At 59.3% G+C, this 54,780-nt stretch carries 53 protein-coding genes and 2 rRNA genes (1 of these 55 cut by a window edge); 17 read left to right on the forward strand and 38 right to left on the reverse strand.

Annotation, left to right across the window (positions count from 1 at the left end):
* From MHY22_RS06450 to MHY22_RS06500, 11 genes are all read right to left on the reverse strand, one after another.
* On the reverse strand, positions 1-1,307 hold the 5' portion of the coding sequence (locus MHY22_RS06450) for a FadD32-like long-chain-fatty-acid--AMP ligase (protein WP_239278587.1). It extends 406 nt beyond the left edge of the window; only the first 1,307 of its 1,713 coding nucleotides appear in the window; the start codon lies at positions 1,305-1,307; the stop codon falls past the left edge of the window.
* A gap of 59 nt (positions 1,308-1,366) precedes the next feature.
* Positions 1,367-2,281 (reverse strand): cutinase family protein, encoded by a 915-nt coding sequence (locus tag MHY22_RS06455; protein ID WP_239278588.1) that lies wholly within the window; start codon positions 2,279-2,281, stop codon positions 1,367-1,369.
* A 22-nt stretch (positions 2,282-2,303) separates the two neighbouring features.
* Entirely contained in the window at positions 2,304-2,738 is a 435-nt protein-coding gene (locus MHY22_RS06460; RefSeq protein ID WP_239278589.1) for a hypothetical protein, read from the reverse strand.
* Between the two features lie 2 nt (positions 2,739-2,740).
* Positions 2,741-4,687, reverse strand: coding sequence for an alpha/beta hydrolase-fold protein (locus tag MHY22_RS06465; RefSeq protein WP_239278590.1), 1,947 nt, complete (start codon positions 4,685-4,687; stop codon positions 2,741-2,743).
* 138 nt (positions 4,688-4,825) lie between these two features.
* The gene (locus MHY22_RS06470; protein WP_239278591.1) at positions 4,826-6,226 is read right to left on the reverse strand and encodes an NAD-dependent succinate-semialdehyde dehydrogenase; all 1,401 of its coding nucleotides are present in this window, start codon (positions 6,224-6,226) and stop codon (positions 4,826-4,828) included.
* Between the two features lie 21 nt (positions 6,227-6,247).
* Positions 6,248-7,393 carry an HNH endonuclease signature motif containing protein gene (locus tag MHY22_RS06475; protein ID WP_239278592.1) on the reverse strand — a complete coding sequence of 382 codons (1,146 nt, stop codon included), beginning with the start codon at positions 7,391-7,393 and terminating at the stop codon, positions 6,248-6,250.
* A gap of 159 nt (positions 7,394-7,552) precedes the next feature.
* Positions 7,553-8,566 carry an alpha/beta hydrolase family protein gene (locus MHY22_RS06480; RefSeq protein WP_239278594.1) on the reverse strand — a complete coding sequence of 338 codons (1,014 nt, stop codon included), beginning with the start codon at positions 8,564-8,566 and terminating at the stop codon, positions 7,553-7,555.
* Positions 8,567-8,703: 137 nt separating this feature from the next.
* Positions 8,704-10,398 carry a hypothetical protein gene (locus MHY22_RS06485; protein WP_239278595.1) on the reverse strand — a complete coding sequence of 565 codons (1,695 nt, stop codon included), beginning with the start codon at positions 10,396-10,398 and terminating at the stop codon, positions 8,704-8,706.
* Between the two features lie 53 nt (positions 10,399-10,451).
* Entirely contained in the window at positions 10,452-11,432 is a 981-nt protein-coding gene (locus tag MHY22_RS06490; protein WP_005327057.1) for a decaprenyl-phosphate phosphoribosyltransferase, read from the reverse strand.
* Positions 11,425-11,940: a phosphatase PAP2 family protein gene (locus MHY22_RS06495; protein WP_239278596.1), complete on the reverse strand. Its 516-nt coding sequence runs from the start codon at positions 11,938-11,940 to the stop codon at positions 11,425-11,427. The genes MHY22_RS06490 and MHY22_RS06495 overlap by 8 nt, the downstream gene beginning before the upstream one ends.
* On the reverse strand, positions 11,930-13,882 hold the full coding sequence (locus MHY22_RS06500; protein ID WP_239278597.1) for a glycosyltransferase: 1,953 nt from the start codon (positions 13,880-13,882) through the stop codon (positions 11,930-11,932). The genes MHY22_RS06495 and MHY22_RS06500 overlap by 11 nt, the downstream gene beginning before the upstream one ends.
* A gap of 124 nt (positions 13,883-14,006) precedes the next feature.
* Here MHY22_RS06500 and MHY22_RS06505 point away from each other — a divergent pair, with 124 nt between their 5' ends.
* Positions 14,007-15,251, forward strand: coding sequence for a hypothetical protein (locus MHY22_RS06505; protein ID WP_239278598.1), 1,245 nt, complete (start codon positions 14,007-14,009; stop codon positions 15,249-15,251).
* Here the strand turns inward: MHY22_RS06505 and MHY22_RS06510 are convergent.
* The 3 genes from MHY22_RS06510 to glf all read right to left on the reverse strand — a co-directional run bounded on the left by MHY22_RS06510 (position 15,248) and on the right by glf (position 17,336).
* Positions 15,248-15,835, reverse strand: coding sequence for a three-helix bundle dimerization domain-containing protein (locus MHY22_RS06510; protein ID WP_239278599.1), 588 nt, complete (start codon positions 15,833-15,835; stop codon positions 15,248-15,250). The genes MHY22_RS06505 and MHY22_RS06510 overlap by 4 nt on opposite strands.
* An 81-nt stretch (positions 15,836-15,916) precedes the next feature.
* Positions 15,917-16,099, reverse strand: a complete 183-nt coding sequence (locus tag MHY22_RS06515; RefSeq protein WP_239278600.1) for a DEAD/DEAH box helicase — start codon at positions 16,097-16,099, stop codon at positions 15,917-15,919.
* A 40-nt stretch (positions 16,100-16,139) separates the two neighbouring features.
* Positions 16,140-17,336, reverse strand: a complete 1,197-nt coding sequence (glf, locus tag MHY22_RS06520; RefSeq protein WP_239278601.1) for a UDP-galactopyranose mutase — start codon at positions 17,334-17,336, stop codon at positions 16,140-16,142.
* Between the two features lie 146 nt (positions 17,337-17,482).
* Here glf and MHY22_RS06525 point away from each other — a divergent pair, with 146 nt between their 5' ends.
* The gene (locus MHY22_RS06525) at positions 17,483-19,381 is read left to right on the forward strand and encodes an N-acetylmuramoyl-L-alanine amidase (protein ID WP_239278602.1); all 1,899 of its coding nucleotides are present in this window, start codon (positions 17,483-17,485) and stop codon (positions 19,379-19,381) included.
* Here the strand turns inward: MHY22_RS06525 and MHY22_RS06530 are convergent.
* From MHY22_RS06530 to serS, 6 genes are all read right to left on the reverse strand, one after another.
* Positions 19,378-20,208 carry an HAD family hydrolase gene (locus MHY22_RS06530; RefSeq protein ID WP_239278603.1) on the reverse strand — a complete coding sequence of 277 codons (831 nt, stop codon included), beginning with the start codon at positions 20,206-20,208 and terminating at the stop codon, positions 19,378-19,380. The two genes, MHY22_RS06525 and MHY22_RS06530, sit on opposite strands and share 4 nt — an antisense overlap.
* A 22-nt stretch (positions 20,209-20,230) precedes the next feature.
* Complete coding sequence (glpK, locus tag MHY22_RS06535) at positions 20,231-21,778, reverse strand: glycerol kinase GlpK (RefSeq protein ID WP_239278605.1); 1,548 nt, start codon at positions 21,776-21,778, stop codon at positions 20,231-20,233.
* Between the two features lie 28 nt (positions 21,779-21,806).
* The gene (locus tag MHY22_RS06540) at positions 21,807-22,544 is read right to left on the reverse strand and encodes an MIP/aquaporin family protein (protein ID WP_239278607.1); all 738 of its coding nucleotides are present in this window, start codon (positions 22,542-22,544) and stop codon (positions 21,807-21,809) included.
* 3 nt (positions 22,545-22,547) lie between these two features.
* Positions 22,548-24,272 (reverse strand): glycerol-3-phosphate dehydrogenase/oxidase, encoded by a 1,725-nt coding sequence (locus MHY22_RS06545; RefSeq protein WP_239278608.1) that lies wholly within the window; start codon positions 24,270-24,272, stop codon positions 22,548-22,550.
* Between the two features lie 298 nt (positions 24,273-24,570).
* Positions 24,571-26,184, reverse strand: a complete 1,614-nt coding sequence (locus tag MHY22_RS06550) for a 1-acyl-sn-glycerol-3-phosphate acyltransferase (protein ID WP_239278610.1) — start codon at positions 26,182-26,184, stop codon at positions 24,571-24,573.
* 23 nt (positions 26,185-26,207) lie between these two features.
* Entirely contained in the window at positions 26,208-27,464 is a 1,257-nt protein-coding gene (serS, locus tag MHY22_RS06555) for a serine--tRNA ligase (RefSeq protein ID WP_239278612.1), read from the reverse strand.
* A gap of 65 nt (positions 27,465-27,529) precedes the next feature.
* Here serS and MHY22_RS06560 point away from each other — a divergent pair, with 65 nt between their 5' ends.
* From MHY22_RS06560 to MHY22_RS06570, 3 genes are read left to right on the forward strand one after another with little or no spacing between them, the layout of a single operon-like run.
* Complete coding sequence (locus tag MHY22_RS06560; RefSeq protein ID WP_239278614.1) at positions 27,530-28,279, forward strand: GntR family transcriptional regulator; 750 nt, start codon at positions 27,530-27,532, stop codon at positions 28,277-28,279.
* A 36-nt stretch (positions 28,280-28,315) separates the two neighbouring features.
* Positions 28,316-29,389, forward strand: a complete 1,074-nt coding sequence (locus tag MHY22_RS06565; RefSeq protein ID WP_239278616.1) for a septum formation family protein — start codon at positions 28,316-28,318, stop codon at positions 29,387-29,389.
* On the forward strand, positions 29,389-29,736 hold the full coding sequence (locus MHY22_RS06570) for a metallopeptidase family protein (RefSeq protein WP_239278618.1): 348 nt from the start codon (positions 29,389-29,391) through the stop codon (positions 29,734-29,736). The genes MHY22_RS06565 and MHY22_RS06570 overlap by 1 nt, the downstream gene beginning before the upstream one ends.
* Here the strand turns inward: MHY22_RS06570 and MHY22_RS06575 are convergent.
* Positions 29,733-30,386: a histidine phosphatase family protein gene (locus MHY22_RS06575; RefSeq protein ID WP_239278620.1), complete on the reverse strand. Its 654-nt coding sequence runs from the start codon at positions 30,384-30,386 to the stop codon at positions 29,733-29,735. The genes MHY22_RS06570 and MHY22_RS06575 overlap by 4 nt on opposite strands.
* A gap of 9 nt (positions 30,387-30,395) precedes the next feature.
* Complete coding sequence (gene pheA / locus MHY22_RS06580; protein WP_239278622.1) at positions 30,396-31,292, reverse strand: prephenate dehydratase; 897 nt, start codon at positions 31,290-31,292, stop codon at positions 30,396-30,398.
* 33 nt (positions 31,293-31,325) lie between these two features.
* Between pheA and MHY22_RS06585 the strand changes: the two genes are divergently transcribed.
* The 3 genes from MHY22_RS06585 (at position 31,326) to MHY22_RS06595 (ending at position 34,458) form a co-directional block, all read left to right on the forward strand.
* The gene (locus MHY22_RS06585; RefSeq protein WP_239278624.1) at positions 31,326-32,462 is read left to right on the forward strand and encodes an amidase; all 1,137 of its coding nucleotides are present in this window, start codon (positions 31,326-31,328) and stop codon (positions 32,460-32,462) included.
* Positions 32,459-33,157, forward strand: coding sequence for a CPBP family intramembrane glutamic endopeptidase (locus tag MHY22_RS06590; protein ID WP_239278625.1), 699 nt, complete (start codon positions 32,459-32,461; stop codon positions 33,155-33,157). The genes MHY22_RS06585 and MHY22_RS06590 overlap by 4 nt, the downstream gene beginning before the upstream one ends.
* 62 nt (positions 33,158-33,219) lie before the next feature.
* Positions 33,220-34,458: an LCP family protein gene (locus tag MHY22_RS06595; RefSeq protein ID WP_239278626.1), complete on the forward strand. Its 1,239-nt coding sequence runs from the start codon at positions 33,220-33,222 to the stop codon at positions 34,456-34,458.
* A 49-nt stretch (positions 34,459-34,507) separates the two neighbouring features.
* Here MHY22_RS06595 and MHY22_RS06600 read toward each other — a convergent pair whose 3' ends face one another.
* From MHY22_RS06600 to MHY22_RS06610, 3 genes are read right to left on the reverse strand one after another with little or no spacing between them, the layout of a single operon-like run.
* Entirely contained in the window at positions 34,508-35,428 is a 921-nt protein-coding gene (locus tag MHY22_RS06600) for a DUF5926 family protein (RefSeq protein WP_239278627.1), read from the reverse strand.
* Between the two features lie 20 nt (positions 35,429-35,448).
* Complete coding sequence (locus MHY22_RS06605) at positions 35,449-36,153, reverse strand: glycerophosphodiester phosphodiesterase family protein (RefSeq protein WP_239278628.1); 705 nt, start codon at positions 36,151-36,153, stop codon at positions 35,449-35,451.
* Entirely contained in the window at positions 36,153-37,100 is a 948-nt protein-coding gene (locus MHY22_RS06610) for an L-lactate dehydrogenase (RefSeq protein WP_225746279.1), read from the reverse strand. Before MHY22_RS06610 ends, MHY22_RS06605 begins: the two co-directional genes overlap by 1 nt.
* A gap of 87 nt (positions 37,101-37,187) precedes the next feature.
* Here MHY22_RS06610 and MHY22_RS06615 point away from each other — a divergent pair, with 87 nt between their 5' ends.
* Positions 37,188-38,930, forward strand: a complete 1,743-nt coding sequence (locus MHY22_RS06615; protein WP_239278629.1) for an alpha/beta-hydrolase family protein — start codon at positions 37,188-37,190, stop codon at positions 38,928-38,930.
* Here MHY22_RS06615 and msrA read toward each other — a convergent pair.
* Positions 38,927-39,574 carry a peptide-methionine (S)-S-oxide reductase MsrA gene (msrA, locus tag MHY22_RS06620; RefSeq protein WP_239278630.1) on the reverse strand — a complete coding sequence of 216 codons (648 nt, stop codon included), beginning with the start codon at positions 39,572-39,574 and terminating at the stop codon, positions 38,927-38,929. The two genes, MHY22_RS06615 and msrA, sit on opposite strands and share 4 nt — an antisense overlap.
* A 164-nt stretch (positions 39,575-39,738) precedes the next feature.
* Here msrA and MHY22_RS06625 point away from each other — a divergent pair, with 164 nt between their 5' ends.
* Positions 39,739-40,341, forward strand: a complete 603-nt coding sequence (locus tag MHY22_RS06625) for a superoxide dismutase (RefSeq protein ID WP_005325362.1) — start codon at positions 39,739-39,741, stop codon at positions 40,339-40,341.
* 42 nt (positions 40,342-40,383) lie between these two features.
* Here the strand turns inward: MHY22_RS06625 and MHY22_RS06630 are convergent, their stop codons facing one another.
* A complete protein-coding gene (locus MHY22_RS06630; RefSeq protein WP_239278631.1) occupies positions 40,384-41,238 on the reverse strand; it encodes a LysR family transcriptional regulator in 855 nt (284 codons plus the stop codon).
* A gap of 71 nt (positions 41,239-41,309) precedes the next feature.
* Here MHY22_RS06630 and MHY22_RS06635 point away from each other — a divergent pair, with 71 nt between their 5' ends.
* Complete coding sequence (locus MHY22_RS06635) at positions 41,310-42,461, forward strand: MFS transporter (RefSeq protein ID WP_239278632.1); 1,152 nt, start codon at positions 41,310-41,312, stop codon at positions 42,459-42,461.
* A 10-nt stretch (positions 42,462-42,471) separates the two neighbouring features.
* Positions 42,472-43,770 (forward strand): copper oxidase, encoded by a 1,299-nt coding sequence (locus MHY22_RS06640; protein ID WP_239278633.1) that lies wholly within the window; start codon positions 42,472-42,474, stop codon positions 43,768-43,770.
* Here MHY22_RS06640 and MHY22_RS06645 read toward each other — a convergent pair.
* Positions 43,757-45,190, reverse strand: coding sequence for a TM0106 family RecB-like putative nuclease (locus MHY22_RS06645; RefSeq protein WP_239278634.1), 1,434 nt, complete (start codon positions 45,188-45,190; stop codon positions 43,757-43,759). The two genes, MHY22_RS06640 and MHY22_RS06645, sit on opposite strands and share 14 nt — an antisense overlap.
* A gap of 69 nt (positions 45,191-45,259) precedes the next feature.
* Here MHY22_RS06645 and MHY22_RS06650 point away from each other — a divergent pair, with 69 nt between their 5' ends.
* Positions 45,260-45,892: a DUF6474 family protein gene (locus MHY22_RS06650; RefSeq protein WP_239278635.1), complete on the forward strand. Its 633-nt coding sequence runs from the start codon at positions 45,260-45,262 to the stop codon at positions 45,890-45,892.
* A gap of 189 nt (positions 45,893-46,081) precedes the next feature.
* On the forward strand, positions 46,082-46,393 hold the full coding sequence (locus MHY22_RS06655) for an Lsr2 family protein (protein WP_239278636.1): 312 nt from the start codon (positions 46,082-46,084) through the stop codon (positions 46,391-46,393).
* Here MHY22_RS06655 and MHY22_RS06660 read toward each other — a convergent pair.
* Positions 46,390-47,028: a response regulator transcription factor gene (locus MHY22_RS06660; protein ID WP_023020112.1), complete on the reverse strand. Its 639-nt coding sequence runs from the start codon at positions 47,026-47,028 to the stop codon at positions 46,390-46,392. The two genes, MHY22_RS06655 and MHY22_RS06660, sit on opposite strands and share 4 nt — an antisense overlap.
* A 37-nt stretch (positions 47,029-47,065) precedes the next feature.
* On the reverse strand, positions 47,066-48,229 hold the full coding sequence (locus MHY22_RS06665; protein WP_239278637.1) for a sensor histidine kinase: 1,164 nt from the start codon (positions 48,227-48,229) through the stop codon (positions 47,066-47,068).
* Here MHY22_RS06665 and MHY22_RS06670 point away from each other — a divergent pair.
* Positions 48,228-48,764, forward strand: coding sequence for a DUF2020 domain-containing protein (locus MHY22_RS06670; protein ID WP_239278638.1), 537 nt, complete (start codon positions 48,228-48,230; stop codon positions 48,762-48,764). The two genes, MHY22_RS06665 and MHY22_RS06670, sit on opposite strands and share 2 nt — an antisense overlap.
* On the opposite strand, the gene MHY22_RS06675 is transcribed toward MHY22_RS06670, so the two are convergent.
* Entirely contained in the window at positions 48,761-48,913 is a 153-nt protein-coding gene (locus tag MHY22_RS06675; protein ID WP_239278639.1) for a hypothetical protein, read from the reverse strand. The two genes, MHY22_RS06670 and MHY22_RS06675, sit on opposite strands and share 4 nt — an antisense overlap.
* Complete coding sequence (locus MHY22_RS06680) at positions 48,913-49,575, reverse strand: class E sortase (RefSeq protein WP_239278640.1); 663 nt, start codon at positions 49,573-49,575, stop codon at positions 48,913-48,915. Before MHY22_RS06680 ends, MHY22_RS06675 begins: the two co-directional genes overlap by 1 nt.
* Before the next feature lie 33 nt (positions 49,576-49,608).
* On the opposite strand from MHY22_RS06680, the gene yidC reads away from it, so the two are divergent.
* Positions 49,609-50,553: a membrane protein insertase YidC gene (yidC, locus tag MHY22_RS06685; RefSeq protein WP_239278642.1), complete on the forward strand. Its 945-nt coding sequence runs from the start codon at positions 49,609-49,611 to the stop codon at positions 50,551-50,553.
* Here yidC and MHY22_RS06690 read toward each other — a convergent pair.
* The 4 genes from MHY22_RS06690 to MHY22_RS06705 form a co-directional block, all read right to left on the reverse strand.
* Positions 50,510-51,118 carry a TetR/AcrR family transcriptional regulator gene (locus MHY22_RS06690; RefSeq protein ID WP_005327015.1) on the reverse strand — a complete coding sequence of 203 codons (609 nt, stop codon included), beginning with the start codon at positions 51,116-51,118 and terminating at the stop codon, positions 50,510-50,512. The genes yidC and MHY22_RS06690 overlap by 44 nt on opposite strands.
* A gap of 78 nt (positions 51,119-51,196) precedes the next feature.
* On the reverse strand, positions 51,197-51,445 hold the full coding sequence (locus tag MHY22_RS06695; RefSeq protein WP_005327014.1) for a GlsB/YeaQ/YmgE family stress response membrane protein: 249 nt from the start codon (positions 51,443-51,445) through the stop codon (positions 51,197-51,199).
* 120 nt (positions 51,446-51,565) lie between these two features.
* Positions 51,566-52,465, reverse strand: coding sequence for a universal stress protein (locus tag MHY22_RS06700; RefSeq protein ID WP_239278643.1), 900 nt, complete (start codon positions 52,463-52,465; stop codon positions 51,566-51,568).
* Positions 52,466-52,506: 41 nt separating this feature from the next.
* Positions 52,507-52,650, reverse strand: coding sequence for a hypothetical protein (locus tag MHY22_RS06705; RefSeq protein ID WP_005325337.1), 144 nt, complete (start codon positions 52,648-52,650; stop codon positions 52,507-52,509).
* On the opposite strand from MHY22_RS06705, the gene MHY22_RS06710 reads away from it, so the two are divergent.
* Positions 52,631-53,641: a pseudouridine synthase gene (locus tag MHY22_RS06710; RefSeq protein WP_370658840.1), complete on the forward strand. Its 1,011-nt coding sequence runs from the start codon at positions 52,631-52,633 to the stop codon at positions 53,639-53,641. The two genes, MHY22_RS06705 and MHY22_RS06710, sit on opposite strands and share 20 nt — an antisense overlap.
* Before the next feature lie 773 nt (positions 53,642-54,414).
* Here the strand turns inward: MHY22_RS06710 and rrf are convergent.
* Together rrf and MHY22_RS06720 are read right to left on the reverse strand one after the other, a co-directional pair.
* Positions 54,415-54,532: ribosomal RNA gene (gene rrf / locus MHY22_RS06715) — 5S ribosomal RNA — on the reverse strand.
* A gap of 130 nt (positions 54,533-54,662) precedes the next feature.
* Positions 54,663-54,780 (reverse strand): 23S ribosomal RNA (locus MHY22_RS06720); the annotation flags it as partial.

Below are 54,780 nucleotides of genomic sequence, written 5' to 3' on the forward strand. Positions count from 1 at the left end.
TCCGGCAGGCCATCCTGTTGACGCTCACCCAGGGTATTGCGGAAGGTCGCAGCGGTTTCCTCTGGGCGGTTGAGGTAGCCGGTGGCCATGTTGGGACCGTGGACCCAGATTTCTCCGATAACGCCGTCCTTTACCTCGGCGCGAGTTTCCGGATCCACAATGGCGAGGTGCTGGTGCGGAACGCACTGTCCATTGGAGGCGTAAGCGACGGTGTCATCGGATTTCTCCTCGATGACTGCACGACCTGCGGCTAGCTCCGCGCGGTTAAAGTGCGAGATGACCGGGCGCTTGTCAGTTTGCGGGGTAGACACAATAAGCGCCGCTTCTGCCAGACCATAGGACGGGCGCAGTACGGAACGGTCCACGCTGAAGGCTTCGAGGAAGGAGTCCACGGCCGATTCGGTCACCGGCTCGGAACCGATAATGATGCCGCCCACGTGCGAGAAATCTGCATCCTTGGCATGGCGAGCGGCGAGTTCCAAGGCAAAGTTCGGGATGGCGGCATAGGTGGCCTGCTTGCCCGCGGTGAGGCGCCGGACCCAGCGATCCGGGTGCTGGATGAAATCGCGCGGGGTCATCATCTCGAAGTCGAGGCCCAAAATGGTGACGAATACGGCAAGGATGATACCCATATCGTGGTGCATCGGCAGCCAAGAAACGATGCGGGCAGGCATCTGCAGCTGCAGTGCCTGGAAGATCTGCGCCACGTTGGTAATAATCGCGCGATTGGTGAGCTCCACGCCGGCCGGGGTGCGGGTGGAACCGGAAGTGTACTGCAGGAAAGCAGTGTCTTCTGCGGTTCCCTCCACAGGAGTCCAGGAAGAAGCCAAAGAATCAGGAAGGGCGTCGAGGGAAATGATGCGCGGGCGCTCGCGTTGAGCGGAAAAGTACGTGCGCACTGCCGCCGCCGATACGCGGTTAGTCACCACGATGGACGGTTCGCAGTCACCAAATACGGCCTTGAGGTGGTCCGAGTGCCCCGGTTCGTTGGGGTCATATAGCGGAATCGGCACCATGCCCGCATATAGAGCGCCCAAGAAGCCGAAGACGTATTCTGGTGAATTACCAGCCAAGATAGCCACGCGGGTACCAGGCTCTGCCACCTGCTGCAGGCGCGCCGCCACCGCCTTGATGCGGTTATTGACCTGTGCGCGGGTGAGCTCCCGGCAGGTTTCTTCCTCACCGTAGATCCACTGGCGCATCACCACGCGGTCTGGGTCGGTCTCCGCTTGGAAGAGCTTCTCTGCCAACTGGGCCAAGGTGAACTCGGGCGCTAGGAACTGCCCCATCTGCGCTTTCAGATCCATCGATTCTCCTTAAGTAAATGGTTTCGGTAATAAAACTATCGGAGTTGGGGGAATGGTTGTTACGCGGCGTCGATAAGCTGGCGAGCCCAACCCACTACCCATTGGTTGGCAGTCGTTCCATCGATAACGCCACTATTGGAGGCGTATTGCGCATGCACGCCATTCGCGGCAATCAGACTCTGCGCGCGCTCTAGTGCATTGGTCACGTTTGGCGGGGCATCACACACCGAATCATTGGGCGCGCAAATCTGGAAGGTGCGATCCGCGAGGCTACCGAACCCATTCTGGCGCGCACCACGCATGGAAGCCCCCGGCACGATGGGCTGAACCAATCCGGATACCGGCTGAAGGGCAATTTCAGCACCCACGCCGCCCACCTTGCGGCCTGGGTTTTGCCCGACGCCATTTTGGCGGCGGCCGTCAGCGATAAGGGCCACGCCTGCGATGTTTTCCGCCGGGACCACGCCCTGGCCGCCACCAATCTCATCGGCAACGTCGCCAGCAATCACCGCGCCCTGAGAAAAGCCGCTCAAAATGAACTTGGTAGCTGGGCAGCTTTGGTGAACGCTACGCAGCTCGTCATTCATCTTGGCGGTTCCCTCATTGCGGGAATCGTCGTAACTCATCTCATGTTGCGCATTAATGTTTTTAAATTGCGCGGTATAGGGAAGGGTCCAGACCTTCACGTCGTCCCCGTAGGCCTCCTGCAGCGGCTTCGTAATAGACAACATGAACGAGCGCGGGTTCGCAGAAGGATTAATGGGGTCGTCGTCAGCCGCGGACTCCCAGGTACCCGGGGCAGAAATGAACTCCACACGGGGGCACCACTCGGGCTGCTGCGGTTGCGGCGGCGCAGCCTGCTCCGTGGTGTGCGGAGCAGGGGAATCAGTGCCTTGGTTGAGGTAACGCGACGCGCCCACGCCGATGACAGCTAAAACGACGAGGGCCGCGACAACGGTAATAGTTTTTCGCATGGATTAGTTGTACCAGGTAAACCTAGCAAATCCCTGAACGTGCGGAATCCTTGATGAGCTGGGAAAGCTCCTCAAAACTCTGCGTGGCGCGCTGCTGCTCGATGAGCTGGCCAGCAACCGCAGAAATGGTGACCTCATTCTCGTCACAAGCCGCTTTGCCGGCTCCAAGGAGCTGATCCTCTACGCCATCGACGTTAACGCCGGCGTCCTTGAGCTTGTCCAAGTACTTGGCGTCCGGTTCCGGCACCTCAGCGGACGGGATTTCAGAGATCTCGCGCGCACCGCGGTCTTCTTGCGACTTAGAGGTGGCACTCTCCGAAGAAGAAGAAGGGGCCTCGGACTCCCGCTCGAGGGGCGCGACCTCGGTCTCTTGCGGCGGTTCGCTATCCACCGTGGCGGAATCGCAGCCCGCAAGACCCAAGCACAGCGCCGCGCCCACAACTACTAGCTTGCGCATAGCTACTTCTTCTCGGTCCGAACCTGGCCGAGGACCTCGCTGATCTTGCCGTGCTGGAATTCCTGGCTCAGGCCGCCAGCGGCAATCTCGGAATAGTCAGAGGTAGGCCAACCGAACTCGCCCTGCTCCCAGCCAGCCTGGCCCCAGCGGTCCATGATCTTGCTCTTCAAGATGTAGTGCGCACCAGTCTTCGGGGACCAGTAGATGCTGCCCTTCTCAAAGGTCTGGAAGAAGCCGCCGTTGACGGCGTTCTCACCTGACGTCGGGAAGCCAAGCGCAGATTCAGCGCCGCCCATGTCCTTGTACTTGGCGCCGATAGCGCCGTGAACTACCTGGTTGGAGCCATCCGGGTTACGGGTCAGGATGCCATCCTGGAATTCCTGCATGTAGCCCTCGCCGACCTTCTTAACCGAGCCAGTCGGGTACTTCAGGTCGCCCTTTTCGTAACCGTTCTTGCCCCAGGCCTGGAACATATCACCGGTAATCTCCCACGCGCCGGTCTCCGGGGACCAGTAGATGGAGCCGTGCTCGAAGTGCACGAAGCGGCCTTTGCCGTCCGGGGTCTTAGACTCGCCGGTCTTAGGGAAGCCCAGCCAGGAGGTAGGTCCGCCGATTTCGGCGTAGCGTGCACCAATGCGGCCGAAGAGGGCGTGCGCACCGGTATCCGGGGACCAGTAAGCGGTACCAGACTCGAAGTCCTGGGCTTTGCCCTTCTTGGCGACGTCGTACTCGTTATTCAAGCAAGAGCCAATGACGCCGCTCTTGGTTTCCTTGGCGATGGCACCAATGGCCTCACAGTCCGCACCGCGATCAGCCTTGTCCATCTCGAGGGCATCTGCGATGTAGGGCCATGCCTGCTGCATCTCAAACTGCCAGTATTCCCAGCTGTGCACGCCGGATGGGCGGAACTTAATCACTGGGTTAATCTTGGCGCGCTTTGCATAGTCCACATAGGTCTGGGTCGACATACGGGAGATGACCTCCAAGCCCATGCCGGCGAGGTTTGCTTGACCCTTGGCTACGGAGTTGGCGTTACCAAAATCGTCCTTGCCCGAACCTGCAGAGACATAGACCTTCATGTCCTTCAGGTTTTCAATGCCCAGCTTCGGATCGTGGTCGATCCAGTTTTGGGAACCTGGCTCGCCCCACATCTTGCGGGAATCATAACCGCCGGCATCGCGCTGCGCAGCCATAATGGCTTCCGGCATGCCGCGCGTAGTGGTGTCCAGGTAACCGGAGAAGGAACCCACGAAGTTGAACAGGTGCGGGTTGCGCTCAGCCAAGTTCATCGCGGCCGTGCCGCCCATGGACAGGCCGGTGACCGCACGCTTGTGGTTCGAGCGGTACTCATTATCCAAGATGGGGATCAATTCCTTGGTGAGGAAAGTCTCCCACATGTAGCGCTTACCGCGGTCTGCCTGCTCCCAGTCCGAGTAGAAGGAAGACTCGCCGCCAACCGGCATAATCAGGTTGACGTTACGGTCAGCGTACTGGTTCAAAATATTGGTCTCGATGGTCCAGCCGGACTCATCGTCACGCGCACGCAGGCCGTCAAGCGCCCATACCTCTGGGAACTTCTTTTCCGGGTGGGAGTACCAGTCACGAGCCAGCTGGATCTGCACCTTCTGCTCTTTGTCCGGCATAGCCGCGGACTTGATGTAGACCATCAGGTGGCGGTTGGTCAGGTACTCCACGCGGTTGATCTTCACGCCCTCCGGCAGGCCCTTAACATCCGGGTATTCGGTGTTCAGCGGGGTGCGAGCGGGCGGCTCCTTGGGCGCGAAATGATCGGACAGGCTGGAATCGCCGCCGATGGCGGAAGAGAGATCGCCTACGGAAGATTGTGCGGTGGCGTTTGGCAGCAGAGCCAAACCCACGGCAATAGCGGTAGGTACTGCGGCCACTGCAAGGCCCTTGCGAGCTTTGCTCGGGGAAGTGCTTTTGCGCATAGGTAAACGTCCTTGAAGATTTGCCGCGGTACCTTTCCGAGGGTTCCCCTCCCCCCGGACCGATGCCTGCGGCGTGAGCTGTCTATCGTGTGCTCAAGTTTAAGTTGAACTTGAGACTTACGCTAGACTGACACGCCGCTACATTGCCGGGGAGTTGCCCGGGTTATCCTGTCCGCTGACGCGGTACAGGTGCTCGTTGACAAACTCGCCGACACCCCAGCGTGCCAGCTCGCGGCCGTAGCCGGAGCGGTTCACGCCACCGAATGGCAGGCCTGCTGCGGTTACCGACGCCTCGTTAACAAACGTCATGCCATCGTTGAGCTGGTTTGCCACCTCGAATGCGGCATCCAGATCGGTGCCCCACACGGAGCTGGACAGACCATACTCCGAGTTATTGGCAATCTCGATAGCCTCTTCAACATCCTTGGCCTTGTAGACAATAGCCACAGGGCCGAAGATCTCGTTGCAGCCTACGTCGGTGGATGGGTCGACGTCGGTAAGCAGCGCAGGCTCCATGTAGGCGCCCTCGCGGTCAATCTTCTTGCCGCCTACGCGAATCTTGGCGTCGCCGTTGGCCGCAGCCTTTTCCAGGCGCTCCACGATCTCATCGCGAGCATCAATGGAGGACAGCGGGCCAATGTCGGCATTCTCGTCGTCATAAGTGCCGACCTTCATGTCCCCAATCTTCTTTTCCAGGTACTCCACGGTGCGGTCGTAGAAGTCCTCCAGAACAATGAGGCGTTTTGGCGCGTTGCAGGCCTGGCCGGTGTTGTACATGCGGATCAGGCTGTACTGATCCAGTACCCACTCCAGGTTCTCATCATCAATAACCAGGAACGGATCGTTGCCGCCCAGCTCCAGCACGGACTTCTTGTAATTTTCACCGGCGGTCTTGGCCACGGCAGAGCCTGCAGCCTCCGAACCGGTCAGCGAAACACCCTTGATGCGCTTATCCGCTACAAAGGCATCCATCTGGGAACCGGAAGCGTAGATGTTGATGTACGCGTCCTTCGGTAGACCAGCCTCTTCCAGGATGTCCTGGCACGCCTGGGAAGACAGCGGGCAGATGGAAGCGTGCTTGAGCACAATAGTGTTACCCAGGAGCAGGTTAGGCGCCGCGAAGCGGGCTACCTGGTAGTACGGGAAGTTCCACGGCATGATGCCCAGCAGTGGACCGATCGGCTCCTTGCGCACTACGGTCTTGTCGGCATTCTGTGCCGGCAGGTACTCGTCGGCAAGCAGCTCGTGCGCGTGCTCGGAGTAATAGCGGTAAATATCGGCAACAATCTGTACCTCAGCCTTGGCCCAACGGGTCAGCTTGCCCATCTCGCGGCCGATATGATCGGCCAATTCATCAATGCGCTCTTCATAAAGATCAGCCGCGCGGGACAAAACCGCAGCACGCTCCTCGATGCGAGTGGTCCGCCATGCATCGTAGGCCGCGGTGGAGCGGTCTAGAATGTCATCGCGCTGCGAATCATCGATACGTTCAAACTGGTCTTCACTCTTGCCTGTGTTTGGATTCTCAATAGCGAACATGCGCCCCTGTATAGTCCCAACTCACAAGCCTTGCAATGATCCCCTCCTAAGCTTGAGGAATCGCTCCCACGTCAGCTTCCAATGAATATTCCGGGGTGCGAGAGGACCTGCCGCTCGGTCCACTTCGTAAGTGCCATCCTCAAACATCCAGACAATATCTCCGGTAAACGGGTCCATGATGTATCGCACCCGACCATCCGTCTTCACGTTATGGTGATGCTGGCACAGGCTCACCAGATTTCCCACACTGGTAGGCCCTTTGTCGCCGTACTCCACTCGGTGATCCAGTTGGCAATAGTGCGCTGGCATTGAACACCCCGGCCACCGGCAGATCGCGTCCCGCCCCTGCACCCAGGCACGGATTTCTTCTGAGGGTACATACTTTGTGACGTCCTCGGCGGTTAGAGTTCGCACCGCAGAGTCATGTGCTAAGTCCTCTCCCAGATCGCACCATCCGGCGCTAGGAATAAAAACGCGGGAGGGATCCTCGCCGGTACGATAGGTGTTAATCACCACCTTGGTACTAGTGCGGTTAAAGATCAGATTTTCCAGCGCCTGCGCCTTTGACACCCCGTCTTGTGCTGCCGCTTTATCAACATGCCTGGAGATTGCCGCCGCAGTAGCCTTATCTGTCTTCAACACGATCGTGGCTTGTCCACCCGAATAGGACACCGAGACTGCACGCTCGATTTGCGCCGACAAATCGGGCTTCAGCAGCCCATCAAGGAATCCGCGCAGGAAACTTCGGATTTCCGGTTCCGTCGGCACGTGCTGCCCTGGGTCTTTGGGCGTGAGGAAATCCGCCAAGGCCGCATCAACCAGTTGGATCTGCACTTCGTCCTCACCGAGGGGACGTAATTCCACGTCAATGACTTGGAGTCGCGGAAGGTCCAAAATCCAATGTTCTGTTTGTACTGCGGTAGTAAGCGGCAATTCGCGCATCCGGAAATGGGCTTGGATCGCACTTGATACCCGCCATCGCGAAAGACCGAGCCTCCTAGACAACACGGCCAATGTGCAATCAACGTCGTCTTCTAACTGTGGCAACACTGCCTGGAACAGTTGCCATGATTGAATTCTTTGCACCATGGCCATGACACACACGGTGTCTTCCATGTCATTGGTAGAAAAATACGCCTGTTTTGGTGGTGCGGTAGCAGTAGTCACGAAAGCTCCCCCTCTGAAAAATTTCGCACACCCAATCGAACTGACACCCCTAGATTAGCGCAACGCCGTGGCACCCGCAATAGCTAGACGGATATTTGTTCGATACGACTCGCAAAAGAAAATCCCCTTTCCTTAAGAAAGGGGATTCGGCCGCAAGACTTACCAAGCGTTCATGACGTTAAGCACCTGTGGCTTAGAGCGGTTGAGCTGGTAGCCAAACTGCTCCCAGTTGTGCAGCCCCTGGGCCGGGTAGTCCACGGTCGGGTTCAGGCCCTGCAGGCGAGCGGCGCCTTCCCACACGCGGGTGGTGATATTGGAGCCGAACTCGAGTGCAGCACCTGCCGCTTGGTGCTCCGGCAGGTAGTGGCTATCGCCGGCGCCTGGGACACCAGAAGCTGCGGAGATGTACAGGTTGGTATTGCGCAACTTTGGAATAAGCAGCAGCGGATCGTTCTGGAAACGCTTCGGGTTAAACAGGGAACCGTACATAGCGTTGATGTTGAATCCGCCCGCATCCAGCATGGCAAAGCGCATCATGGTCTGAGCGCCCGGGACCGTGGTGGTCAGGAAGCCAGAGTAAGACATTGCCTGGCGGAACTGGTTCGGGTGCTTTGCAGCCAGGGTCAGGGCGGCACCGGCACCCATGGACAGGCCAGCAATGGAGTTGTTGTTGCGGGCAACACCGAAGTTGCGCTCCAAGTAGCCAGGAAGCTCGCTGGTCAGGAAGGTCTCCCACTTGTAGTTGACCGGATTTTCCAGGTCGTAGGTAGCAGGACCCTGCCAGTCAGCGTAGAAGGAAGCAGCACCACCGACGGGCATAGCGAGGGTGATGTTGTGCGGCTCGTAAGTCTTGGCAGCATTAACGTCATTTACCCATGCGTTAGTCCGCTCGGTGGCACGCAGGCCATCTAGCAGGTAAAGGGCAGCATTGCCGCCACGCTTTGCCGGCTGAACCTGCACCGGGATGGTGCGGCCCATAGCCTGGGACCAAACGTCGCAACGCTGGACCCACCAGCCAACCTTGTCCCACTCACACGTACCAGTGGCGTCACGGCGCAGCCAGTCGCGGTTGGCTGCCTCTGCCGGCTGGGAACCTGCCACGACGGCCAGGCCCAAAGCTACGGCAACTGCCATGATGACTGAAAGGACGCGACCCTTGATGGATGCAGTCATCTTTCTCCTTCAAACTACTCGGTGATTGTCACTAAGTTCTATCGTCCGGAACCTGTATACCGTTAACGTCACGGATCGATAACAATGTCACAGAATAGTGTAACTTAGGTTCCCCCTAAAGTCTGCATTTAAAGGGATTAATGCAGGTAGTCAGAGGGATTAGAAGAAAAAGTGAGGGTCCGGCCGTCGGTCAGGGAGAATTTAATATTTTTCCAGAAACGGTCCCAAGTTAGGGGTTCCCTGTATGTGGCGAAGAGTTTCTGAAAATCGGCGTCGGCAAGCGCGGCGCGAGCCTTGGCCGCCTCGTACTTATCAATCCACGCCGGGATCTCGTCGATATCGGCCGCGGAATCTGCCACCTGCCACGACATATCCAAGCTCTTGTCGTGCCCAATGCGCCCGCCCTCGATGCGCGGCTGGCGCGCCGCCAAAGGGTTGCTGAGGCCGATATTGTCCAGCACGCGAATATCCAGCGGCGCATTCATGGACGACAGGCCCAAATTAAGCAGGTAAACGGTCGGCGGATCGGTACGCGAAGGGTCTGCCGGCGTGGCCGTCCACGAGAACCTATCTTCGCCCTTGATATAGCGGAAGGTCATGGCGTCGCCGGCCTCTAGCTCGTCGATTCCCTCCTGGTAATCCTCCATAAACTTGGCACCAAGGAACTCTTCGGCGCGCATGGGAGGATCCTGGCGCTGGGTAGCGTAGGTCCAGAAATCACGCTCGTCCACGATGGAAATTTCATCCGCATAGATGCTGCGATCCACCGGATGGCCGCGCAGAACGATAACCAGCGCCCACACCGCGCAGAGGACGGATACGATCCACATGCGTACGCTAACGACAAAAATCGGAAGCAGAAACGCAAAAAGTGGCAGCAGCAGCATGCGGCCGTGCATAAAGTCTCCACCCACACGCAAGACGTAAAACGTATGGATGAGCGCCGCGCCCACAAAAAGATACGTGGCAGTGGCGGTGGATCGCAGAGCCGTGGGGCGCAGGTCCGCCTTCCACAGACCCGCAATGGCAAGCACGACAAGCGGCAGGAAGAGCCAGTACGGGCCGGCGAAATCAGCTAAGTAGCTAAAGCCCTTGCTCCATTCGGAACCCGCCGCGGACTTGGCCACGGCCGTGTGCGGGGTCAGCAGACCGTAGTAACCCATGCGGAAAATCTCATAGGCCAACGGCAACGGCACTGCGGCGGCAAGTATCTTCCACCAGCGGTGGGATACGAGCAGCACGATTCCCACCAGGCCGCCGTACAGGGCGAGCTCTGGGCGCACCAGCCAGGACAGTCCGGCCCAGAAGGCGAGCCAATAGGCCTCACTATTGCTCCCGGAGTGGCGGCGCGGGCGCGACCACCGCAGCAACAGCCACCACAGCACCGCAAGGTAGAAGATGCACAGTCCCCATTCCAGGCCGGAGGTAAAGAAGTCGCGGGCCGGTGGCAGGGCCAAATACACAAGTGCGCCGGCCGGAAGGACCGCTCCAGAGCGCATGCTTGCCGACGCCCCCGTGCCCACAACCATTGCCGCTACCGCCAAAAAGAGGCCCAAGTAAATGGCGATGCCTTCCAGGTTTGCGTGGGAGACCCAGCGCACGAGGAAGATGAGGTACTGCCATAGCGTGGAAGTATTGGCCTCCACGCGCTCGCCCATATTGAACACGGGCCCGTTTCCAGCTTCGAGATTGCGCACGGTACGCAGGACGATGAGGCCGTCATCGGAAATCCAGCGGCGAGCGAAGCCGCCCCAGAAAGATAAAACACCGATCACAAGAATGACCGCTGGGGTACTCCAGCGGGCGATACTCTTGTGGTCGATGTTAAGCACGGGGAGAAAGTTTATCAGCCCCGCAGAAAATTTCTATATCGATTCCGCTGTGTCTAGAACAACGGCATGATATAAACCGCCATGGCAATGCAGGCAAGCCAAGCCAAGGCGAGAACCTGCAAAGTGCGGTCCTCCAGTGCAATCTCGTCCGGTGCGCCACCCTGGCCGCGGTCCACATCGGCCGCATAGCGGAGGATGGCGATGGTAAACGGCACCATGGAAATCTGGTACCACACGCCACCGGTCTGGGCGTCATTTGCGAGTTCGAAGCCCCACAAGGTGTAGCAGATGACCACAGCGGTGGCGGCTAGGGTCCACACGAAGCGCAGGTAGGTGGGAGTATACCCCTCCAAGGACTTGCGGATTTTCGCGCCGGTCTGTTCTACCAACAGGATTTCCGAGTAGCGCTTGCCGGAGGCCATAAACAGCGAACCGAAGGCCGCCACCAGCAAGAACCACTGGGACAGCTCGATGCCTGCGGCTACGCCACCGGCCATAGTGCGCAGCATGAAACCGGAGGACACCAGCGCAATATCGATCACCGGCATATGCTTCCAGCCAAAGCAATAGCCCAACTGCAACGCGATATAAATCGCCATCACGATAGCCAGCTGCGGGCCGGCGGTGGCAAGGAAAGACAGGCCAATGGAGAGACAGATGAGCACCACGGCCATGACATAGGCGAGCTTAATCGGCAGCACGCCAGAGGCAATCGGGCGGAAGCGCTTGGTCGGATGCTCTTGGTCCTCGCGCCAGTCCTTCGCATCGTTAATCAGGTAGATGGAGGAAGCGCCGAGGCAAAAGACGACGAAGGCCAAGAGGACGTCGAGAAGCACGCGGCCATGGAACAGCGCATCGGCGCCGGCCGCGGCGGGGGCGGCCAGCACCAGGACGTTTTTGACCCACTGCTTGGGGCGCAGGGCCTTAATCATGCCATCGACAAGATTCTTCGGCGGCTTGCGCTTGCGGCCGGTATCTACGCCAGAGGTGTGCGGTTCCGAATGGAAAAAGTGCTGGTTTCCATCATCACTCATGCTTCATTCCTTTCATCACGACCTCCGCGGTAGCAGCGCCGATGGCCGCACCCACGGCCGTATCTGTTGGGTAGTGCACTCCGAGCACCATACGCGATGCCATCATTACCGGCACGCCGAAAAGGGGCGCCTTGCGGCCGGTAAGGCGGCTTACCGCCACTAGGAATGCGGTGGTCGAAGTCGCGTGCGAGCTGGGGAAGGAGAGCTTGGAGGGCGTTTTTACTCCCACGCGCACGTAGGGATAATCAGGGCGCTTGCGGCGCACGATGCGCTTGAGCACCACGCTGGCGGCATGCGCGAGGAAGGCGGCGGCCCCAACACGGACCCAGCCTTCGCGGCGGCGCTTGTCGACGCCGGCCCCTACCGCAGCGCTGCCCATCCAGCCCAAGGCATGCTCGCCCCAGTGGCTAAGCCCGCGGGCGGTGGGAAGCACGCCGGGCACGTCGAAGGCCGCACCCTGGATGGATTCGAGGACGCGCGATTCGGCTACGGAAAGCTTATTGGGCATCGAAGACCTTCTTCCAGGACTCGCGCGAGGTCAGCTCGGGCTGGGCCGCGCGGTATTCGGCGCGCAGGTCATCGAAGTTCTCCTCGATTTCCTTCAGCAGTTCGCGGGTCTGGGTCACGAGGTCCTTGGCTAGGTCGCGATCACGCTTGCGGAAGGCCACGCCGGTGCCACCCGCGGTGGATACGGTGGCCGAATCTACGCGGGACAGGGTGAACCAGCGGGCCTCGTCCGGGGTGAGGTTGAGCTGCGGCGCCTCATGGTGCGCAGCGTCTTCCTTGCTGACGAGGTGCTTGAGGCCCTTAATGGCCCACGGGATCTTCTTAATCTTGGCCAGACGGCCGCCGATATTGCGGGTGGGTACGCCCGGCGCGCCGGTGGGAGCCGGCAGCTCATCGGCGGATTCCAGAATGACGGCATCGGAGTAGTTCTTGCGAATCTGCGCGATGCGCGGCAGCGAAGACTCCAGGATGTCGAAGAGATGGTCCGGTCCGGCCAGGAAGTCCCGCATGGCCTCAATCTGGATGGCCATGGTGGAGTATTCCATGCACATGGTGTGCTTGAGGGTGGACTTAAAGATGGACTTGGTAATGCCCTTGGCCGGCCCCTCGTGGTACATCGCGGCAACGATGAGGCGGTTGCGCAGGTGGAAGTAGGCCTGCCAGTCAATGGCATCGTCCTTGTCGGCCCAGGCCATGTGCCAGATAGCGGCGCCCGGCCAGGTCACCGTGGGGAAGCCATTGCGAGCCGCGCGCAGGGAGTACTCGGTATCGTCCCACTTGATAAACAGCGGCAGCGGCTGGCCGTTGGTTTCTGCCACGATGCGCGGGAAGAGGCACATCCACCAGCCGTTGTACTCCACATCAACGCGGCGGTGCAGCGCGCGGGAATCGTACTTCTTAGGATCCAGGTGAGTCTCGCGGGTGCCGATGGCGCGCAGCGGGTACTTGGCAAAGTCATGGTCGTAGACGGCGTGCGGCGCCGCGCCCCACATGAAATCGGCACGGTTAACCTGCTCGCCGGTAGTGCGCAGCTGGGAGCGTTCCTGCAGGTTAAGCATCTGGCCGCCGACGACAATGGGCTTGGCGGCGTAGCGGGCCGCCTGAACCGCACGCAGTACGGAGTCCGGCTCGATAGCGATGTCATCGTCCATGTACAGGATGAAGGGCGAATCGGTATTTTCCAGCGCCTCGTACATGATGCGGGAGTAGCCGCCGGAGCCGCCCAGGTTGCCCTGACGGAATTCGCGGAAACGATCGCCAAAGTGGGCCACTGCCTCGTCGTAACCCGGCTCATCAGCGGGGTGCTGGTTGCCCTGGTCCGGCATGAGGACGAAGTCGATGATTTCATCTACCACCGGATCTTCGGCCAATGCCTTGAGTGCTGCCACGGCATCGGTTGGGCGATTGAAGGTAGGAATGCCGACTGCCACGCGCTTGTCCTGCGCCGGTTGTTCGGTGCCGTCCGGCAGCAGCTGTGGGCCAGGGGCGTGGGGGGAGCACCAGGCGGCGTCGGCAAGCGTGGTTTCCTGCTCGGCGGTGATATCGAACCACAGCCAGCCGCCGTCCTCGAAGTTTTTAAGCGGCAGCTCAAACTCGTGGTGGCCGGTGCCTACCAGGTGGTTGGACACGGAAATGCGCTGGCCATCCTGCTTGGAGCGGTAGAGGGAAATATTTGCTTGACCCTCAATGTCTAGGCTGAGGATTACGGAGCGCAACTGGGACCAGCGGCGCCAGTAGGAGGCTGGGAAGGCGTTGAAGTAGGTTTCAAAAGATGCTTCCTCGCCGGCCGGGATGGTAACGGAGGTGCGGTTAAACCAGCTGAGGCGTTCGCGGTTTTGCTCGGCTTCGATGAGGTAGAGCATCCGCACATCAAAGGGCTCGCCGCGCTTAGGCAGCAGGATGCGCTGCAGGGGCTCATGGGCCTGGGTGTTGTTGGCAGTCACGATAGCTTCGATTCTCCAAACGGTATAAACAGTAGTCAGCGATTTAGCGTAGTTGCTTTTGCATAAGTACTACGGTTTACACGCGGAGCCCGTATGATGGAACCTCATGAGATGGGTTCCTTGCGTGGCAGCAGTAGGTCTTCTCACTGTAGCCAGCGCGCCCGCCGCTATCGCAGAGGAAAAGCCCGCGGTGGAGTTTCTGGACCACGCCCAAATCCTCAGCAATTCGGACGAAGACGCCATTAAATCGCAAGCACAGTCCATGCATTTGCCGGATTCCGTGCACGAGGTTCTCTACGCTACGTATCCGAATTCAGGCGAGGATTTTTCCCGGACTCTATTCCAAGACTTGGCCCGCGAGCATCCACATTTCATCAGCGGAAGTGAGTTACAGAAAAATGTGCTCGTCATCGCGGTTGGTTTTGAGCCCAATAGTATGGCCGTGCACTGTGGCACAGAGGTGTGCCAGGACATCAAGATTTATGACGAGGGCCGCGTAGACGGCATTTTGGACCAAATGCGGCCGGCGCTGGCGGACGGTGACTATACCGTCGGCATGATCCTGGCAACGCGCGCCGCCGCGGATACCACCGTGCGTCGGCAATATACGCAAGATGCGCCCACGTGGTCCATGTTCATCGCAGCCACTGTGATGCTCGTGGTTCTGGGCGCGGTTGGCCTCATTACTTACTTGTTCATCCGCCGCGCCCGAGTGCGTAAGCGCTTCGATTATATTAAGGGCGCTCGCGACGGGGCTGAGGAACTCATCAAGCGCACGGAGGCACGGATTGACGCCCTGCATTCCCCCTTGGCGGGCGACTATCTGAAGGTACAGTGGCGCTCTTTGGTCAACCAGTACACTGATGCGCGGCCGACGCTCAAGGCGCTGGAGAACATCCAGGACTATTCCCTGCACGCTGCCTCCATCAAGGAGGCATACAAAGCGCTCAAGCAGATCAATACGGCCGCAGCGCAGATAGATTCCCTGGAAAATTTCTGCGCCGGCGATACTGCGGTGCGCGCGGGCGAGGTGCAATGGCTGCTTGGCGACGCCCAAGCGGCCCTCTCCCGCCAGCCCGATAACGCCAGCTTGCGCCAGATAACGCAGCGCATTAATGACCTGTCTCAGGTTCTGTCGCGGGAAGACTTCGACTCCGCCTTCGCTCGCGTCCTCGAGGACTACCACCCCATGGTGAGCGCACTGCCAGAACGGCTATATCCGCAGCGCGACCGCAAAACTCCCCCACTTTTGGGCACGCCGGAATGGCGCCCCGGTATGGGCACGCACTACATGCCCTATCGGTTTGCGGGCTTCTGGGTGGCTAATAATAACGTCTCCTCCCAGCTGCCCAACCCATATCGCTTCTAGGCGTTGACCGGCTCGGTTACCGGATCGATGCCCAGCTTGTTGAGCATGTAGAGCACGCGGGCTTCGAGGTCATCAGCCAATTCGCGCGCCTCCTCCACAGTATCCGCGGCAGCGATATCCCAGATTTTGATGTCCTTGCCCGCCTCATCGCGCTCGATCTCGCGGCCCAAGAACACGATGTAATCCGGCATCGCTACCGTGCGCACCTCATCGAGGTACTTATTCGGGGCCTCGCCCATGCCGCGCTCGTTCATGACGTGGGCAAGGTGGCCTTCCGCTTCGTTTTCTGGGTGAGCAACGGCGGTATCTACAAAGAGGGCCTCGCCGGCGTGCTTTCGGGTGAGCTCCGCTGCCGCTTGGGCCAGAGCACTATTCGTCCCAGCAGCAAAGCGGACGTGAATGCGGTGATTACCGAAGTACTCGCGCACCTCGCGCTCCACCAAAAGCGGCACGAATTCATCGAGCTCCGCCTTCTTGGTGTGCTTGGCAATAACCTCATCGAGCTTGGCATCGATTTCCACGGCCGTGTACTCGTGGCCGTAGTTCTCGTGCAGATCCTGGCGCAGGGTTTCAAACTGGTTCATTGTTATCCCCTTTCTCGGATTATTGTCCCGTTTGCTAATTGTTAACCTACAGTTAACTTTAATAGTTAATGTTGGGTTAAGTCAAACGGTTGGGAATAACCCAATAGTTTCTGCACCAAAAAGCGGAAAGGCCCGCCGGGAGTTCCGGCAGGCCTTCTTGGACTGTTCCTTCTTTTTATCGGGAATGCGCGATGCGCGGCTACGCAATTTCAGATGCTCCTGCAGCCGCTCCGGCGACATTTTCCACATGCGGCGGTCAGCCATGCCGTCACCTCCTTTCCTCAGAGGTGATTAAGCATAGCTCTTAGTGGCCACGCTCCTGCTCAATGGCCTTGCCCTCGTTCCAGAACGGAGCCAGCTTGTTGTCGAACATGCTCAGCGCGGAGGCAATAGCCATGTGCATATCCAGGTACTGGTAGGTACCCAAGCGGCCGCCGAAGAGAACCCTGTTCTCCTTCGATTCCTGGGCGGCGAGCTTGCGATAAGCCTCCAGCTTGGTGCGGTCCTCTGGGGTATTGATTGGATAGTACGGCTCATCGCCCTTATCGGCAAAGCGCGAATACTCCTTCATGATGACCGTCTTATCCTTCGGGTACTTATCCTTGCGCTCCGGGTGGAAATGGCGGAATTCGTGGATGCGGGTATAGTCCACGTCCGCATCGTTGTAGTTCATCACCGGCGTGCCCTGGAAATCGCCGGTATCCAGCACCTCCAAGTCAAAGTCGAGGGTGCGCCAGCCCAGCTCGCCCTCGGCAAAATCAAAGTAGCGGTCCAGTGGGCCCGTGTAGACCACGGGCGCATCTGGGGACTCGGCACGCAGCTCCTCGCGAACCTCGAACCAATCGGTATCCAAGCGGACCTCAATATTGTCGTGGTCAGCCATGTTTTCTAGCCATGCCGCATAGCCGTCTACAGGCAGGCCCTCATAGGTGTCGTTGAAGTAGCGGTTATTGAAGGTATAGCGCACCGGCAGGCGGGTGATATTCGCGGCCGGCAGCTCCTTCGGATCGGTCTGCCACTGCTTTGCGGTGTAATCGCGAATGAAGGCCTCATACAGCGGGCGACCAATGAGGGAGATGGCCTTTTCCTCCAGGTTTTGCGCCTCTTCCGGGGAGAATTCGCCGGCCTGATCCTTAATGAGCTGGCGGGCCTCATCCGGGGAGTAGTAGCGGCCGAAGAACTGGTTAATAAGACCCAGGCCCATCGGGAATTGGTAGGCGGTGCCATCGTGCATGGCAAAGACGCGGTGCTGGTAGTCGGTGAAGTCGGTGAACTTATTGCAGTAATCCCACACGCGCTTATTAGAGGTGTGGAAGAGGTGCGCGCCGTACTTGTGCACCTCGATTCCGGTGGTGGGTTCGGCCTCGGAGTAGGCATTGCCGCCGAGGTGATTGCGGCGCTCCACAATGAGCACCTTCTTATCCAGCTGGCTAGCGGCGCGCTCGGCAACCGTTAGACCAAAAAATCCAGAGCCAACAACGATGAGGTCATAAGAAGTCATGGCCTCCACTTTATTGCACTACGGCAGCTGACACGGCGCATCGGCGTGTCGCAACAGATTTCACAGAAGTCACAAACGTACCATCACTATCAACTCTTAACTTTTGGCAACCGTTTTTACAGCTGCACAACCCTAGGGAGATAACAGTGCAACAACGACGTCGACTAGTACCCACCAGGTCAAAATGGTCCACCCCCGTCATCGCGGCGGTCACCTCCATCGCGCTCGCCGTGTCGGCCGCATTCGGCGGACAGCAAGTTCTCAAGACCCAAGACTCCGGCAACGGCGGCCCCATTGAGGTCAAAAATTCCTCCTCTAGCTTCAGTGACGGCGAATCCATCGTCGTCGATGACCCAGCGGTAGCCGCTCAGGGCGATGGCGAAAGCCGCCGCGCGGTCAAGCAGTTCCACCGCGACGAAACCTTCAACATGTTCGCCGTCACCTGGGAGGGCAAGCGAGATATCAACTCCTTCGTCCGCTCCAAGCAGCAGGACGGTTCCTGGAGCGAGTGGCTGCCCATGGATGCAATGAATTACACCGAGGGCAAGAACGGCACCGAACTCATCTTCGTGGGCGATACCAACGATGTGCAGGTTTCCATGGCCAACGTTGACCTCGTGACCGGTTCCAACCTCGACAAGAAGGAAGACTCCCTCCTGGACAAGGCCGCCAAGGGCGCTGATGCCAACCGCCCCGCGCCGCTTGCGTACAACGTCGGCGATATCTCCCCCGTGGCCGATGAGCGCACCCAGGTTGCGGATCTCGACGCCGTGTTTATCGACGGCAACGCCCAAGAAGGCGAAGCCATCGAGCCCACCGCAGAAACCGCGGGCATGCCCAAGGTAGTCACCCGCGCTGGCTGGGGAGCAGACGAATCTAAGCGCTGCCAGCAGCCAACCTACGACGATGGCATCAAGGCCATGACCCTGCACCACACCGCGGGTGCCAATAACTACACCCGAGCACAGGCAGCGGCACAGGTACGCGGTGCCTACGACTACCATGCGCAGACCCTGGGCTGGTGCGATATCGGATACAACGTGCTGGTGGATAAATTCGGCACCATCTACGAAGGCCGCTACGGCGGTCTGGACAAGGCCGTACAGGGCGCCCACGTGGGTGGCTTCAACTCCAATAACTGGGGCATTTCCATGATTGGCAACTACGAGCAGGCTGAGCCTTCCCGCGAGATGCTCAACTCCGTGGCCGAGATTGCCGGCTGGAAGGCCGCTATTTCTGGCATCGATCCAATGGGCAAGGCCAACTTGTACTCCGGCGGATTCAACGGCTCCAAGTTCCCTGCGGGAACCATGGCCACCGTGCCGGCGTTCGCGGGCCATAATGATTTTCACTACACGGCCTGCCCGGGCCAATACACCACGCGTCATTGGGATGAAATCCGTAAGAACACCAAGCGCAAGGCGGATTCCATCAAGTCCGGTAAAAACAGTACGGATCTGAACTGGCAAAAGTCTCCCAAGCCCAATGCCCCCAAGACCCCGCAACAGGTGGGCGACGAGATTACCTCCTCGCTAGGCGATGTTGAGGTACCGGTCTCCACCATCTCGGCCCTCGCCGGCATTGCGGCCGCGGTCTTTGGCGTCCTCATTGCCAACGATCGTCTGCAGAAGCCAGACACCGACCAGAAGGTGGCGGGCAACCTGACCACCGGCGATATCCCGGAGATTGTCAATAAGGTTGTCCAGGTCTCCAGCAACGAAGGCCTGAAGGAATCGTGGACCTCCGTTCTCAACGCTTTCGGCCCAGTCCTAGGCCTAGCAGTCGGCGGCCCGGATACTACCGACGGCGGCAAGATCCTTTACCAGCTCTTCCAAAATGGCGTGGTGCTCTCCTCCAAGGAGTCCGGCACCAAAGCGCTCACGGGTGAGATTGCCAAGAAGTGGTCCGAGGGCGATAATGCCTCCAAGCTCGGCCTGCCTCTCTCCAACGAGGAAAAGAATGGCAAGGAAATCCGCGTGAAGTTCCAGGGTGGCGAGATTGTCTACAACACCGAAACGGAAAAGGTAGACATCTTCACCGACTAGAACCAGCGCTCTAGCACCTTCGCGACGCCCGCCTGGTGGTTAGCCACGGTGACCGCATCCGCGGCCGCCTTAACCTCCGGGTGGGCGTTTTCCATGGCCACGCCACAGCCGGCCCACGTCAGCATCTCGATATCGTTGGGCATATCCCCAAAGGCAATAGTCTCCTGCTGGGCGACGCCGGTATGCTCAGCCAACCATTCCACCCCGCGGCGCTTGGTCACATTGGGCGCGGCAACCTCCAGAATTCCTTCCTGCATGGAATACGTCAGGTGCGCGAGCTCCGGATCGATATGGGGCGCGATGAGCTCATACAGCTGAGGGGCGGAGTAGTCCGTATTGCGGATAAGAAACTTCACCGCCGGCTGACCCACAAGTTCGCCCATGCTGACCACCCCGAAGCCTTCAAAGAGGGCGTTTTCGGAGTAGTGGCGCTCGACTACGAAGAGGTCCTCGACGGCGTCGGCAAGCGAGCCCCCAGCCCGCTCCGCGCCAAAGCCCACGGTGCCCAGTACGGTCTGGGCCACGTCCACCACTTCCGCCAACGCGGCGGGCGAAAGCTCATGGGCGGACATCACCCGATCCTCTGCGGAGTCATACAACACAGCACCATTCGAGGTCACGCATACCGGCCGCACGGGCAGCTGTTCCAGCACCGGGGCTATCCAGCGAAACGGACGGCCAGTAGAAAGCGCAAAATAGGCACCCTGTTGAACTGCCCGCGCCACGGCGTCACGGTTGCGACGCGGGACGCGGTGGTTGCGGTCCAGCAGGGTGCCGTCAATATCGCTCGCGATGAGGCGAGGAGCGCGGGCAGGGAAATTCTCCATACCCGCGAGTTTACGTCAGGACTTAGAAGCTGAGGTCCTCATCCTCATTATCCTCCCATTCCAGGGAACGCTTAATGGCCCGCTTCCAGTCGCGGTAGAGAGCCTCTACTTCTTCCTTATCGCGCTTCGGCTTGAATACCTTCATGTCTCCGGCCTGGCTGCCCAAGACGCTGAGGTCATCCCAGAAACCATGGTCCAAGCCCGCCGCAAAAGCAGCACCGGTGGCGGTGGTCTCGATATTCTTCGGACGGTGTACTTCCACGCCGAGGATATCTGCCTGGAACTGCATCAACAGTTCATTCATGGTCATGCCTCCGTCCACGCGCAGCTCGGTAATCTCCACACCGGAGTCCGCCACCATGGCATCGGCGACGTCGCGAGTCTGATACGCAGTGGACTCGAGAACGGCGCGAGCCAAGTGCTTACGGTTGGCAAAGCGGGTCAGGCCCACGATGACGCCGCGGGCATCCGGGCGCCAGTACGGTGCAAAAAGACCGGAGAAGGCCGGCACGATGTAGACGCCGCCATTGTCCTTAACCTCGCGCGCGAGGTTTTCGATGGACGCAGCGTTGGGGATGATCTGCAGGTTATCGCGCAGCCACTGCACCAGGGAACCGCCCATGGATACAGAACCCTCGAGGGCATACACGGGGCGCTCGCCCTCGCGCTGGAAGCAGACGGTGGTCAGCAAGCCGTTCTCGGAGAACTTCGGGGTAGTACCCGTATTCAGCAGGAGGAACAGGCCGGTTCCGTAGGTATTCTTTGCGGAACCTGCGCGGAAGCAACCCTGGCCGAACATCGCGGACTGCTGGTCACCCAGGATGGCGCGGATAGGCACGCCGGAGAGCGAGCCGCGCTCACGCACGGTACGGAAATCGCCCAGGGACGGGCGAATCTCCGGCAGCATGGACATCGGGATGCCCATTTCCTTGCACAGTTCCTCATCCCACTCCAGCTTTTCGATGTCCATCAGCAAGGTGCGGGAGGCGTTGGTGACGTCGGTGGCGTGCAACGCTTCGCGGCCGGCATCGCCCTCGGCGCCGCCGGTGAGGTTCCACAGCAGCCAGCTATCAATGGTGCCGAAGAGCAGGTCGCCTGCCTCAGCACGCTCGCGGGCACCTTCGACGTTATCGAGGATCCACTTCACCTTTGGGCCAGCCGGGTAGGAGTTGATGATCAGACCGGTGCGGCGGCGCCACTTTTCTGGCCCTTCCTCACCCGAGAGTTCCTTACAGATGGCGGTGGTACGGGTATCTTGCCAGACAATGGCGTTGTAGACCGGCTTACCGGTGTGCTTATCCCACACCACGGTGGTCTCACGCTGGTTGGTGATACCTACCGAGTCAATGTCTTCCACGGTGATATCGCCGTTTGCAAGCGCTTCACCGACGGCGCGACGGGTATTGCTCCAGATTTCCTCCGGATCATGTTCTACCCAGCCCTTTTCCGGGAATATCTGCTCGTGCTCGAGCTGGCCAACGGCAACCTGCTCGCCGTTGTGGTCAAAGATGATGCAGCGCGTCGACGTGGTTCCCTGGTCGATAGCGGCGACGTATTTCTTGTTAGTCATGTGTCTAGTCTCCTATGCGAAGATGGAATTAGAGCGCAACGGACAACAGGCCAACGGCTACGGCCGCGACCAATGGGGCCACGATGGGGACCCAAGCATAGCCCCAGTTCGCGCTGCCCTTGTCCTGGATGGGCAAGATGAATGCATAAGCAATTCGCGGGCCCAGGTCACGGACCGGATTGATGGCATAACCCGTAGGGGTACCAAGGGAAAGGCCAACCGCCACCACAACGAAAGCAACAGCAAAGTAGCTCATTGGGCCAAGCTCGCCGCCGGTGGGGCCGAAGGCGATGAACATCAACAGCACGCAGGTGGCGATGAACTCCGTCACCGCATTCCAGCCGTTCTTAGGATGTGCCGGCTTGGTAAAGAAGATACCGTTAGTGTCCTTATTGGCGCCGGTGACGTTTCCGGCGTCGTCGTAATTATTGGCGTCGAAAAGCTGCTTGAAGGCAGCCCATGCCAGGATGGCACCGAGGATAGCGCCGAGGATCTGGCCCAGGAGGTAATACGGCACCAGAGACCACTCGAGCGAGCCATTGACGGCCAACATTACGGTGACGGCGGGGTTAAGGTGCCCGCCCGTGGGATCGGCCACACTGGCACCGACGAAGACACCCATACCCCAGCCCAGGGCGATAACGACCCAGTCGGAGCCGCGTGCGCCAGAGGTGCGCAGGTTCACCAGTGCACATACGCCGTTACCTAGAAGGAGCAGCAACGCAGTGCCGATAAACTCCCACAGGAATGCATCAAATCCGGTCATAACTTATACCTCGTTTTGGGTAGGTCGGGCGGATCCTGCGCGTACCAAAATGTCATTGGCCTCACGGTCAGTTACCGCAGCTTCTGCTTCAAGTTCGGCCTGTGTGTGGGCCTTGAATTGGGATACCTCGCGCTCCTTGTCGGCGTCGCTCCAGCCCAGCAGCGGTGCTACAAAATCAGCAACGGCCGGGGCGGCGTTCACACCGCGGTCGCCGAACTCGATGGCGATGCGCAGGCGGCGGGACAGGATGTCTTCCAAGTGCAATGCACCCTCGTGGGTGACGGCGTAGCGGACCTCGGCCCACAGGTAGGACTCGGCACCTGGCACTGGCTCGAGCAGGGAGGCGTCCTCAGTAGCTGGCGCTAGGACCTCGCCCAGCAAAGAGCCATAGCGGCCGAGCAGGTGCTCAATGAACTTCTCGCTCAGGTTATAGCGACGAGCTAAGGATGGGACCTGGTTGGCCAAGGCGTGATAGCCGGCGGCGCCCAGGATCGGGGTTTGCTCGGTGATGGACTCTGGGACCTTGGTACCCAGTTCCTTCACCGCTAGGTCCACGGCGTCCTTACCGATGACGCGGTACGTGGTGTACTTACCGCCGGCGACAGAGACCATGCCTGGGGCCACGCGTGCGACGGCGTGGTTGCGGGAGAGGTTGGTGGTGGAATCGGACTTGCCGGACAGCAGCGGGCGCAGGCCGGAGTAGACACCCACGATGTCATCGCGGGTGATCTGGCGGCGTACGCGCTGATTTACCTGATCCAGAATGTAGTCAATATCGGACTTGGTCGGCGCCGGATCCGGCAAGGAGAGACCCTTTTCCCAATCGGTATCGGTGGTACCGATGATCCAGTACTCGCCCCATGGGATAACGAAGAGGACGGACTTTTCGGTGACGAAGCACAGGGCTGCCTCTGCATCAAGCGCATCCTTGGGCACAACGATGTGCACACCTTTGGAGGCGTGCACGGTGAACTTGCCCTCCACGCCGGCCATCTCTTGAATCTTGTCATTCCACACGCCGGTGGCGTTGATAAAGACCTTGCCGCGCACGGTGGTCTCGCGGCCGGTGGCGGTATCGCGAACCTTCGCGCCTACGATGCGGCCGCCGCGATCCTTGTCAAAGCCAATGACCTCGGTATTGGTACGTACATCGGCACCATACTCGGCGGCGGTACGCAGCACGGTCATGGTGTGGCGGGCGTCATCAACCAAAGTGTCGTAGTAGCGCACGCCGCCCACAATGGCATCGTCCTTCAGGCCTGGGGTCACCTTCAGCACTCCCTTGCGGGTGAGGTGCTTCTGCATTGGCACGCTCTTCGAACCGCCCATGAGGTCATAAAGAGTAAAGCCACCGAACATCATCACGCGCTCCCATACGTGGTGGGTCAGCGGGAAGATGAACTTCAGCGGCTTCACTAGGTGGGGTGCCAGGGTAGACATATTGAGCTCGCGCTCCTTGAGGGACTCCGCCACTAGGCGGAAGTCAAACATGGCTAGGTAGCGCAGGCCACCGTGGAACATCTTGGAGGAGCGAGAAGAGGTACCTGCGGCGAAGTCGCGTGCCTCAATGACGGCGGTCTTGAGGCCACGAGTAGCGGCGTCCGCTGCCGCACCAGCGCCTACGGAACCGCCACCGATGATGACTACGTCGTAGTCCTCATCTGCGTATCCATTCCATAGATTTTCAAAGTATTCGGGGTTAAAGGATTGGTTGCTTTGCTGGGTCATTGCTGACCGCATCTCCTTCCTTGGTGCTTGCATGTGCCTGCGCCATAAATCCATGAATGAGATGGCAAAAGCACAGCTAAGAGCAGTTAAATTGTGGTTTCGGTGGAAAGATTCACACCACGGCTGCAGAGATTTTATCTCCTTAAACCTATGATAGGAGTCACGGGCGTCAGTTACACAGATGGTTACTCACACGTAGGTTTCAGGCCCGTAAGCAGTAACTTTTCCTAAAATACTTAGCCACCCGAAAAGAAAAAGCACCCCCTGGCGGGGGTGCAAAGCAGACGCAAAGCCCGCGCTATTTCTGCGCTAACCTCGCCATCACTTCAAGCACTTCGGACATTCCGGCTTTCTCCGCAGAATATGTGACCGCTTGGGCGCCCTTGACCACCTCAATAGGGGCAGTTTCCAAAGCCACCACCGGTATCCAGTCAAGGAAATCCTCATCTCCTGGCTCGTTAGCAAAAACCAGGGCCTCCTCCGGCTTAGCTTGCAGATCTTCAAGGATGCGCTCCACGCCTTGTACCGCGGTCGCGGCAGTGACGGAGAGTGCATTGGTATCGAGACGCGGCTGCACAGCATCCTCATCAAGGACAACGCTCCACACGGCTTGCGGAACATCCACCTCACCGGCGGGTGATATCACGATCAGGACTTCGGCCGCCGGGTAGATCTCCGCCAAAGCCTTGTGCAATCGCGGAGTCAGCGCGCCATCTTCCCAATTCAGCGCGCTGCTGTGCGCCACTACCACGCGGGGGATGGAAGAGAATTGCGCCTTCATGCGGTGCGGCAAGCGCGAGACGATAAGCCGTGATTGGGTAGCTGCCGCCAACAGGCCCTGCTCTGCTACGGAACCGGCCCATATCTCCTTACTGCTGGCCGTGATGGACACTTGGGTTTGCGCCACATCCGACTTCAGCTGCGCCATGACATTCGCGACCTTATCGCGACCTTCATCCAAGCCGCGGGTTGCCTCTTCAACCACGGCGTTGAGGTTGTGCTTGATCCACTCCAAGGTCTCCGGGGCGGTACGCACCTTATTCTTTGGCTCCTCCCCGTCCGTTCCCTTGGCGGCGGCCATGTGATTGCGCACTAAGTCAACCGTAGTAACGGAGACGCGTTCTTTGAGGCCCACTAGATCGTCGCGCAGTCGGCGTACGCGGTGACGTTCGGTCTCCACTTCAGCATCGCGAGCTTCTGCCTCATCAAGGGTAGGAGCCCCTCCACCTTTACGGGCGGGCACCCAGTATTCACCGGCAGGCATGGGCCCAAATTCGGCTTCGTACTGCTCCCATAGTCCTTCCAACGCCTCTTGCATACGGCGTCGAATCTCCGCGGTATCAGCCTCCGCATCACCGGTGGGATAGTACGGTTCGAGGGCGGTAATAAAGACAGGCGTCTTGGTCCGTCCCAGGTTCTTTTTGTGTCCCTTGGTCCACAGGCGTTGCGAACCAAAAATGACCTGCGGGATTACCGGCACCCCCGCCTCATAGGCAATGCGGGAGGCGCCACTTTTCATGCTGCGGATTTCAAAGCTGCGGGAAATTGTGCCTTCAGAAAACACGCCCACGAGTTCGCCGTCCTTGGCCAGCTGTACCGCTTGGTGGAAGGAGGCGCTGCCATCGATACGGTCAACTGGCACGTGGTGCATGGCCCTCAACAAAGGTCCCGCCACTGGGGCTTTAAAGATTCCAGCTTTAGCCAGGAAGCGTACGAGACGCTTCTTGCGATAGGCCAAAAAGGCGCCGAAAAGGAAATCCATGTAGCCGGTGTGGTTGCAGACCAACACCGCGCCGCCCTTATCGGGGATATTTTCTTCCCCCGAAAGGCGCATTTTTAACCCCTGTGCCAGAGTCACCCCCCTGCCAATGTGGGTGATCTGGCGGTACAGGAAATTCGTCGCAGCGTTCATAACTCTCCAGGACGACGGCGGACTTACTGCGGGGTCAGGACATCCTTGCCCACGAACGGGCGCAGGGCCTCAGGGACAACGACGGAGCCGTCAGCCTGCTGGTGGTTTTCCAGAATGGCAACGAGCCAGCGGGTAGTCGCCAGCGTGCCGTTCAGGGTAGCTGCGATCTGGGTCTTGCCGTTCTCATCGCGGTAGCGGGTGGACAGGCGGCGAGCCTGGAAGGTGGTGCAGTTCGAGGTGGAGGTCAGCTCACGGTAGGTGTCTTGGGTAGGAACCCAAGCCTCATTGTCGAACTTGCGGGCCGCCGAAGAACCGAGGTCGCCACCGGCAATATCGATGGTGCGGTAGGGCAGTTCCATGGCTGCAAGCATGTCCTTTTCCATGGACAGAAGGCGCTGGTGCATTTCTTCCGCGTCCTCCGGCTTGCAGTAGACAAACATCTCCAGCTTGTCGAATTGGTGGACGCGCAGGATGCCGCGAGTGTCCTTACCGTGGGAGCCAGCCTCACGGCGGAAGCAGGAGGACCAGCCGGCGTACTGCAGCGGGCCATTGGAGAGGTCGATGATCTCATCCTTGTGGTAACCGGCAAGGGCCACCTCAGAGGTGCCTACCAGGTACATATCATCGGCCGGTAGGTAATAAACCTCATCGGAGTGCTGGCCCAAGAAACCGGTGCCGGACATAATGTCTGGGCGAACCAGAACTGGCGGGATCATCAGCTTGAAGCCGGCTTCGCGCGCCTTCTGCGCCGCGAGCATCAGCATTCCCAGCTGTAGGAAGGCACCATCGCCAGTAAGGTAGTAGAAACGAGCGCCGCCTACCTTAGCGCCGCGCTTGACGTCAATGAGACCGAGGGACTCGCCCAACTCAAGGTGATCCTTTGGCTCGAAGTCGAACTCAGGAATCTGGCCTACTTCTTCTACCACTACGAAGTCATCTTCGCCGCCGGCCGGGGCACCTTCAACCACGTTATCGAGCTTGTACTGCAGCTCTTCCACCTTGGCCTCAGCGGCAGACTGTGCCTCTTCCGCCTCCTTGACCTTGGCCTTCAGCTCATTAGAGCCCTCCAGCAGTGCCGGACGCTCCTCTGGGGAGGCTTGGCCAATCTTCTTGCCAAAAGCCTTCTGCTCAGAGCGCAGTTCGTCGGCCTTTTGGATAGCAGTGCGGCGCTGCTCATCAGCTTCCAAGAGCTGGTCTACGAGGGAGGGATCCTCACCTCGGTTCACCTGGGAAGCACGGACAACGTCGGGGTTTTCGCGGAGTAGCTTGAGATCAATCACGAATGTAAGTTTAGCGTATTGACAACGTCTTGCGGTGGTAATAACCACCGAATTATGATGGCTTTATGTCCGCCGTTCAGCTCCCCGCCCGCACAATTACGGACGGTCCAGTTCCAAAACACACCCAATTGCACGATATCCTCGAAGAATTGTGCCGCACGACCCTCAAACCCGGCGATATCTTGCCCGGCGAGAGGCTTCTTGAAGAAACCTATGGCGTGTCACGGATCACGGTACGCCGCGCCATCGGGGATCTTGTCGCGGCCGGAAAACTGCGGCGCGTCCGCGGAAAGGGCACCTTCGTAGCGCCCAATCCCCTTGTCTCCCGGCTCCACCTAGCCTCATTCTCGGATGAGATGGGCGCACAAGACGTCACTGCCTCCTCCAAAATCCTTACCAGCGGACGCAGCAGCGCCCCGGAGGATGCCGCCCTCTTTTTTGATACGCCTGCCCAAACCGAACATATTCATCTGCGCCGCCTGCGCTTGGGCGATGGCGAGCCCTACTCCATTGATGACGGCTGGTATAACTCCACGTATGCGCCCAGCCTGCTAGAAAATGACACCTACAATTCGGTCTACGCCATCCTCGACTCCGTCTTTGACGTCCCCATCACCGATGCGGATCAAACGGTCTCGGCGATTTCAGCCGAAGCGGACACTGCCCCGCTTCTTGACGTCCCCGTGGGCACCCCACTGCTACACATCGTGCGCTACTCCCGCTCGGGTGATAGGCCGGTGGAGTGGTGTTCCTCCGTCTACCGCACCGACCGCTACCGCCTGACTACCCGGGTGGCTAGGGAGAACAGTATCTAGCCAGCACCCTGCTTAACAGGTAAGATTAAGGGCCTTATGAAGAAATCACCTGCGTGGCGTTCCGCTGTGGCCGTCCAGATTGTCTTGATTGCGGCAATCGCGGCGGCCGTTTTCATGGGCATCTATGGCGTTATCAGCTCCCACAAATCGGGTGGCGAAGATACTACCGCTGCCCAGCAGCACAATAGTGGGGATACTTCAGAAACCGCCGCTCCTAAACCGGAGCCCTTCACCGCTGCGGCCGCCGGCGCTTGCTTGACGTGGGACATCGCCCAGGATGGCTCCGCCACTGGGTTCAAGGAAGTACCGTGCTCCGAACAGCACCGCTTCGAGGTTTCCAAGACCGAAGACCTAAGCATCTACCCCACTAGCGAATTCGGCCCTGATGCCACCCGCCCAGCGCTAACCCGCCAACACCAATTGCGCGATGAGCTGTGCGAATCCGCCACTGTGGGCTACCTGCACGGTAAGTGGGATCCGAATGGTAAGTACGATGTGGCGTCCATTCTGCCGCCGCAGTCCGCCTGGGATCGCGGCGACCGCACCTTGCTATGCGGCCTGCAAACCACCGATGATCACGGCGTACCGCAGCTTACTACCGGCAACGTCGAGGCCTCCGAGCAGGCAAACCTCGCCAAGCCGGGCGAGTGCTTGGCCATCGATGACAAGCAGGTTCCGCACGTCGTCGACTGCGCTAAGCCCCACCAAATGGAGACCGTTTCCGTCATCGATGTGGGCAAGCAGTTCCCTGACGGCTACCCGGACGGCAAGGATATGGACAAGTTCCTGTCCGATACGTGTACCGCCGCTACTGAGGACTACCTTGGCGGCGAGGAACAGCTCTACCAGTCCACGCTGCAACCATTCTGGGGCTCTATCACCGAGGCCTCGTGGAATGGCGGCACCAAATCCGTCAATTGCTCCCTTGTGCATGCCCGCGAAGGCGGCGGTTTCTCTGCCATCACCGGTTCCGCTACCGGTGGCCGCCAGGCGCTGACTATCGACGGCCAACCGCCGGAGGAACGCCCCGAGCGCAATCCACTGCGTGAGGACAAGGACAATAATCCGGCACCCGAGTCCGCCGCCCACGCACCGGCCCCAGCGCCCTAATGGTCGAGGTATCAGAAGAGCGCTTCGATGAGATGGTCAACGAGGCGCTGGATCAAGTCCCCGAGGAATTCGTGCGCCGCATGCGCAACCTCGTCATCTTGGTCGAAGATGAAAATCCCGATAACCCTATGCTGCTAGGGCTCTACGAGGGCGTCGCACTGCCGCACCGCACCTTCGATCACACCGGTTTCCTGCCCGATGCGATCTTCATTTACCGCAACACGCTGCAGCGCTGGTCCGGCAGCGAGGAAGAATTAGCAGAGCAGGTCAAGATCACCGTATTCCACGAACTCGGCCATTACTTTGGCCTCGAAGAAGAGGAGCTGCACCGCCTGGGCTGGGGCTAGAGCTCCGTATCCGCCCACCGAGTTAACGTCCACTCACCAAAGTCCTTGCCGCGCGGTTCTATCACCATAAAGCGACAATTGGCCAGGTAGCCGGTATAGGCAAAGTCGGCATCAACACCCGTGGCGTGTTTGGTGACCACGCGGATAGCGGCGCCGTGGCTGACGAGAATGACATCGTGGTCGTCGCCAAGCTGCTTCGCAATGCCCTCCAGCACCGGCTGGTAGCGCGCCAGCACATCATCCAAGGTCTCGCCGCCCTCCATCCCGGCGCCGCGCTCGCCATCGCACCAGCCACGCATAGCCACCATGTGGGACCGATGGGCATCTTCGCTACCGTCCATCTCCCAGTCACCGGCGAAAATTTCGTGCACGCCGGAGATTACGTCAACGCGCTGGGAAAATTCCGGCATACCGCGCTCCTGCTCAAAGGCGCGTGCCGCCAGCATCGCGGTCTGCTGAGCACGCAGGGCAATGGAGCATTTAAACTCCACCTCGCGCTCGCCCACCAACTGCGCAAGTTCCTGGCCTACCTCCGTGGCTTGGTCACGCCCGCGCTCGGTAAGCTCTGCCCCGGGCGGGCGGGTATCGAGGAAGCGGGAAATATTGGAATAGGTCTGGCCGTGGCGCAGCAGGATAATTCTTCCGGGCATGCTTCTAGATTATTGGCCCCTGCGTGCCCGCGCTACCCAATCATCCGCCGCTGCCAGATCGCGCGGTGGCTTGCCCGCGGGCGTTGCCGCCGGCCAGGAGCCGAGGAAAAGCAAGTCCTCTGCCCGCAACCACAAGGCCCGCAGCGCTTCCGCTACCGGCTGATCGTCAATGTGCCCAATGAGGTCCACGTAGAAGCGGTACGTGCCAAAGGCCTCCCGCGTGGGGCGCGACTCAATCCGGGACAAGTCCACCCCGCGGTGCGCAAAGTCCTGCAATGCCCCCACCAGGCTGCCTGGTTCATTTGGCAGGGTGAAGATGACGCTGGTGCGGTCCTGGCCAGTCCTTGCAGTGGGTTTTCCCGGACGCCCCACCAGGACGAAGCGCGTTGCGGCGCCCTCGACGTCCGCCACGCCCTGGGCGATGGTCTCCAGCCCAAAGATCTCGGCGGCCCGCGCCGGCGCTGCGGCGGCATCCGCCTCCCCACGGGCCACAGCCTCGGCCGCGGCGGCATTGGAACTGGCCGGTACGAACTCCACTTCCGGCAGATTGTCTTTTACCCAGCCGCGGATTTGCTGGAACGCCACCGGGTGGGTGCTCAGCCGCGCAATGTCGCCCGCGCCTTGCCGGGTCATGATGCTAAAGGCCACGGGGATATCCACCTCGCGATAAATCTGCACCGGTTCGGCTTCAACCAGCGCATCAAAGGTGGTGGTGACCGCGCCATCGACGGAATTTTCAATGGCTACGCAGGCGTACTCGGCGTGCCCGGCGCGCACGGCGGCCACGGCCTCCGAAGGCGAGCCAACCGGCATGGTCTCTACCTGCGGCAGGTGCGCGGCAAACTTATGCACAGCCGCTTCCGTAAAGGTGCCGGCCGGACCGAGGAAGGCGATGGTGGTAGTCATGCACGTCACCTTAGCCCACTAGACTGGTGCCCCATGGACTTTTCCGTAGAACAACTCCGCGCGGATCTGCACGGGCTTTCCCCCGAGGAGCACGGTTTCACCTACCTGGATGTGGACCGCGAGCCCTCCGGCCGAGGCCGGCTGAGCGGCTGGGTCCTCTCCGCTAAGGATCTCTGCGATGTCCGCGGCATGCCCACTACCTTGGGAAATGTCGATCGCACTTACTACCCCGAGCGCAGCGATGCCTTTATCGAGGCCTTGGAGAAGCAGGGGGCGCGCATCATCGGGAAGTCCTCCACCCCGGAGTTGGGTCTGCGCGTGGATACGGAGCCGGTGGGCCTGCCCCATCCCGATAATCCCCTCTATCCCGGCTGCACTCCGGGTGGTTCCTCGGGCGGAGCGGCGGTACAGGTCGCGCGGGGGTTGCTGCGCGCGGCGCACGCCAGCGATGGCGGCGGTTCCATCCGAGTGCCGGCCGCGGCCTGCGGCGTGGTGGGCTTTAAACCGGCAGGTGATGAACTGGGCGTGCAGGGCTTTATCACCCGGACCGTGGCCGATAATGCCTTTCTGCATGGCCACCGCATGATCACCCCGCGCGCCCGCATCGGCCTGCTCGTAGAGCCGCTGTTTTGCGATGCCAACGTCGATGCCCACCACCTGCGCGCCGCCCGCGAGGCCGCCCAACGCCTACAGGCAGCCGGCTTCACCGTGGTGCCCATTTCCCCGTATCCGCAGGCCCGAGCTACCTTTGCGCATTTCCGCACGACCTTTACCTCCCGCCTGGCGGGGCTTAACCCGGCGGCGGGCTATGCGGAGTGGATTGCTCAACAGGGCCGGCGCGTTAGCGCCGCTGAGCTGGCCGCGGCGCGGGCGCATGTCCGGCAGCTACCTGGCTTGCTGGCCCAAGAGTGGGGAGTCGATGCCATCCTCACCCCAATGCTGACCACGGACCCGCCGCGTATTGGTTCTTTCCTGTCCCTGCCCCATGCGGAGAATTTCGCGGCCCAGACCCGGTGGTCTCCGTGGGGTTCCCTCTTCAACATGGCCCGCCTGCCAGCCATTTCCGTGCCATGGGCCGTTCCCAATCACCCGCCAGTAGGCGTGCACCTAGGAGGCATTACGCTTTCCGACGCCGCCCTGCTCGGCCTCGCCCACATCCTCCACCCATGACCAAGTCCTTACGCGCCGAGCTACTCATCGTCCTCACCCTCACCTTTGGCATTTCCGGGGTGCGGGCGGTGTTGAACCTCATCAATTCCCTGGCCTCGCCGCAGCGGCTCGACGAGCAATCGGTCACGCTCAATTCCAGCCAATCCTCCCTTGCTTGGGTGGATATGGGACTGCAGCTGTGCTCGGCCGCCGTACTCTTTTCCTATGGAGCCTTAGCGCTTTTCCTGCTGGCCAAGGACCGCTTTGTGCCCCGTGCCCACCGCGCCCGCGACTGGCTAGAAGGCGCAGGGCTTGCCGCCCTCATTGGCATCCCGGGGCTCGCCCTGTATGTCGCGGCGGTGCACTTGGGGTGGAGCAAGGAGGTCATCCCCGGCGACTTCGCCAATGCTTGGGTGGAAATTCCCGTTTCCCTCCTCAAGGCCGCTGCCAACGCCTTCGCGGAGGAAACCGTGGTGGTGATGTGGCTGATGACGCGTTTGCGCCAGGCCCGCTGGTCGCTGCCAGCCACGCTGGCCGCAAGCTCCATTCTCCGCGGTTCTTATCACCTCTACCAGGGAGTTTCCGCTGGCTTTGGCAATATCATCATGGGTTTAATCTACGGCTACTACTACCACCGCACGGGGCGGGTATGGCCGCTGGTCATAGCGCATTTTCTTATCGACGCCGTCGCTTTCGTGGGTTATTCCTTCCTGTGAAAATCCCTGTAGGGGACGTCGCGAAGCAGGCGTTGCTCCCTGCTCCTTGTAAGGTATAGCGCATGACTGAATCAGGACGAGATCCGCATCGGGAGGCCCGCCGCGCCGGCGACGACTCCTCCACTGAATTCGTCCTTGGGGCCGATGGACGTCCCCTCAAGGATCGATACGGCCGCCCCATTCGACGCCGTTCCTCCGCCCGCCCGGCACCGCGGCGCGTGGAACCCGAGCAACAATCCTTTCGCGCTCCGCAGCCACAGCAACAGCCCCCGCGCCGCACTCCGCCCCCAACGCCGAGCCGCTACCCCAGCCAGTACCGCGCGCAGCAGCGCCCGCCTCGTCGTACCGAGCCGCGCCCGGCGCCCCGGCAGCGCCCGCACAGCCGCCGCAAGAAGGTCAATCCGGCCAAGCGCGCCCTCGGGTGCGTTGGCTTGGCGCTCGTTGTCCTACTGGTATTCAATCTCGTCTTCATGTTCTGGACCGATGCCCGCCTCACCCGCGTGGAGGCGCTGCCAGAAGAACAAGTGTCTAATACCGCCGGCACCAATTGGTTGCTCGTCGGCTCCGATTCCCGCCAAGGCCTCAGCGAGGAGCAGCAGGCTGAGCTCGGCACCGGTGGTGATGTGGGCGAGGGCCGCACCGATACCATCATGTTGCTGCACATCCCTCGCACCGGTAAGGCCAAGCTCGTTTCCATCCCACGCGATAGCTACGTGGAAGTCCCCGGTTTCGGCATGGACAAGATCAATGCCGCCTTTACCTACGGTGGACCGCAGCTCCTTACCCAAACCGTCGAGGGCGCGACCGGTCTGCACATCGACCACTATGCCGAGATCGGTATGGGTGGCCTAGCGAATGTGGTCGACTCCGTCGGCGGCGTAGACGTGTGCGTGAAGGAACCCATCAATGACCCGCTGGCCGGCATTGATCTCCAAGATGGCTGCCAGAAGCTCAAGGGCCGCGACGCCCTCGGTTACGTGCGCACCCGCGCCACCGCCATGGGTGACCTTGACCGCGTGCAGCGACAGCGCGAATTCTTCTCCGCATTGCTGGATAAGGTTGCTTCCCCAGCCACCCTGATTAACCCATTCCGCGCCTTCTCCTTGGTCAACCACACCGCCTCCTCGTTCATCGTGGACGAGGGCGACCACGTCTGGCACCTCGCCCGCGTGGCACTAGCCATGGGCTCCGGTGTAGACACCGAGACCGTCCCCATCGGCGGTTTCCAAGACACCGAGGTAGGCAACGTCGTCCTCTGGGACGATGGAGCAGCCGCCGAGTTGTGGGATTCTCTCAAATAGCGATCAAAATATGGCCCTTCCTCTACTGGGAAGGGCCATATTCTTGTCTTTAGCGCAGGGTCACCTGGCGGGACTTGATGTTTTCTAGCTGCTTGCGCTCATCGGCGCTCAACTGGGCATCATTAGAGATTTCTTCCTCCAAGGCCTTGTCCACGCGAGTGAGGTGGTCCTCATAAGAAGCGTGGTCAACCTCTGGATCCAAGTCGAAGACCGGAGCGATGAGACCGTGGGTGCGGAAAACACCGGCGAACTTGGTGCCCTCGCCCAAGTTCAGCTCGCCGCGGGCGGCGACGCGCGCCAGTGCGTTCAGGAATGCGGATTCATCGTCATTCGGGCGGACCCAACGGATGTGGGCCTTGCCGCCGCCGGCATTTGCCCAAAAGGCCGCACCGGTAATGTTCTCGCCCACCTGGTAGGACTCAATGACGGAATCATTAGCGGCGCGAAGCGACTGTGCAATCTGCGGGGTGACCTGTGCTCCCTCCGGAATCCACCATTCGAAGTCCTGGTGAACCTGCACGTCGAGGGTAGCAGAGGAATCGATAAGCTCCTCCAGCTTCGGCTCCGAACCGTCGGCCGCGGTGGATTCCAGGGTGGCGCCCGGCTCATTATTCTTCACCCAGTTAAGGGCAAAGGCGAGGTCGCGACCCGGGTTGTGGGTATGGGACTGCACCTGCAGGCCCACGAAGGCATCGCCGCCAAATTCGGTGTCCCGAATAAGCGCAGCAGAAGCACCCGGCAGGACGGTGGCTACATACACGTTCTTATCGCAGCCTTTAACGTCAAGCTTGGCAAAAGCGGAGGGGACGAACTCCTGCATGGCGACCAGGGAGGCCTCCGCAGCAAGTCCGCCGTAGGGGCGGGGATCCTTTTCCAGGGCGGCGCGCTCCTTGGCGCGGGCAGCGAGCTTTGCCTGGCGGCGGGACATGCCCTCAGGCAGCTGTTCCTTGTTCTTTTTCTTCTTGGCCATGCCTCCAAGATACCTGCTTACTAGAGCTCAATGGCATGTAGGGCCACTTCGGGTTGGTTGGTAGCGAGCATATCTACCCCGTTAGCCCACGCCCACTTCATATCCTCCGGCTTGTCTACAGTCCACAGGTAGGTAGGCAATCCCTGCGCGCCGATAATTGCCGGCTGCAGCTTCGCGCGCAGCAACGATACGCCGAGCGCGGTGGGCTTGGACAGCATTACATCGGGGCGGTTGACGTGGCGCTCCCAATCGCGACGAAGATAAATCCGGTCCATGTGCGGCGCCAAATTCTGCATACGGCGGATGGCGTGGTGGGAAAAGGAAATAACGTGGATCCGGGGGTCGTCGAAAAGCCCCGCATAACGCAGGCGCAGCACCGTTTGCTCCTCCAGGATGTCACCCTGCCCGGAGGGGTGCTTGGTCTCGATATAAAGGTGGTGCGGTGTGCCCTGAAGTAGTTCCAAGAGTTCGTCGAGAAGCATCATACGCTGGCCCGAACCGATGTCAACGCCGCGCAATTCTTCCCAGTCCATCTTGGAAATGCGGCCGGGGCGCCCCGCGGTGCGGTCCAACGTGGGATCATGCTGAACCACTACTTTTCCATCGCGCGTCAAGCGCACATCGCACTCGACGCCGTGAATTGGCAAATCTAGGGCTTTTTCAAAAGCTAGAGGGGATAGCTCCGGATATTTTCCGGAGTATCCCCTATGAGCGACAATCTTCACTAGCCGAAGAACTCTTCCTTGATGTCATTCAGGGTCTTGGCAGAAGCATCGAAACGCTCCTTTTCGTGCTCATTGAGCTGCAGCTCAATCGCGCGCACGATGCCGGAGCGGTTGATGATGGCAGCGGTACCGATGTAGAGATCCTCTACACCATACTCACCCTGCAGGTAAGCAGATACTGGCAGCGCCACGTCCTGGTTCTGGATGACGGCGGCGGTGATACGGGCCAGGCCCATGCCGATACCGAAAGAAGTGGAGCCCTTAGCGTCAATGATGGAGTAGGCGGCATCGCGGGTGTCTTCGAAGATCTTCTCGATGCGCTCTGCATACTCCGGATCCGTATCCAGCTTCTTGGACATCGGGACACCTGCGATATTCGCGGTGGAGATGGCTGGCAGCTCGGAATCGCCGTGCTCGCCCACGATGTAGGCGTGTACGGACTTCGGTGCAACATCTTCCAGCTCGCCCAGCATGTAGCGGAAACGAGCGGAGTCCAGCACGGTGCCGGAGCCGATGACGCGCTTGTGGTCCAGGCCGGAAGCCTTCCATACGGCGTAAGTCAGGATGTCCACTGGGTTGGAGGCAACCAGGAAGATGCCATCAAAGTCATTCGCCATGACATCGGAGACGATGCTGTTCATGATCTTGACGTTCTTGCCCACCAGGTCCAGGCGGGTCTCACCCGGCTTCTGTGCGGCACCGGCGCAAATGACGACCATATCGGCGTCTGCGCAATCGGCGTAGGTGCCCTTGGTGACTCGGGTGCGGGTGGGGGCCCAGACAACACCGTGGTTGAGGTCCATGACGTTGCCCTCTAGCTTCTTTTCATCGATATCGATGATTGCCAAGTGGTCAACGATGCTTTGGTTGATGAGAGCGAAGGCGTAAGCGACTCCCACATCGCCGGCGCCAATGAGAACTACTTTGTTTCCTACATGATTTGCCATGACCCCATTGTGCAACTCTTTGAAGATTTTTGCACGGGCTAAATCTCACACTGAAAATCCCACTGAAATCTGGGATAATCGGGCATTATGAAACGCGCACTCCGCCGCGCTGCACTAATCGCTCTTGGCGTAGCCGCGGATCTCACGCCCATCGTCCGTATGACCAGCCGGCAAACCTTACCACCCAATATGTCGGCTGGAATTTTGGGTGCGGAATTAGCTACGTGGGCTGCTGTTTCGCCCTCCTTACTTCCCCGCCCGTGGTGGGTGACCGCTGCCAACGTGGCAATCGGGCAGGGCATTGGGCATCTAGGTGCGGCGTCAACAAGCTTCGTGCTCAATAGCATTGGCAAGCGCCCGCAGGACCGCCTCGGACCACAACATCGACAAATTATGCACCTTGCTATTGGCGCCGGGACTGCATTTAATGCCGTGCTTTCGCTGCGCAACCAGAAAAAGCAGGCGGAGTTAGTCAATAAGCAGCTCGTGCGGGGGCCCGCCACGGCGGCCATCGGCCTGGCCGCGGGCACCGCGGGCTACGGCACTCTCCTACTCATCGGGGAGGCCACGCAGCTTGCCGTCACTAAACTGTCACGCCAGCTAGGCCGGTGGGTGCCTGCACTCGTTGCTTGGCCGGTGGTTACCGCGGGACTGAGCCTCACGGCGTTTGCACTTTCTGACCGCGTGGTCTTTCGACGCTGGCTACGCTCGCTATCGCACCAAGCGCAGCGAATAAACAAGCAGATTTTCCCTGGCACCTCCATGCCCTGGGAGCCAGAGCGCTCCGGCAGCCCATGGTCGCTCGAGCCGTGGTCGGCGCTGGGACAGCAGGGACGCCGCTTTGTCTCCAACGGCCCCCGCGCCCGCGATATCCGCACAGTAACGGGAACCGATGCAAAGGAACCCATCCGTATCTACGCCGGATACATACCAGGGCGCTCCTTCCAGCAATCCGCGGAAAAGATCCGCGCCGAACTCGAACGCACCGGTGCCCTGCGGCGCGAAACTATCGTCATCCAAATGCCCGCCGGCTCGGGGTGGATCAATAACTGGGGTGCGTGCTCCTATGAGTTTTTGACCGGTGGTGATTGCGTCACCGTCACCATGCAGTATTCCTACCTGCCTTCGGTTTTTTCCTACCTCGTGGATAAGAATGCACCGAAGCAAGCGGCCCGCGAATTGATTCGGGTGGTACAAGAAGAAATAGATAGGCTGCCTAAAGAAAACCGCCCGCGGCTTTATTTCGCAGGTGAATCGCTTGGCGCCTACGCCATTATGGATAACTACCATAATGCGGAAGACCTACTTTCCGCGTGCAATGGCGCGGTCTTTTCTGGGCCTCCGCGCATGACGCACTTTACCCAGCGCCTGCGCCGGGATATTGGTTCCCTAGAACGCCTGCCCGTTATCGATGGCGGCAAGCATGTGCGCTACGCGGCGGCCCCTGACCATACGCTGCACGACGCCTTTGGCAATGACTACGCCCATACCTGGCGCCGCCCCCGCATGCTCATTGCCCAGCACGCTTCCGACGCCATCGTGTGGTGGGATCTCAACCTTCTCGTGCGCAGGCCCACCTGGATTCATGAACCGCAGCCGGAAGCGCTGCACGCGGATACCTTCCGGCAGCTGCATTGGGTTCCGTTCATTACCTGGTGGCAAATTGGCTTGGACCAGATCAATTCCCTCAACGTCCCTGGCGGGCACGGACACAACTATTTTGAGGAAATGCTCTGGTATTGGGATGAGGTCTTAGGATCCCAATCCCGCCAATCGCTCACGCCGAAGCTGGCCAAAAAGATCGCCCGCTTTATCCGGCGCGACGCTTAGTCGCATTTCACCCCAGTACTGTGGTGCGGGCAGTACCCATTAGGCACCTTATATAAGTACTGCTGATGCTCATCCTCAGCCAGGTAGTACTCCCCAGAATCAGTTTCGGAGAGGAGTTTGACCTCCGTGGTGGTATCCCCGAATCCGAATTCCTTGAGTTTCTCTGCATAGGAATCCACGATGCCCTGGATTTCTGCGCGCTCTTCCTCCGTGCGTGGGTAGAAAGCAGAGCGGTATTGCGTTCCTACATCATTGCCCTGGCGAAAACCCTGCGTGGGATCGTGCGCTTCTAAGGCCTGTACGACAAGATCGCGCAGGCTGATGCGCTGCGGGTCATAGACCACCTCCACCGCCTCGGCATGGTTGGTTAGCCCACGGCACACCTCATAGTACGTGGGGTTCGGGGTGGTACCGCCCGCATAGCCCACCGAGGTGGACTCCACGCCTTCGGTCTCCCAAAACATCTTCTCCGCACCCCAGAAACATCCCAACGCAATAAGAATGGAGCGCTGCCCGTCCTTCCACGGCCCGGTAATCGGTGTTCCTAGAACGGCGTGCGGGGCGGGGTCCACAATCGGCTCCGTTCGTCCCGGCAGAGCATCGTCTGCAGCAACAAGTTTGGGCTCCGGCTTAAACATCCACATGAGGTATAGCTCCTTCCCTATTCCTTCTTCCCAACGTTGTACTGCGAAAAGCTATTCCGCGGCCAGTTAATATTCGCGCTAGTTCCACAATTCGAATTAATCATGGCGAAATCTTTCAACCGTGCCTATCATCGGGACACGTACCCGAAGAAAGGATTTAACAAATGGCTGTTTACGAACTTCCTGACCTCCCATACGCATTCGACGCACTGGAGCCACACATCTCCGCAGAGATCATGGAGCTCCACCACGATAAGCACCACGCAACCTACGTTGCTGGCGCTAACGCCGCACTCGAGGCACTCGAGGAAGAGCGCAACGGCGAGGCTAACCCGGATCGCATCCGTGCCCTCTCCAAGAACTTGGCGTTTAACCTGGGTGGCCACACCAACCACTCCATCTTCTGGAAGAACCTGTCCCCGAACGGTGGCGGCGAGCCAACCGGCGAGCTGGCAGAGGCTATCAACCGCGACTTCGGCTCCTTTGAGAAGTTCAAGGCTCACTTCTCCGCCGCTGCTACCTCCCTGCAGGGCTCCGGCTGGGCCGTTCTGGGCTACGACCACATTGCTGGCCGCCTCATCATCGAGCAACTGACCGACCAGCAGGGTAATACCTCCATCAACTTCACCCCGCTGCTGATGCTGGATATGTGGGAGCACGCTTTCTACCTGCAGTACAAGAACGTTAAGGCTGACTACGTTAAGGCCGTATGGAACGTCTTCAACTGGGATGACGTTGCTGAGCGCTTCGCTGCAGCCACCAAGTAACTCCTTTTAGTTACTTCGGCCGCCCCTTCGGGGCGGCTTTTTCTATGCCCGGATAAACTCCCGGAATTGCTGCACTGGGGGTGCGTCGTCCCCGGCGCGCCACACTAAACCGAGCTCGCGGTACGCTGGCGGCGTGAGGGGAATCAAGCTCCCCACCTGTAGATAAGGATCATCCAGCGGCAAAAGCGCCACCCCGAGTCCTGCCGCTACCAGCCCCGCAACGGTAGTAAGTTCCATCGACTCGAAGACGAGGTGGGGGCTAAAGCCAGCGTCGTCCGCGAGGGCATCGAGAAGCATGCGCGTGCCATAGCCTGGGAGCATGCCGATGAACGGTTCTGCAGCGAATTCCGCTAGTTCCACCTCCCGCCGGTTCGCTGCCCAGTGACCCTCCGGCACCGCAAGGCCTAGTCGCTGCACCTTAATTTGGTGCCAGCCCAGAGCAGCATCAGGCCGCGGGCCCACGAGAGCAAGGTCAGATTCGCCGTTTTCCACCCTGCTCACCAGCTCCTGCGCCGCGCCTTGATGCAGGCGAATATCCACGTGCGGGTGCTGCGCGCGATAGCTCTTGAGCAGGTCCGGAACCAACCAGGTTCCCAGCGAGTGCATGAAATCTAGACGCACGGTGCCGCGTTCTGGATCCATGAGGCGGGCAACATCGTCCCGCCCTACCTGGTAGGCGCGGAGCATTTCTCGCCCAGCCGCAGCGAAAGCCCTCCCACGCGAATTCACGTGTAGGGTGCGCCCAGTGCGCTCGAAAAGGCGGGCGCCAAGACTAGCTTCTACGCGCTGTACGCGGCGGGTCAGCGCGGATTGGGAGATCCCCAGTTCATCGGCCGCAGCACCCACGCGACCATGATCCACCACGGCGAGGAAGCCGCGAACATCCTCCACATTCATGCATACTCCGCATCGTTTAGTGTAATTTTCCACATTTTACACATGCTGCATGGCCGGGCAGGCTAAATAACATGACTCGAACGCGGCGCGCAACGGTAGCCATGCTCCTGGTGGGCTTGGCTATTTTCTCCAGCCTGTATTCCACCCAAGCCATTCTTCCCACGCTGGTAGACAACATGGGCCTTTCTTCCACCGAGGCGGCCATGACCGTATCGGCCGCCACGGGCGCGCTGGCCCTATGTGTGGTGCCCGCATCCATCCTCTCCGAGCGTTTCGGCCGCGGACGTATCCTGCTCATTTCGGCCGTTTCCGCGACCGGGGTGGGGCTCATTGTTCCCCTCGCCCAGGAGGGGTGGCAGCTCATCGTGGTACGCGGCCTGCAGGGTGCGCTGCTGTCCGGCGCCCCCGCCACGGCAATGGCATGGCTTTCTGAAGAACTCGATGACAAAGCCCTGCCGCGGGCTATGGGCCTATACATTGCAGGTACCTCCGTCGGTGGCCTTACCGGCCGCCTCATCCCCACCGGATTGGTGGAGATTTCCACGTGGCGCTGGGCGCTCTTCGGCTCGGCGCTGGTCTCACTCGCCTTTGCCATTACGGCTTGGCTGCTGCTTCCTACCCAACGCAATTTCCGGCCTAAATCCATCCATCTCAAGACCGAAAGCCGGGCGCTCTTGGGCCATTGGGCCAACCGGGATTTGGCCTTGCTCTTTCTCACCGCATTCCTGTCCATGGGCACGTTTGTCTCCATGTATAACTTCTTAACCTTCCGGCTCATCGATGATTTTGGTCTGGCTCCTTCGCTAGCCGGCTTGGCTTTCCTGTTCTACCTTTCTGGCACCTGGTCCTCGGCTCGGGCTGGAGCGCTGGTGGCGCGAATCGGCCACGGGAAAACCCTGTGCGGCTCGGCTGCACTTTTTACTGTGGGCATCGCGTTCTGCGCCGGTAACCTTCCGCTGACGCTTCTCGGAATGATCGCCTTTACCGTGGGCTTTTTCGCCGTACACTCCACCGCCTCCGGGTGGGTGGGCCAGATCGCCACCCACGACCGCGCGGAGGCCTCCTCGATGTACGTGTTCTGCTATTACTTTGGCTCTTCTGTGGTGGGCGCGTGTGCCGGCTTGCTTTTCGACGCCCTATCGTGGCCCCTCTTCATTGCTTTCTTCACCGCCGTAGCCCTCGCCCTTACTGCGCTGACTTGGACCAAGATTAAATCCGGCTAAAATCGGTTTTATGCCTGAGAATAAGTGGTCGGCGCGGACATGGCACCGCAAGGCCTCCCGTCCCGTCTCCCTATGGATGATGGTTTTCATCCTCGTGGGTGCAACGCATACCTTGGTCCCGAACTACCGGTGGGTACTCATCCACCTCTTCACCCTCGGACTGGTAAGCAATAGCATCATCGTGTGGTCCCAGCACCTCACGGAGAAATTCACCCAACAGCGCCTCCCCGAGTCTGCCCGCCCTACCCAATTAGCCCGCATCTACGGCCTCAATACCGGAATCATCCTCGTGTTAATCGGCCAAATCCTCATGGAGTTCTGGTCCCAACACTGGATTGTCACCCAGGTGGGCGCCACGCTCATTGCACTGATAATGCTCTGGCATGCGGTATCACTCTTCCAGCAATGGCGCGGTGCCCAAGATAAGCGCTTCCGCCCCGTAGTGGGCGCCTATGTACTTTCCGCCCTGTGCCTGCCGGTGGGTGCCATCTTTGGCGGGCTGCTGGCCGTTTATCCCGGACATCCCACACTCCTGCTTGCCCATATAGCTGCCAATATCGGAGGATTCATCGGCTTGGCCGCGGCCGGTTCTCTCACCATCCTTTTCCCCTCCATCTGGCGGACCCAAGGTATTAATCGCCACATGCACTCCTCCTTTGCACTGCTCGCAGTCGGTGTGGTTGCCACCATCGGGGGCGCTTTCCTCGGCTTCCCCGAGTTGGGACTTATCGCCTACTGCTGCGGTTGGGCGCTGAGCTTGCAGCAGTGGCTCGCTAATGTGCTGACGGTGGCTAAGGACCCGCGCGATCGCATCACCTTTGCCTCGGTCTCCGTGCTCATGGCCTCGCTATGGCTGGTGCTGTCTTTGGTGTATTACACGGTGCAGCATTTCTTTATGCCCGAGCCGGCGCTGCCCACCCTCGCCTTGCTGGTGGGGTTTGCCGGTCAACTGCTCATCGGCGTGATGAGCTACCTCTTGCCCAGCACCATGGGTGGCGGCCCCGCTGCCGTCCGGGCGGGCTTGCAGCAACTGGACAAACTCGGTCTCCTGCGCGCCACCTTTGTCAACGGTGGCCTGCTCATCTGGATCGGCACCGATATTTCCCTGCTTAAGGTGGTGGCCTCCCTCCTGTGCATCCTGTCCCTGGCGGTCTACCCCGTGCTCATCGCCCGGGCGGTCAAGGCCCAGAAACAGGTTTTGATGAAGAAGGCGGAGGGTCCGGATCCTAAGCCCGGGCCAGAATGGAACCAGGTCTATGCGGGCATAGCGATCCTCGCAGTCATCTACGCCATATTTACAGCGCTGTAGTACCCGGCGCGCCGGCATCCATCCACTCGCGAACCGCGCGGGTGGCCTGGACGTCGCCGGAGTTATAGTCCAGCAAACGCTGCCGCGCCACGAGGTCACCGGCTAGCGCCTCGCGGCGCGCGTTCACGGATTCTTCGCCGTCGAAGTCTTCTTCTGGCCAGGTAAACCCCGCTTCTGGGGCGACTACCTTTAGGCCTAGGCCGAAGGGACCGGCGAAGGATCTTTTGACGTGGGCGAACATATCCACCCACTCCGGTGAGGAGATAAACTCTTCTACTTCCCGCTCATCCACCTCGCGGAAACGCTGCGCGGACATGCGCATCCAATGGTTCTCACCGTGGGACGAGTAGCAATATGCAGCAAATGTTTTGCCCTCCGCATGGGCCTTAGCACGCACATCCATCAACCAGCGCCAGAAGGCCGCAAAGTTCTCTGCCTCGGCGCGCCCGCCCAACGGATCCCACGTAACAAATGGGACATAGTTGCCGTCGTGCCAGGCTCCCCATAGGTACGCGCCCTGGTCCAGGTAGGCTTCCATATCCACGTCCACCTCCACGTCCGCACGCGGAACGTGCACGTCGCCGCGGCGCAGCAACACTTCCCCGGCACGCCAGGCAGCAGCAAGGCGGGAGGGTTCGCCCAGGTCGGCGTCGATAAGCGCCTGCACGGTAGTAATCCCGCGCTCGCGGTAAGGCTTAGCGCGGTCGCCGGATAGGAAAAGCGAAATATCATCCGCTGCCACCAGCTCCTGCTCGCACAAGGACCAAAAGCGGCAGCTCGCGCACTCCTTAACCCGCACCGGCGCGGTAGGAAGCGGCTGATTCCAGGCGCGTTCCAAATCAAACTTCGCTGTTTCCGTAAAAAATGCCCGGGTACGGTCCTGCCCGATGGCCCCACCTCGGCCAGAATCGAGCCCGAGATCCCGCAAAGCACGGGCGGCAAACGCTAAGCGGTAACCATCTACCGCATGATGACGCAGCTTATACGGAGCCTCAAGCGGCTCACTCAGGCCCAAGCGATGGGTAGGCACCGCCGGCGTCGTCTTGGTGTCATTCTTACGGGCCACACGGTGATTAGACACGATAATTGGGGTGTACTTATCGCCCTCGCGCAGCAGCAAATCTACGCGCACCATCCACTCCTCGGTGGCGAAGACCGCGTTGGTGATGTGCGTATACCCGGAAGCTAAGGCCTCAAGGGTGCGCATGGAGCGCTCCCACTCATCGCCTTCCAGATCGATGCGGCGGAACCGGCCGGAGCCTTTGCGGGGAAACATCTCCATGACGGCCTCCACTGCGGCCGCGTGGCGTTCCGCCCGGGCAATCGAGGCATGGGTACGCGGCATCTCGGGGTGCGCGCGCCGCTGTACTAAGCGGTAGCGGCACCCCACAAGATCCGAAGCAACAACCACATCCTCCACACCGGGTGAGCTTAATAGAACGGCAAGGTAAAGTTGAATCCAGACTCGATCAAACGTGAGGGAAATTTAATGAGCATTCTGAAGAAAGTTAAAAAGGCCCGCCAAGAAGCACGCGCACAGGCAAAGGCCGCCAAGACCCGTGCCAAGGCAGAGGTAAAGGCCCAGTCTAAGGACCGTCGCCGCCAGCAAAAGCTCCTGGCCAAGCAGGAAAAGCACCTCATTAAGTCGGAGGAAAAGGGCCTTAAGAAGCGCCGCAAGCACGAGGAGAAGATGGCCAAGAACGAGTTAGCCAAGCTCAAGGCCGGCCGCTTTAACTCCGATAACATCAAGCGCTATGCCGGTGCACTGCGCACCGCCGCACCCCTGCTGCTGCCGCTCCTCTACCGCGGCTACGTGGGCCTGAAGACCGAAGGCGAAAAGCGCAAGGCCGCTAAGGCAGGCGTGAGCTCGGAGCAGATGGCTTCCTTCTCCGGCTACGGTGCGCCGCTCAAGGCCCGCACCGCCGGCATCCGCAACTCCCTCGATAACACGGACGTTCCAGCCGGCTTCAAGCGCGATGTGCGTGACCGCCTGCAAGAAGTAGACTCCGCCATCGATAATGCCGAGTTCATGACCGAGCAGCAGCGCCACCGCGCTCACAAGACCATTAGCTCGGAAATTGACTCCATTACTGCGGAAATCCAGCAGCACCTGGCCCAGTAAAAGAGCTACACGCCGCCACCGCCCCCTATTCGGTGGTGGCGTTTATTTATTTTCTATAAAGATCCGGGATTTTTCGGGAAAAGTATTTTCGGCCAGAAAAAGTTGCTGATAATCTTCTAACCGCCCTACCCCTTTAACACCGTTTATGTTCTCTGTGCTTGGTGTGCAATTTTTAAAATTGGAGGAAATATGTCCCGCCGTGAAGTGACCCAATTTTACGACGACTTGGACCACACCCTAATCCCCGAAGACCAGCTGGAGGTTGTTCGCTTCAGCGTAAACGGTCAAAATTACCTCATCGATCTCTCCGTGGATAACGCGCGTCACTTCCATAATCTTCTGGCCCCCTACGTGGACGCCGCCCGCATTGCCCCAGACATCAATGCACAGCGCGCCAATCCCAGCCAGATCCGCGAATGGGCCCGCACCCAAGGACTACCAGTGGCGCACCGCGGAAAGATCCCGCAGGACGTCATCGAGGCGTATAACGCCGCTAATTAAAGCACGCCCTGCTCGCGGGCGGCCGCCACCGCGGAGGTGCGCGAGCGCACGCCCAACTTGTCATAAATGTGCACAAGGTGGGACTTTACCGTAGCCTCAGACAGCATGAGGTCCTGGCCAATCTGCCGGTTCGACGCCCCCGCTGCTACCAGCTGCAAGACCTCGAGCTCACGCGGCGTGAGCGAGGTGCGTGGCGTACGCACGCGAGTCATCAGCCTATCGGCCACGATGGGAGATAGCGCCGAATCACCCTCCGCAGTCGAGCGCACTGCGGCAAGCAGCTCCTGCGGAGGAGCATCCTTGAGCAAATAGCCCACGGCGCCGGCTTCGATAGCGCCGAGAATATCCGCATCAGTGTCATAGTTGGTAACCACGAGGACCTTGGGCGGGGTGGCCATCGCGGAGCGAATCTGCGCGGTTGCCTCCGCGCCGCCCATAACGCGGGTCCCTTCCACACCCGCGCCGAAGCGCAGGTCCATCAAAATGACATCGATGCCACCCGCCTGCGCTGCCGACACCGCAGCTTCGGCCGTAGCGACCTCCCCTACGACGTCGATATCCTCTGCGCCCTCGAGCACGGACCGCAGACCCAGCCGGACGATTTCGTGGTCATCTGCCAATAGGACCCGAATCACGACATTCCTCCTATCGATGTCATTGTCAACCAAAAGTTTAATCTACCCGGTTGCCTAAGGGCATACTAGCTGACACGGCAGTGCCCTCCCCCGGCGCGGATTCAACAACGACCTCCCCACCTAGCTCTTGTGCGCGGCGCCTAATTGCGGCCAACCCAATATGCCCCAGTCCAGCCGGGGCACTTTCCACCGCGGCCGGATCAAAGCCTTTGCCGTTATCCACCACATCCAGGCGCACCTCATCGCCCTCATAGGTCACCGTGATCCGGGCGCGGCTTGCCTCTGCATGCTTGACGACGTTCCCCACAGCGCCCTGCGCAATCCGCAGCAGCGCCGCTTCTATCTTCATGGGCAGCTGCTGTACCTCTCCTTCGGATTCCACCTCGACGTGGATATCTCCGGTAGTGCCGAAATTTTCCGCCATACGGGTCAACGCGGCCTCAAGGGATGCCTCATTGAGCGTCGGCGGCTGCAAAGCAGCAATCATTGCCCGTGCTTCGTGCAAGTTATCCGCGGCCGTCCTGCGGGCCAGCTCGATGCGCTCTCGCGCTTTGCTCGCGTCCTGCTTATCCAGATCACGGTCCGCCGAATGCAGGAGCATTTGAATGGAAGACAGTCCCTGGGCAAGGGTGTCATGAATCTCATGCGCAATGCGCTGACGTTCAGCCACCATGCCGGCATCGCGCTCCGTGGCTGCCAGCTGCGAACGGGTTTCAATCAACTCTTTATTCATCCGCGACAGCGACCGGAAGGCGTAGGTGATCGCTATCGTCACCAGCGCCGAAACCGCCGGCCCCATGACACCGCCAAACGTCAGCCCCTGCGGAATCTGCACCACCACGGTGATGATCGAGGCAACGATGACGCACGCGATGCCCGCCGCCATGTCCAGCACCGTGAGGTACAAAAAGAACATGGCGAAAACCAAATAGATTGCCGCTGGGGCCACGAACAGATCCGCCACCCACAGCACCGAGAGAATGCACAGCCACAGGTAGCGCACAGGCCGGGCCCAATATTCCCCGTAGACCGAGCCTGCGAAGTACACGGCCGCAAAGCCCACCAAAAGCAGCAGGTTGATGATCGCTTGCGAAAGCGGCATCCGCGCGGAGGTAAAAATGCCCACCACCAGCAGGCCAGCGGTCAGGATATGGATGCCGGTGCGCAACGCATCGGTATCCCGGTCTATTGTGGAGCTCATGCGCAAAAGCCTACTTCCCCTACTCGCCCTAGCCACCTTTGGGATCGCTGGCTGCGATTCATCCGCACCCACCCCTGCACCAACAACTACGGTCACTCCGGAGGCTTCGGAGGCACCGGAGGTTAACGTCGCCCAAACCGCGGAAGTCAATGACTGGAGCGATTGCCCCTACATCGGCCCCGGCTGGCTCGAAGAAACCAACGGCCAGCGCCTGACCAAGCAGGGCATCGACACGCGCTTTCCCACCCCGGCCTGCGTCTTTTGGTCCTACCAGGACGAGCCACAGGCCACCGTCATCGTGCGCGATATGCCCACGGTCGACGACGCCCGCGCCGCAGTGGATTGGGCCGCGCCTATCGACGCCACCGAACCCGCCTCCTTCGACGGCTGGGAAGGCGGTCGGGGCGTAGTCAATGAGCATGCCGTGTACGCGGTGCAAAAGGACACGCACGCGGTACTGGTGTGGAGCAACCAGCAACAAACCGTGAAGTCAGAGCAAATTGCCCACGAAGCGATCGCCAACTTGGGCCTTTAAACCGCGACGTCGTTATACGGCATCATCGGCGACAGCCACGGGAATACAACCTCCATAAGTAGGAAGAAGACTCCCACCGCAATAGAAATAGCCAAGATGACCTTCACCGGCGTCGGCCCCGGCAAGAGATTCCACAAAGCGCGATACATTACTTCTCCTCTTTTTCTACTTCCATAGCGTGCACAATCATGCGCTCCGCGTTGGAAAACTGCGGGTGACACGTGGTCAAGGTCAAGATCTCGCGGCTCGGTTCGGCGTCCGACTCTGGCACGGGGTTGGTCACCGAGACGTCGCCAGGCGTTGTAATATGCCGCCCAGCCACATGGGAATACTCCGGCGGAATTCCATTGAAACAATCCGCCTGCTCGCCATCGATGGGCAATACGCGATAGGTAATTCGCTCCTTCTGCGTTTCCACCACGATGTCATCGCAGGTCTCTAGCTTGCCCAAGTCATTAAAGGGAGCCCCCTTGCCCACGCGGTGGCCCGCAACCGCAAAGTTGCCCATCTCTCCCGGCATCTGGGAATCCACGTAGCGGCCAGGGCCGCGCAGCAGGTCATCTTCATTGGTGCCCTCAATAATGGCAAAGCGGTAGTCAGAACCGAACGTGGGAATGTACAGCTGCGCGAAAGCCTCACCCAACTCCGGCTCCAACTTCTGCCGCGGATTGCGCCATTGCTCGTCAAGGTGGGCGCTCGCCTCCTCCTGCAGCTGACCGGATTCTACATTTGTCCAATAGGCTTCATAGAATGCAAAGAGTAAAAGAACCACGCCAATGGTTAGCATGAGTTCCCCAAGAACTTTAGTCATGCCTTAAACCATACTGCCCATGAAAGGTTGAGCATGTACGAAGTCTTCATGTACCCAGTTTCCGGAATCATGAAATTCTGGCACTGGCTCATCAGCAGCTTCGTCGGTGAATCTACGGCCTGGCTGATCTCCATCGTCTTGCTGGTTATCACCGTGCGCGGCGTCGTTGTTCCCTTGAACTGGATATCCGTACGCTCCGCCCGCATCGGCGCACTCATCCGCCCGGAGAATAACCGCATCAAAAAGCAAATGAATAACGCCACCACCACCGAAGAGATGGCGGAGCTCATGCAAGAGGAAAAGAACCTCATGAAGAGCTATAACTACAACCCCGCAGCAGGTTGTGTTCCCCCGCTCATCATGATTCCGGCCTTCATCGGCCTTTATCAAGTGCTCCTGCGCATGTCCAATATTGAGCGCGGCTCCACCACCGTGGGCATGTTGAATGCCTCCGACGTCTCGGCCTTCCGCGAAACCACCTTCTACGGCGCTCCGCTGACGGATTTCGCCCGCGAGCACGGCGACCTCATCAATCCCATCCTCATTGCCGCCATCGCCTTTACCATGGCTAATTCCGTCATTTCCCTCGTGCGCAGCTTCCGCACCACTCAATTTGATCAGAAGGTCAACCGCCGCGTCTTTATTCTCATGGGCTTTTTGCTGCTGGTGATCCCTTTCTTCCTGTGGCACCTGGCCCAAACTGGACCTATCCCAGTAGCCATCATTCTGTACTGGGGATGCGCATATCTCTTCATGCTGATCCAAACCGCTATCTTTGAGATCATTTTGCACCGCGACTACCCGCTTACTGAGGACGTCCACGCTATGCGCCGCGAAAGCATTCGTCGCTGGCGCAAGCGCGAAAAAGAACCCGCCCTCTCCAAGGAGGAGAAGAAGCGGGTCAGCCAGCTACGTATGGAGGCCCGAAAGTACCTTAAATCGAATAATCAGCAGGGGGAGCAGAAAGCATCTGAGTAGCCAGGTCGCGGGCCGTCTGCAGCGGCCCAATCTCCTTGGTGAGCCGAGCACCCGCACGGCCGCCATCCAAGAAAATCAACAGCTGGCTCGCCTGCGAGGACGATGGGTAACCATTGCGCTCTGTTAGCAAGGCCGTCAGAGTGGAATGCACCCAATTACGGTGTTCAACGCAGGCAGCCACGATACCGTGTTCCGCCTCGGTTTCTGGGCGCGGATACTCTCCGGCCGCATTCAAGAAGTGGGAGCCGCGGAATTCCTGCGTGGGTTCTTCCTCGATCGCCTTATCAAAAAACGCCAGGATCTTTTGATCCGGATCCGTCATCTCCGCGGTACGCTGTTCCCAATCTTGGCGGAACTTCTCATCCAAAGCTTCTACATAAGCGATAACGAGCGCGTCTTTGGAACCAAATAAAGAGTACAAAGAAGCTTTAGCCACATCCGCCTCGCGCAGGATGCGGTCGATTCCGATGACACGAATGCCTTCGGTGGTAAAAAGCTTGGTCGCCGATTCCAGCAGCCGGCTGCGCGGGCTGGGCCGATTACGGCGCGACTTCTTCTCTGCCATGGGTTCCTCTCTAAAACGACAAAGCCGGTTCATCTATACTTTATAGACAAACCGGTTTGTACGCGAATTAAATTCGGGCTACTTCTTAATGAGCCCCACGATCCACAACAGGATACAAGCACCACCCGTAGCGGCAATCAAGGAGAAGATCCATCCACCTTCCTCAATGTTCAGGAAGTGGATAATCATGCCACCGATGATGCCACCCAGCACACCAACAATAAGGTTGGTCAGCAGGCCGTGGTCGCGCTTCATAATCTTCTCAGCCAGCCAGCCGGCAATGATACCAATAACAATCGAGCTAATAAGCCCCAAACCCAAATTCATGCAATCCTCCTAAATTAGCGGGCAATACCTTAGCGTACACGAGCGCACACTACCTAAGGCGGCCCCACACAACAAGAGCGCTCCGCCCTTGTGGGCGAAGCGCTCTATAAACAGTAGCTTTTAGCTTTCCTCATCCGGACGGACAACCATCATCGGGCACGGTGCGGACTGCAACAGTGCGCGAGATGTCGAGCCCAAAAGCATACCTTTAAAGCCGCCGCGGCCGTGCGAACCTACAACCAATAGCTGCGCGCCTTCTGCAGCCTCGGTCAAAGCGTTCACTGGACGGTCACGGGTAATGAGCTTCTTTACCTCAACCTCTGGGTATTCCTCACGCGGCTCCTTCAGATTTTCAGTCAGAAGTTCGCTCTGCTCCTTTTCAATATCAGCCCACTCGGACTGGGCGGCCGACAGCCCCGCCAAGGAAGCCTGCACCTGCATATCCATCCAAGTATGCACGGCGATCAAAGCAGCACCGCGGGCCTGTGCCTCACGGAAGGCGTAAGCCGTGGCCTTCTGCGAAACCTCGGAACCATCCACGCCGACAACGACAGGGCCGTATTTGGTGGAGTCCGTGACATGATTATCCTCGCGAACGACGACCACCGGGCAAGAGGCGTGGGACACAACCGAAGCGGAGACAGAACCCATCACCATGCCGGACAGGCCACCCATGCCGCGGGAGCCCATGACAATCATGGTGACATCGTGCGACATTTCTAGCAGCATGTCGATGGGGGAACCCTCGGCCACAGTATGACCAATCTTCAACTCCGGGGCCACCTCATGAGCGATGGCGCGAGCTTCCTCGATCTTCTCGAGGGTTTCGGCCTGCAAGTCGTCGAAAAGCTCCTTTGGCGGAACCATGCCCTCTGCGTACAGGAACTGTGGCATGGTGTAGCTGGATGCGATTCGCAGTGGAATCTCGCGCTTCATAGCCGTATTGGCGGCCCAACGTACTGCATTCTTCGATGCATCCGAACCGTCAACGGCAACGACTACAATATCTTCCTTAGCCATGATGTGTCCTTTCGCTGGTTATACCTTAATTGTAGTACGGATTAGGCTTGAGGGTTGACGGTTGCAGCCTCGGAATTCGACGGGAACATAACGGTGTACACAAACTCCAAGACGGTGCGAATTACGGCGCCAATACCTTCAGAGAAAAAGGCAACAACCGGTTCAATGAGAGAGTTAAAATCCATGGGCAAAACATTAATACATCGCCGAAAAGGTTTCACGCCTTTGCCGATTAAAGACGGCCTGAATCCAACCCGCGTGCGCACGTCCGAGGCAGGCATAACGGCCTGGGAATTTCTTAGTGCAGTCATATCGGCACAACGCCACCGACACCCCGACGACGACGCCTCGGCGCTCCAGGCCCGTTTCGACTCCGGCGAGGTAGTACTACGCAATCAAACCAAGCTCCGTCCGGACTCAATATTGAGCCAGGGCGAAGATGTCTTTTTCTACCGCATGCCGGCACCCGAAACACCGGTGCCTTACGACGTCCCCATCCTCTTCGAGGATGAACATATCCTCGTCGCAGATAAGCCACCGTTTATGGCAACCATGCCACGAGCCCGCCACATCGTACAGACCGCTACAGTCCAGCTACGGCGAATGACGGGAAACAACGAACTCGCCCCAGCGCACCGCCTAGACAGACTTACCTCCGGAATTTTGTTATTCACCAAACATCGCAATGTTCGGGGCCCCTACCAAACCCTATTTGCAGAAAAGAAAGTACAAAAGACCTATCAGGCAATCGCCGAATACCGCCGCTTTCCGACGCCCCTCCAGTGGGCCTCCCACCTCACCAAAACCCCAGGCGAAATCCAGGGCCGAATCGGCGACGGTCGCCCAAACGCATTCACCACGCTCGCTTCAGTCGAGCGAATAGACAACACCCCTTATGAAAAAATCCACGGCGACCTGCCGCGATTGGGCAAGTACACGCTAAAACCAACAACGGGAAAGACCCATCAATTGCGTCTCCATATGTGGCAGGCCGGCGTACCCATCCTGGGTGATCCCGTCTATCCAAAAATCTTTCCCGAAGAAGCAGAGGACATGCGTATTCCTATGCATCTCACAGCGACCCATATCGAATTCACTGACCCTATTAGCGGAAAGCCTCGGCAATTCGAGTCCGATCTACCTCTTTACACGCACCACCTAGTAGAGCATCAATAACCTAGGCCGGATAGCCAATGATCAATTCGAGTGCACTTCGCATCAAATTGTAGAAGGCACTACCAAAGTTCTGACCCGGACAGCTATTCACTCCTAGCTTCGACCATCATTTGAAGCACACTCATGAAATACCCCGATAAGGCAGCGATGCCGAAAATCCAATTCAGTGCGACGTTGCCTACGATAGTTACCGACATAAGAAACAATAGAGTACAAACCGCAGCGAATAAAAGGTAAATTCGTGCTCTATTTCGTTGGTTCCCCATCTCTTTCCCTTTCTTGAAATCAACGATCCTGGCGCAGGGGTGATCCCCACGTTGAGCCAGTATAGCGCGTGCATTTCCTCAGTATGCGAATACGCCTAAGCATACGCGCATGTTCCGTCGACCGCGACGCTCTTCGCAACCTTCTTAAAACCATCGAATTCAGAGTTTTCCCAGCGATTTATTCTCTAAGACCGATAGAGAATGTATAGTGTCATAATTTGCCAAAAGTCCAGGCGAATTAGGTACTATCCACTTACTCCCCATCCGGCGAAATGCGATCGATTGAGTGGTAACGGGCTTGACCCATTACGTCGCCGCGAGCTTTGTCACCCCACGTAGCGTCATAAGACCCACACTACATCCCCTGCTCTACTTGATCCACCACGGTAGAAATTTGCGCTTGGTTCATGCTGTTGAGGCTAGCAAAACGCAAAAAAGGGAAGGAGACGGTTGCTTACCGTTTCCTTCCCTTTGTGTTTCATTATGGAGTTTTGTTTTGTTGTTTGGTGTCGGCGGTGACTTACTCTCCCACAACCTCCCGGTTGCAGTACCATCAGCGTGTGCAGGCTTAGCTTCCGGGTTCGGAATGGGACCGGGCGTTTCCCTGCAGCTATTGACCACCGACAAACATACGAAGCATTCCAACCCTTAGGTGTGCTTTCGGGTGTTGTGTCAGATACTGCATAGTGGACGCGGTCACGACAGTGACTATTTACATTTCTTCGTTTCTTGTTTTTGCCAGTACACGTAGCGTGTTGGTGTTTGTTGTGGTCAATTAGTACCAGTAGCCTTCACACCTTACAGTGCTTCCAGGTCTGGCCTATCTACCCTATCGTCTTTAGGGGACCTTAACGAAACCTCATCTTAAAACAG

The sequence above is a fragment of the Corynebacterium sp. ACRPO genome, assembly GCF_022347205.1.
In the GTDB taxonomy this organism is placed as follows: Bacteria; Actinomycetota; Actinomycetes; order Mycobacteriales; family Mycobacteriaceae; genus Corynebacterium.

Bases quoted from the DNA above. Each gene is read 5' to 3' on its own strand.
- MHY22_RS06490 (WP_005327057.1), bottom strand. From the start codon at position 11,432: ATGAGTGATGATGGAAACCAGCACTTTTTCCATTCGGAACCGCACACC.
- MHY22_RS06515 (WP_239278600.1), bottom strand. From the start codon at position 16,099: ATGGCTGACCGCCGCATGTGGAAAATGTCGCCGGAGCGGCTGCAGGAG.
- MHY22_RS06635 (WP_239278632.1), top strand. From the start codon at position 41,310: ATGACTCGAACGCGGCGCGCAACGGTAGCCATGCTCCTGGTGGGCTTG.
- glpK (WP_239278605.1), bottom strand. From the start codon at position 21,778: ATGACTAACAAGAAATACGTCGCCGCTATCGACCAGGGAACCACGTCG.
- MHY22_RS06640 (WP_239278633.1), top strand. From the start codon at position 42,472: ATGCCTGAGAATAAGTGGTCGGCGCGGACATGGCACCGCAAGGCCTCC.
- MHY22_RS06705 (WP_005325337.1), bottom strand. From the start codon at position 52,650: ATGGATTTTAACTCTCTCATTGAACCGGTTGTTGCCTTTTTCTCTGAA.
- MHY22_RS06570 (WP_239278618.1), top strand. From the start codon at position 29,389: ATGGTCGAGGTATCAGAAGAGCGCTTCGATGAGATGGTCAACGAGGCG.
- MHY22_RS06480 (WP_239278594.1), bottom strand. From the start codon at position 8,566: ATGACTGCATCCATCAAGGGTCGCGTCCTTTCAGTCATCATGGCAGTT.
- MHY22_RS06700 (WP_239278643.1), bottom strand. From the start codon at position 52,465: ATGGCTAAGGAAGATATTGTAGTCGTTGCCGTTGACGGTTCGGATGCA.
- MHY22_RS06565 (WP_239278616.1), top strand. From the start codon at position 28,316: ATGAAGAAATCACCTGCGTGGCGTTCCGCTGTGGCCGTCCAGATTGTC.
- MHY22_RS06615 (WP_239278629.1), top strand. From the start codon at position 37,188: ATGAAACGCGCACTCCGCCGCGCTGCACTAATCGCTCTTGGCGTAGCC.
- MHY22_RS06695 (WP_005327014.1), bottom strand. From the start codon at position 51,445: ATGAATTTGGGTTTGGGGCTTATTAGCTCGATTGTTATTGGTATCATT.
- MHY22_RS06610 (WP_225746279.1), bottom strand. From the start codon at position 37,100: ATGGCAAATCATGTAGGAAACAAAGTAGTTCTCATTGGCGCCGGCGAT.
- pheA (WP_239278622.1), bottom strand. From the start codon at position 31,292: ATGACTACCACCATCGCCTTCCTCGGTCCGGCCGGCACCTTTACGGAA.
- MHY22_RS06510 (WP_239278599.1), bottom strand. From the start codon at position 15,835: ATGAACCAGTTTGAAACCCTGCGCCAGGATCTGCACGAGAACTACGGC.
- MHY22_RS06495 (WP_239278596.1), bottom strand. From the start codon at position 11,940: ATGCCCAATAAGCTTTCCGTAGCCGAATCGCGCGTCCTCGAATCCATC.
- MHY22_RS06540 (WP_239278607.1), bottom strand. From the start codon at position 22,544: ATGACCGGATTTGATGCATTCCTGTGGGAGTTTATCGGCACTGCGTTG.
- MHY22_RS06655 (WP_239278636.1), top strand. From the start codon at position 46,082: ATGTCCCGCCGTGAAGTGACCCAATTTTACGACGACTTGGACCACACC.
- MHY22_RS06575 (WP_239278620.1), bottom strand. From the start codon at position 30,386: ATGCCCGGAAGAATTATCCTGCTGCGCCACGGCCAGACCTATTCCAAT.
- MHY22_RS06465 (WP_239278590.1), bottom strand. From the start codon at position 4,687: ATGCGCAAAAGCACTTCCCCGAGCAAAGCTCGCAAGGGCCTTGCAGTG.
- MHY22_RS06590 (WP_239278625.1), top strand. From the start codon at position 32,459: ATGACCAAGTCCTTACGCGCCGAGCTACTCATCGTCCTCACCCTCACC.
- yidC (WP_239278642.1), top strand. From the start codon at position 49,609: ATGTACGAAGTCTTCATGTACCCAGTTTCCGGAATCATGAAATTCTGG.
- MHY22_RS06545 (WP_239278608.1), bottom strand. From the start codon at position 24,272: ATGACCCAGCAAAGCAACCAATCCTTTAACCCCGAATACTTTGAAAAT.
- MHY22_RS06665 (WP_239278637.1), bottom strand. From the start codon at position 48,229: ATGAGCTCCACAATAGACCGGGATACCGATGCGTTGCGCACCGGCATC.
- MHY22_RS06470 (WP_239278591.1), bottom strand. From the start codon at position 6,226: ATGTTCGCTATTGAGAATCCAAACACAGGCAAGAGTGAAGACCAGTTT.
- MHY22_RS06680 (WP_239278640.1), bottom strand. From the start codon at position 49,575: ATGACTAAAGTTCTTGGGGAACTCATGCTAACCATTGGCGTGGTTCTT.
- MHY22_RS06585 (WP_239278624.1), top strand. From the start codon at position 31,326: ATGGACTTTTCCGTAGAACAACTCCGCGCGGATCTGCACGGGCTTTCC.
- MHY22_RS06630 (WP_239278631.1), bottom strand. From the start codon at position 41,238: ATGAATGTGGAGGATGTTCGCGGCTTCCTCGCCGTGGTGGATCATGGT.
- MHY22_RS06650 (WP_239278635.1), top strand. From the start codon at position 45,260: ATGAGCATTCTGAAGAAAGTTAAAAAGGCCCGCCAAGAAGCACGCGCA.
- MHY22_RS06675 (WP_239278639.1), bottom strand. From the start codon at position 48,913: ATGTATCGCGCTTTGTGGAATCTCTTGCCGGGGCCGACGCCGGTGAAG.
- MHY22_RS06690 (WP_005327015.1), bottom strand. From the start codon at position 51,118: ATGGCAGAGAAGAAGTCGCGCCGTAATCGGCCCAGCCCGCGCAGCCGG.
- glf (WP_239278601.1), bottom strand. From the start codon at position 17,336: ATGACTTCTTATGACCTCATCGTTGTTGGCTCTGGATTTTTTGGTCTA.
- MHY22_RS06595 (WP_239278626.1), top strand. From the start codon at position 33,220: ATGACTGAATCAGGACGAGATCCGCATCGGGAGGCCCGCCGCGCCGGC.
- MHY22_RS06560 (WP_239278614.1), top strand. From the start codon at position 27,530: ATGTCCGCCGTTCAGCTCCCCGCCCGCACAATTACGGACGGTCCAGTT.
- MHY22_RS06550 (WP_239278610.1), bottom strand. From the start codon at position 26,184: ATGAACGCTGCGACGAATTTCCTGTACCGCCAGATCACCCACATTGGC.
- MHY22_RS06710 (WP_370658840.1), top strand. From the start codon at position 52,631: ATGAGAGAGTTAAAATCCATGGGCAAAACATTAATACATCGCCGAAAA.
- msrA (WP_239278630.1), bottom strand. From the start codon at position 39,574: ATGTGGATGTTTAAGCCGGAGCCCAAACTTGTTGCTGCAGACGATGCT.
- MHY22_RS06600 (WP_239278627.1), bottom strand. From the start codon at position 35,428: ATGGCCAAGAAGAAAAAGAACAAGGAACAGCTGCCTGAGGGCATGTCC.
- MHY22_RS06625 (WP_005325362.1), top strand. From the start codon at position 39,739: ATGGCTGTTTACGAACTTCCTGACCTCCCATACGCATTCGACGCACTG.
- MHY22_RS06670 (WP_239278638.1), top strand. From the start codon at position 48,228: ATGCGCAAAAGCCTACTTCCCCTACTCGCCCTAGCCACCTTTGGGATC.
- MHY22_RS06455 (WP_239278588.1), bottom strand. From the start codon at position 2,281: ATGCGAAAAACTATTACCGTTGTCGCGGCCCTCGTCGTTTTAGCTGTC.
- MHY22_RS06460 (WP_239278589.1), bottom strand. From the start codon at position 2,738: ATGCGCAAGCTAGTAGTTGTGGGCGCGGCGCTGTGCTTGGGTCTTGCG.
- MHY22_RS06530 (WP_239278603.1), bottom strand. From the start codon at position 20,208: ATGGAGAATTTCCCTGCCCGCGCTCCTCGCCTCATCGCGAGCGATATT.